The organism is Bacteroidota bacterium, from assembly GCA_013696965.1.
GTDB lineage: Bacteria > Bacteroidota > Bacteroidia > JACCXN01 > JACCXN01 > JACCXN01.
The window spans coordinates 1-57671 of the sequence record JACCXN010000035.1 but is presented as its reverse complement, the minus strand read 5'-3'; the positions used below and the strand labels follow the sequence as shown (position 1 = coordinate 57671).

The following is a 57671-nucleotide window of genomic DNA, read 5'->3' as shown; positions in this document are numbered from 1 at the left end:
TTTGTTTGACCACATATTATAAATAATAAGACAAGTACCAACAAAACTCAAGGTTTCGGCAACAACAAGTGGTAATGCAAACCAAAGCGCATCATAATTAAGGGAGTATTGCCATCTCCAATTCAAATAAGTCAAACCAAATCCTATTGTTAGAATTGCAAAAAATTGAAAGAAAAACGTCCTGTATTTATTGTTCTTAATTTCAGGGTAAGGTTTTCGATTTTCAAATCTGCTGAAATAGTATGTTTTCAAAATATGAATTGTTCAGATAAATTATTCACAACAAATTATTTGATCGAGCCCAGAATCCTTAAATTTCTTTTGAATCTCTTCATTAACATGAATAAATTTCACATCTGTTCCCATTTCCATCCACAACTTTACCAGGTCAATAAGATCTGCAATTCCAGAATTATTTATAAATTTCACATTTGCAAAGTCGTAATACATTGTGCCATTATAATATACACCTGAAAAAACTTCTGATTTGCCTTCGCCTGTAAGAAATAATAAATTTGATGTTCTTAATATTTCCATTCTAAAAATGTATTATTTGAATTATGTAGAATGAAAATTTCTTGCCTAACTTAAATTATATGCTTTTGCTTCAATGGTTTTATTAAAAAATGGAATCTTATAAAAAAGATGCTGATTTTATTCCACAAGAAGGTTACAATTAATTACAATAAATAGGAAAACAAGATTTGGAAAACAGGAGGAAAATCAAAAACGAATTTTTGAAAAATAAAAAATAGAAGTTTGGTTAATTTTAACTACTGTTAGCAGTAGCTCTTTTTTCTGTCTGGTTAATTTAACTCTTTTATGAAAGTCTGAACCGCATTTTTAATTTTGTCACGAACGACTCTTGTCGCTGCAAGTTTTTCTTCGTGTGTGCCTGTCAATGCGGAAGGGTCTGCAAAACTCCAATTAATTTTTTTGTGTAGTCCGGGAAAGATTGGGCAACGAGCTGCACTTGCTTCATCGCAAACGGTCACCACATATTGATACAGTCGCCCTTCTTTGAAAAAGTCGAACACGTCTTTTGTCTGGTTGTTTGAAATGTCAATTCCGTCCTCTTTCGAAAACTTCTACTGCTAGTGGATTGAGTTTACCCGCTTCAAGTCCTGCACTTTCTACTAAGAACTTGTCGCCACCGAATTTTTTCAGATACGCTTCTGCCATTTGGCTTCGTGCCGAATTGTGTATGCAGAGAAATAACACTTTTGTCTGTGTCATAGTTTAATTTTATACAAACAGCCAAACAATGTTGATGATGCAAAACTTTGGGTCAAAGCCGAAAATGAGTTGCAAAACTGTTATGGAAGTTGTGATGATGATTGGCTTTTTATATTTGATGATAAACGCTTTCATATATTAACAGCACCCTCCGCCAGGAGAGCAACAGGATTTTTCGGTTGGCAGTTCTGATAATTCTAATTTATGTTTTGCTTCGGGAACTCCGCAGTTGTCTTTTGCCAAACAGTCGGTTGCTTTTGCAGTTAGCATAAAGTTTTCTCCGTTTGTGTCTAAGCCATACCTGCCAATGGTTTCCGTTTGATATTCCACTTCAACTTCCAAGTCTTCGTTGCCGAAAAGGTTTTCAGATAATGAAATGATTTTTTGAAGTTTGTTAGGTTCAAGTCGGTGATTAAAGTCTTGTGCAACCCAAACTTGAAAGTTAATGGTCTTTTCAGTTCTCACTGTCCCACCGCAGTCAATGAAATGTTTGGTTGTTAAACCCGCTTCGGTGACGTGGAAGTGTCGGGGAACAAAAGTCCCGTTGGGCTGAACAAAGTTTACAGCCGAAATAGTGGCAAGATGTTTTTTGAATTGAGATAGTTTCATTTTGTTTAATTTTAAATTAGCAACAATTATCTTTCTTTTTTTCTAATTTGTCTGAAATGTTTGCGAAGTAGTCTTGAAGTTTACCGATTGCATTCTCGTCTATGCAGTAACAAATTGAATTGCCCTCGACACTTCCTTTAATCAGTCCAGCCGTCTTGAGTTCTTTCAAGTGCTGCGAAACTGTCGGCTGTGAAAGAGGAAGTTCGTTTACAATGTCGCCACAAATACAAGCATCCACTTTCATTAAATACTCTACGATAGCAATCCTTGCAGGATGTCCGAGAGCTTTGATAAGTGTCGCAATGGAATTTTGTTTGTCGGTAAAATGTTCGGTCTTTGTTGCACCCATTTTGTATAATTATATTGCAATATTACGATATAGATCTGAACTGACCAAATATTTGTCGAAATAATTGTCTGCCGTGAACGGGATTTTGAATTATTGTCAGGTCGTTTCGGGTTGCCCTAAGAATTAATGCTAACAAACATTTAATGCAATAATTAAGGGGAATAGGAGATAATAGAGTTAACCAACCTTTAAAATTATTCCAAAAGGATAAGAAAATCCTACTTTTTAATTGTGCCCTTTTTGATTGATTTTTTTATTTTTTCTTTGTTCATCATAGTTGTACTTACAATTTCACTTTGAGGAGTTTGGGGCTTTTTCCTGAAAACAGATTTAAATGGATGAATCATTTGTCCCAAAAAACCATTTGGGATTTCTTTAATATCATGTACACCCAGTTGTGGCTTTTTATTTTCAGGTAAATAAAAGGTACCGAAAAGCAAATCCCAAACATTTAAAACAGAGGCGAAATTAACCCCGAATTTCCCAGGTCCATTTTTTGAATGATGCCAAAAATGAGTATCTGGATTAATAAAGATATAATTCGAAAATCCCCAATTAATTTTAACATTGCAATGCGATAAAAAAGTAAAAAACAAGCCGATCCATAAATAATAAACAACATAATATTTAACCCCAAATCCAAGTAAACCAAAAGGAATATATAAAAGAGGCTTAAACACAATATATTCAAACCAATGAAAATGCCGGGTTGAAGCAAAACCAAGTTGTTCCTGTGCATGGTGAATCTTATGAAATTCCCATAAAAAATCAATTCTGTGAAGAAGGTAATGCCCCAGAAATTGGACAAAATCTACAAGAATAAAAAAGATCAAAAATTGAACAAGTTCCGGAAGAACTTCGATATTCAATATTGGAGTACTTATTCCAAAGAACAAAAGAGAACCTAAAAATATTTTCTCAACAACACTAACCATTGCATAAAATCCAATGGCCATTAACAAAAAATCAATAAAAAACAGATAAAAAATATCAAGTTTAAATCCTTTGCGCTCCAATAGGGGATACTTTTCTTTTTTTGGCAGAATTACTTCAAGAGAAAATGTTATGAAATAGATACAAAGAATAATGTAAAAGGGATTATCCCAACTGGGGTTTTTTAAAAGATAAAAAAAAGAATCAAGATAAAAACTGAAATTACTTGTGAAGGATTCTTTTATTTCCTGAAGGGTAATGCTCATCTTGATTAATTTCAGATAAAAGTAATATACTAAAACTAAAAAAACATTGCTTTTGTAAGATTATTGCTAAAAAGCCATTTTTCCAGTGAATTACTCAAAAAAAGGAATAAACTAAGTTTCAAAATCCTTTGATTTTTTAAAGTACTCAAAAACAAAATCAATTTGGATATAAGTTTCCCAAAATGGATCAGTTAAGCAAACATCCGATGAAAAAAAACCACGAAATAATCAGTTAAAATAAAAATTAAAACAAGGTATATTATTATAAATGAATGACTTAAAATTCAAATTATAAGCAATGGAAAGTATTCAAAAGAAAATGCTTTTTGGATAGCACAGATATTGGACAAGATAAAACCACAAACATTAAAACTTAAAAAAATGAAAACAAAATTTTTTATAGGACTATGCGCTTTTGGTTTAATGCTAAATATAGCATGTGAAACGGGAACAAAAAATGAGGACCCGGTAGAAAAAGCACAAGAAAGAACAGAGGAAAGAATAATGGATGATAAGACAGCTGAAATACTAACTGAAACAGCAAGTATGAACATGATGAATATGGAATTATCAAGGATAGCAGAAGAAAAAGCTGTTACTCCTGAAGTTCAGCAATTTGCAAAGGATATTGCAACAGAACACCGTGAAATTCAAAGTGAACTCGAGGCCCTTGCTCAAAAAGAACCAGTCGTATTACCTGGAACTATGTCAGATGATCACCAAGACAAAATAAACAGTGTAACTGATAATGAAGGCATTGATTTCGACAAGGAATATGTAGATGAAATAAAAAGTAACTATCAGGACAAAATAAATGATTTTGAAAGTCTTGCCCGTGAAACTGATATTCCTGAAATTAGAGAATTTGCTCTGAATACACTACCCAGACTAAGAACCCAACTTGAAAAAGTGGAGAGTATTGAAGAACAATTAAAGGATAGTGAAAAAGGAGTTTTGGAAGGAGATGCCTTTGACACAGAAGGAAACAGCGAAAATAATGCGCAAAGGGATATATAAAATTCCTTGATTTTTTAAATTTTGGCCGTCTTGAAAATATTTTTTCAAGATGGCCATATTATTTTCGCACTCACCTGAATATATTTCACATAATGTAGAAAATTTTTCTCATTGAATTTCATTAATTGCCAAGATTAATAAATCAATATATAAAAATTGCTTGTTAACCAATAGCTTAACAAGCCATCTTCCAGCACTTTTATATTTAATTATTATGGCAAGGTCTTTTGATAATTATTCCTGATTTAAACTATTTAATTAATTGTTTATAAAATAATAACAATGAAAAAAAAATTTACACTATTTATACTATTTTCTATTGCCCTCATAATTTTCACATCCTGCAAAAAAGAGGCAGGAACAGGTGGAAAAGCAATTGTAAAAGGTAAATTGTATGCAGGAAATTACCATTCCCCCGAATTTATTGTTTCTCAAGAGGATGTTGAACCTGAAGAAAGGGTCTTTTTGGTTTATGATAATGAGCAAGATGGCTTTGGTGATGATATAAGGACAAATCATGATGGTTCATTTGAATTCAAATACTTAAGAAAAGGAAATTATAAAATTTTTGCCTATGGGATGGATACTTCCAAAGTTTCATCTTCACCTAAAACCCCAGTTTTACGAAATTTCGAAATAAGCGATAAAAAGCAAAATGTTGAAATAAATGATTTAATAATTTATCAGCCAGCAAATAAAGGCGGAAGCGCTTCAATTAGAGGAAAAATTTGGGTGAAAAATTACAATGCAAGTTTCACTGAACTAAAAGGAGAGTATGGTGCTCAGGATGAGACTGTATATTTAAAATGCGGAAATGAAGTATCCTACAGCGAGAGAATAAGAACAAGTTACGATGGATCATTTGAATTCAAAAACCTAAGAAAAGGCAAATATGAAATTTATACCTATTCTAAAGATTCTGCCCAATTATCACCATCAGGAACTATTATGGTAAAGCATAAAGCAGAAATTAATAGTAGAGATCAAATTTTACAATTAAACAACTTAGTTATTTTTAATTAGTATGTCTTTTGATGCTTTTAAAAAGGAAGAAATGGTAATGCAAATATACAATTGATGATAAAAAACATCTACAATTGAAAAGAAAAGTATAGCTGGTAAAATTTAATAAATTTAAGCTTGATAATAATTAAAGCAAGTAAAAAAGTTAGTATAAATCCATGTAAATAGAGCTTTAGAAAAAGGAAAGGTATATAATGAAAAGGCACTTAACTATATGCAAACCCGCTCGATTATGACAAATGATTCAGTCCTCTTTGAACAAATTATGCAAGAATTAAAGGATTTCAGGTCTTTAAATTTAAATGAAATGGACAATGTCAAGTTAATGAATAGAACTGATATAAAATTTGTTTTTCATTTGGATAAATTGAAAATAGTTCTTCAAAATTTAAAAGAAAATTATAAAGTTTTGGAAATTATGAATAACAGAATCTCAAATTACGAGACACTGTATTTTGATACGGAAAAATATGATTTATACCTGAATCATCACAATGGAAAATCAAACCGGTATAAAATAAGATGTAGAAAATATGTTGAGTCAAATCTGAATTTTTTTGAAATCAAGTTTAAAAACAATAAATCCAGAACAATAAAAAACAGAATTAAGCTAGAAAGTATTGAACAGTCTTTAAGCAAAGCTGCTAAAAAATTTCTACGATCTATTGCAAATATCAAGGCTGAAAGTCTTAAGCCCGTCTGCTGGATAAACTATTCTCGCATTACATTAGTCAATAACGATTTAACTGAAAGAGTAACCCTTGATATTGATTTAACAATGAAAAATGAGCAGGGTGAAAAAACATTTGAATTCCTGGTAATTGCTGAATTGAAACAAGACGGTAATTCTATTAAATCATTTTTTCATCAAGTAATGAATAAAAACAAAATAAGAAAAATATCAATAAGCAAATATTGTTTTGGAATTACACAATTATTCCCCAAAATAAAACAAAACCTATTCAAACCCAAATTATTAACCTTAAAAAAAATAATGTATGTTACTTCTTGAAGTTATTACTCAAACCAATGATGTATTTCCAAATTTTGAACTATTTGACAAAATAGGAGCAAAATTTTTTTTACGGTTAGCAATTAATTTCCTTTCTGTACTAATACTCATCAGGCTAATTTACTATCCCATTTATAAGAAAAAAGATTATTTTTTCACCTACTTTCTTTTTAATGTGGTGATATTTATCATTACCTATCTGTTAAATAAGGTTGAACTTTCTATGGGAGCTGCCTTCGGACTATTCGCTGTTTTTTCTTTGTTAAGATATCGTACTGTCAATATTTCAGCAAAGGATATGACCTATTTGTTTATTGTTATTGCAATAGGACTAATTAGTGCTGTTGCCAAAGGAACATATTTCGAAACTATTTTAATCAATTCAATTATATTGACTTGCGCTTATTTTCTTGATGGGAATCTATTTATGAAAAATGAGAATACGCAAAAGGTGCAGTATGAAAACATAGAAATGATAAAACCAGAAAATCATGCCCTATTAATTGAAGACTTAAAAGCAAGAACTGGACTTAATATCCACAGAATTTCAATTAGTAAAATCAATTTCATGAAAGATAGTGCAAGTGTAAAAATATATTATTTGGATACTAAACAGCAAAAAGTTTTGGTGGAAAAAACAAGTATAAAAGCAGCGTCACAATCTTCTTTACAAAATTAAGATGTGTTACTTAAAACATAAACATTGATGAAAAAAGAAACAGTAATAATTCTCATTTTGCTCTTGTTTTTTTGGTTGGGGCCAGATCAAGTAAAAAGTCAAAACACACAAGACTTTCTTATTTGGTCTGGATTGAAATTAAAGAAAGAAATAGCCCCTGGAACAAGTATAAATATTAGGCAGGAAATAAGGCTTAGAAACAACGCCACAGAAGTTCAGAAAGGATTTATTGATGTTGGTATTGCCTATAAATTCAATAAGCATTTGAGAATAGGAATGAGTTACCGAAACAGCCAAAATGTTCAAAGAGACTTTGCATTTAGCTCAAGACACAGGTTAGTAACTGATTTGATTTTAAAAAATGAATGGAAGCCAATAGAATTAAGTTATAGGTTGAGATACCAGATGAATTATAAGGATATGTTTTCATCAGAAAATGGAAGGATTCCACAACAATTTTTAAGACATAAAATTCAGGCTAATGTTGAATTAAATAAGCAATGGACTCCATACGCTGCAGTTGAATTTTTTAATACTATGGATGAATTTCCCGATACAAAATGGGTTCAGCAAAGATTTAAATTAGGGATGGATTATTCATTTAATAAATACACCAGTATTTCGGTCTATTATATGTTGCGCACCATTCAAAACATTAATGTACCTGCCACTCATTATATATTAGGAACCAGTGTAAATATTATAATTTAATGGGGAAAATAAAAAATATTTTAGTCATTGAGGATGAGCCTTTTATTCGACAATCAATAGTAAGCTTTCTTGAACTTGAAAACTATAAAGTAAGTGCTGTACAAACCGTAAAAAAAGCCATCCATAAATTTAATGATGATGATTTTGATTTAGTAATAACAGACATTATGCTTCCTTTCTCAGGAGGATTTGAAATAATTGACCACGTTAAAAATCATTTGTATAAAAAACCTGTTCCTGTAATTATTCTAAGTGGAATGGAAAAAGAAATATTACAAGCAACTATTACCCAGGCTGATGCCTGCCTGTTAAAACCTTTTTCTCCGCAATTGCTTATTAAAACAGTAAAAAACCTTCTGGAATAGAGTGGGAATTTTCTCAGTTTGTAGAAAACCTTCTACAAAAAATCACAATATTTTAAGTTCAGAAATTCGAATAACATTAAAATTCCCATTCAATATTTTCATTCTTAACAAGATTTCGAGGCTGAATGGTCTGTTTTATCAACTTCAATAAAACTGGCAGGATATTTTATTAACTATTAAAACAAAAAAAACATAGTGGGAACAGCAAGAAGAATTTTTCTGATTCTAATAATAATAATCCTAATTGCATGGGTTGTTGTTGTATTTTTAATTATACCAACATGGCCAATTTATTTCATACTTGGAATAGCCTTATTAGTTGCGCTTTATTTGTTTTTTAGGGAGGACAATAAAAGAAAAAACAATCCAAACATGCCTAAGCCCAACTTACGAAACCCAAACATTAATTCCACTAAAAGTATTTTAAAAAACAATACAAACAAACCGAATAACTCAAAAAATAATAACTCACACTAACACTTATAAAAAACAATGACCATTATAAATAACAATGAAAATAATTTTGACTTATCTGATGCAAGTGGTGATATAACTTCGGGACAAAACAACACTTTTTGGATAAATTCTTCCGTTCCAGTTAGTTATTCCGAACTACAACAAGACATAAGTGTAGATGTGGTAATAGTTGGCGGAGGAATTGCTGGTGTAACAACTGCATATATGTTAGTTAAAGAAGGGAAAACAGTTGCTATTATTGAAGATGGTTATATTGGAAGTGGGGAAACAGGACGAACTACTGCACACATTGTAAATGCCCTAGATGACAGATATTTTGAAATTGAAAAGGTTTTTGGACATGAGGGAGCTCGGCTTGCAGCTCAAAGTCATACAGCTGCTATTGAAATGATAGAAAAAATTGTATTGGAAGAAGCAATTCCATGTGATTTTGAAAGACTTAACGGATATTTATTTTTACATTCCTCAGATAAGGAGGAATCCATAATTGAAGAATATGAAGCAACGCAAAGAGCTGGTATAAATACTGAAATCATAAACCATATTCCTGGAATACCAACAGAACAAGGCCCTTGTCTTAAATTTAAAGATCAGGCGCAATTCCATCCAATGAAGTATCTTAAAGGATTGTGTGATGTAATAATTTCATTTGGAGGAATGATATTTACAGGAACTCATGCCAAAACAATTGATAAAAATGGTATTGTTACTTCACATGGTTATCGTGTAAAGGCAAAACAAATTGTGGTAGCAACAAATTCCCCGGTAAATAATAAAGTGGCAATTCACACCAAGCAGGCTCCTTATCGTACTTATGTAATAGGTGCAAAAATTCCTAAAAATTCATTACCAAAAGCATTATGGTGGGATACAGGTGAGCAGAATTCAAAATGGCATACAAATCCATATCATTACGTTAGGTTACAGTCCTATGATCATAAATATGATCTACTAATCATAGGTGGTGAAGATCATAAAACCGGGCAGGATGAGGAACAAGTAATTGACCGATTCCAAAGACTTAAGAAATGGGCTTTAAAAAGATTTCCAATTGAGGAAATTATATATAAATGGTCAGGGCAAGTAATAGAACCTGTTGACTACTTGGCATTTATTGGAAGAAATCCAATGGATAGCAAAAATATTTACATTGTAACTGGAGACTCAGGTAATGGAATGACTCATGGAACAATAGCCGGCATTTTAATTACTGACCTTATTCATGGCAGAAAAAACGACTGGGCAAAAATATACGATCCTTCTCGCATTCATTTAGAATCAACAAAAGAGTTTATTGAAGAAAATGCAAATGTCATAAAACAATACGGTGATTTTTTAAAAGGAGATAAAGTTGAAAACGAAGACTTTCTTATGAAAGGTGAAGGTGCAATTATTCGAAATGGAATGAGTCGATTAGCGGTTTACAAGGACGAATTCGGTGAAATTCATGCCTACAATGCTATTTGTCCGCACCTGAAATGTGTTGTGCATTGGAATAATGATGAAAAAACTTTTGATTGTCCCTGTCATGGTTCCAGGTTCAGCTGTTATGGAAAAGTTGTCAATGGACCTGCTAACTCCGACCTTTCATTGGAAAAAATCCCGGAAAGTTTTATGGTCTATGAAAAAATTCATGCGCAAATTAGAAAAGAAAAATGACAGGCGTTCTTTTTAAAAATTAGATTCAATTAACAATTGTAACATTAGATTCAATTAACAAATGCAACTTTTAGATTGCGAGGTAAAATAAATAATTAGATTCAACTAACAAATGCAACTTTTAGATTGCGAGGTAAAATAAATATAAAAACAGGAGGAAAATTATAAAATTTCCCTCTCTGTTTCTTGGAAAGTAGTTATTTTACCCCGATAAATCGCCAAAAATAAAGTTGTAATGTCACATCTTTCACAAGAGCAAAGGTGTAAAAATGAGGTATTGTTACAAGAAAGAGAATCAAAATCTTCTATTGCAAAAATAATCAGAGTTGATATATCAGTGGTTTATAGCGAAATCAAGCGTAATTGCGATGCACGGAGCGGTATATATAAATCAAAATAAGCTCAAATCAAATATGAAACACGAATTCAAGGTAAACCGAAATGCATAAAGTTTAATGAAGCATTACGCTAAAAGTATCATCATTGATTGATCAAGATTCTTGGTGATATTCTATGAGAAAAGGTTTTGGGAGAAAGGTTTTTTTGAAAAAAATATTTTAGCAGAAAAGGTCCGAGAGGAAAGATTGTAGCAGAAATGCTATAGATAAATCCTTAAGAAATAATGCAAGAAATAATTTTGTTATATACTTATCCGATTCTCCTATTTTTGGGTGGCTTTATCTAGTAAATCCCATTTGCAAATCAAAATAAATATTCTGTATAAAATAATCTTGCAGCATCAAAAATCAATTCTAATTGGTACTTTTGCAAATTAATCTTATACAGAAGCATTATGAAGTTTGATCCAGCAAGCAGTGTTCAGGACCATCAATATTTTGGAGAATTTGGAGGGGTAAATCCCTCAATTGAAGATTCATCTACCTATACTTTTTTAAAGGCAGATAAAATGGAGGAAATTTTCGAAACTTCTCTTGAAGGATGTTACCTTTATTCCAGACATTGGAACCCAACAAATAAATATCTTTCAGATACACTTGCTGCTCTAGAAAACACAGAATCAGCTCAGGTTGCTTCCTCTGGAATGGGAGCTATTAGTTGTACAGTAATGCAAATATGTAGTAGCGGGGATGAAATAGTTAGCGCAAGAACTGTATATGGGGGAACTTATGCATTATTTAAAAACTTTTTGCCCAAATTTAATGTCCATACCACTTTTGTAAATATTATAAATCTTGAAGAGGTAAAAAAAGCCATTACTCCAAAAACTAAAATACTTTATTGTGAAACTCTGAGCAATCCTTTGCTTGAAGTTGCAGATATTGCTGCCTTATCTAAAATTGCGAAGGCACATAATCTAAAATTAGTAGTGGATAATACCTTCACTCCAATGATAGTTACTCCTGTTAATTTGGGAGCTGATATTGTAATACATAGTTTAACCAAATACATTAACGGTTCAAGCGATACTGTTGCGGGAGTAATATGCGCAAACAATGAATTTATTACCAGTTTGAGCGATGTTAATAATGGAGCTTCAATGTTATTGGGCCCTGTAATGGATAGCATGCGTGCAGCAAGCATCTTGAAAAATTTAAGAACACTTCACATACGAGTTAAACAACACAGTAAAAATGCCCAATTTTTATCCGAGCGGTTGAAAACACTAGGTATAAAAGTTGTTTATCCAGGAATGACAGAACACCCACAACATGAACTTTTAACCAATATGATGAATACCGAATTTGGTTATAGCGGAATGCTTTTAATGGATGTAGGTTCTAAAAAAAGGGCATATCAGCTAATGGAAATGATGCAGGAGGAAAAAATTGGTTATTTAGCCGTTAGTCTTGGATTTTACAAAACTTTATTCAGCGCTCCGGGAAGTAGTACATCATCTGAAATACCAGAGGATGAAAGAACAGAAACAGGAGTCTCTGAAGGTTTGGTGAGAATGTCAATTGGTTTGGACAATGATATTGAGAGAACATACAGTAAAATAAAAGAATGCTTTAATAAATTAGATTAAAGAATTCCTATCTAAATCATCAAAGGCATAACTTTTTTATTATTTTTACCGCCTAAGTAACCACTGTTCGGATTTATTTCAATGCTTTACTTGAAATAAACCTCTTTAAGGGAATTCTTAATAAAAAACAATACCAAGGTGAGATACCATTTATATCTTTTACTTTTTTTAATCGTAAATGTATGTTTTCTGCAATCAGCTATTGCTGATTCCTTATCAATAGTCTCGCAGCAAACTGCAAATCAAATACAACCTGATTTTTCCAAAGCAGAGGTAATATTTCCAACTATAATTGTAAGTGGTGTTGAATCAGAAATCAAGATTAAATTTGATTCTCAAATTAATGGCAAGGCTAATATTTTTGTAAATGGAGCCGAAATACAAGTAAATATAATTGAAGGTTTAGGAATTTTACCCTATACTTTTTCGGAAGAAAGTGAATTTAATATTCATTCCGAAGGTTTTATTTTTCAAAAAAAGGTTTCTCCCATCCCATTATGGATGTCAATACTTCCACCCCTGGTGGCCATACTGATGGCGCTTTTTTTTAGAGAAGTAATAAGTTCATTATTTCTGGGTATTTTTATTGGAACTGGAATTATTCACTTTTATTTACATGGAATAACCGGAATATTTAGTGGATTTCTGGCCGTTCTTGACACCTACATTTTAAAGTCATTGGAAAATTGGGATCACCTTTCCATTATCATCTTTTCTATGATAATAGGTTCCATGGTAACCGTTATTTCAAAGAATGGGGGTATGCAAGGCGTTGTGGATAAAATTTCTGTTTATGCCAAAACCGCTCTTTCAGGACAAATTACAACTTATTTTTTAGGAATCGTGATATTTTTTGATGATTATGCCAATACACTTGTGGTTGGAAATACGATGAGGCCTGTAACAGACAGATTAAATATTTCACGGGAAAAATTAAGCTATATTGTTGATTCTACAGCAGCCCCTATTGCAGCTATTGCATTTGTAACTACTTGGATTGGGGCTCAATTGGGTTACATTAAAGATAGTATTGGAGTAATTGACGGATTAGATGAAAGCGCTTATTCTGTTTTTATCAATTCCTTGCAGTTTGCATTTTATCCTATTTTTACTTTGTTTTTTATTTTAGTGCTTATTTTAAAAGCCAGAGATTTTGGCCCCATGCTAAAAGCCGAACGAAGAGCAAGAGGAATTGCAGGAAATAGTATCCACAATACTCTTTCAGGGGATAATGAAGAACTTGCATCGCTTGAACCTGTAAAAGGAATAACAGCAAAATGGTACAATGCTGTTATTCCCGTTTTGGTTGTTATATTTGGAACAATAGCTGGTCTGTTATATACAGGGTGGGATACGGAAATTTGGAATGATCCTGCCATTAGTTTAGCCAGAAAAATTTCCCATATTATTGGAAATGCTAATTCCTACCATGCATTATTGTGGTCCTCGCTTTCAGGGCTGGCAACGGCTGTTATACTTACCCTTTCACAAAGAATTATGGATATTCATGCCACAATGGAATCTATGATGAAGGGTTTTAAAACAATGCTTGGGGCAGTAATGATACTTGTTCTTGCTTGGTCTCTGGCACTAGTAACAGAGGATATGCACACCGCAAATTTTATTACCGGCATTATGCTTTCTGTTGATGTTAACCCAATTTTTATTCCTGCAATCACTTTTATTCTTGCGGCTTTGGTAGCTTTTTCCACTGGCTCTTCCTGGGGTACAATGGCAATCCTATATCCACTCATGCTGCCTGCAACCTGGTATATTTGTATGGAAACAGGTCTTTCAGAGGAAACAACGCTAATGATATTTTATAATGTAGTGTCTACAGTTTTAGCTGGTTCTGTTCTGGGGGATCACAGCTCTCCTATATCAGACACAACTATTTTAAGTTCCCTTGCTTCCTCATGCAACCATATTGAACATGTAAGAACACAATTGCCCTATGCTTTAACTGTTGGAGCTGTTGCCATGGTTTTTGGAACCATTCCCGGAGCAATGGGAGTTTCCTCCTATATTACATTCCCTTTTGGCTTTTTGATCCTCTTCCTGATTGTTCACTTTTTTGGAAAAAGCTCAGAAAAAGCCTAATGTTGTTTTTTTTAGAGTGTTTTGCCTTTTTGAAATTCATACAATGAATTATCAATTCTAAGCAGGTATTGAGTAAGGCGTATTTATCCTTTCTGACTGAATATTGTATTTCATTAACGGATTAAAATTGAGAAATCAAATACCTGAAACTGCATTCTTTCTTAAAACAAAGCCAGAAACAACAGCATAAAAACATCCAAGAAGTAAATAACCAAAAAGAGTAAAAGAGGCTACTTTATCTGCAGCAAAAAATAACAGTCGAGCATTTAGGTAATATTCCTTCATTTGCTCTTTAGTATAATTATTTTCCGTCATAAGGGAAAGGGTATTCCTTATTTTTTCGGTAAAATATGCTGAATCTATAAAATTATAATAAACATAAATAAAAACACCCATAACGAGCGCATTCATTGCAGCTATTTTACAGCCTGTATTTATGTTTTCCCTAAAACTCTGAGTATGGCTGCTGTTTAAGGTCCTGGCATTGCGCATTCCAAAATAAACCCCAATTAGAATAAACAAGAAAATCAAATAGCTTGAATAATCGCCCATTTTGGAGAACTGATTTTCGGTGAAAAATATTACCAATTTTAAAGAAATTGAAGCTGCAGAAACGGCTAAAGCATATTTAAAAACAAGTTGCCTCACTATATTATCCGTTCATTGAGATTAGGAACTCCTCATTAGTCTTGGTATTTCTCATTCTATCCTGTAGGAACTGCATAGCCTCAACTGAATTCATATCAGAAAGCAGATTTCTTAAAACCCAAATTCTCTGAAGAGATTCCTTATCTAAAAGCAAATCTTCTCTTCTTGTACTTGAAATATTAATATCAATTGCAGGATACAATCGCTTATTGGAAAGTTTACGATCAAGCTGCAATTCCATATTACCCGTTCCTTTAAACTCTTCAAAAATAACTTCATCCATTTTTGAACCAGTATCGGTAAGGGCAGTTGCAAGAATTGTAAGGGAACCTCCATTTTCAATTTTTCTTGCAGCGCCAAAAAATCTTTTTGGTTTGTGAAGTGCATTGGCATCCACACCTCCCGAAAGAACCTTTCCTGAGGCTGGAGACACAGTGTTATAAGCTCTGGCAAGCCTTGTAATTGAATCCAAAAGGATAACAACATCATGTCCACATTCAACCAATCTCTTTGCTTTTTCCAATACAATGTTTGCAACCTTAACATGCCTTTCTGCGGGTTCATCAAAAGTAGAAGAAATTACTTCTGCCTTTACGCTTCTTGCCATATCAGTAACCTCTTCAGGTCTCTCATCAATCAATAATATAATAAGATAAACTTCAGGATGATTTTCAGCAATAGCATTAGCCACCTCTTTCAGAAGAGTCGTTTTTCCTGTCTTAGGTTGAGCAACAATTAATCCACGCTGTCCTTTACCAATAGGGGTAAACATATCCATTATGCGCATGGACTGGGAACTTCTTTTGGAAGTCAGTTGCAATCTTTGCTCTGGAAACAAGGGTGTAAGGTAATCAAAGGGTACACGATCTCTCACAATGGCAGGATCCTGTCCATTTATTTTATCTACTTTAATAAGTGGAAAATATTTTTCACCTTCTTTTGGTGGGCGTACACTTCCTTTTACAGTATCTCCGGTTTTTAAACCAAATAATTTAATTTGAGATTGGGAAACATAAATATCATCTGGAGAATTCAGGTAATTGTAATCTGATGACCTTAAAAATCCATAACCATCCGGCATTATCTCTAGAACTCCTTCACTAATAATGATCCCATCAAAATTAAACAAAGGTTCATTTCTGCGATTTTGGTTTGGATTTTGGTTTGGATTTTGGTTTTGATTTTGGTTTGGGTTTGGATTTGGGTTTTGGTTTGGGTTTGGATTAGGGTTTTGGTTTGGATTAAGGTTTAAATTTTGGTTCGGGTTTTGGTTCGGGTTTTTAAACTGTCCCGGTTTTTTTTGCTCAGGAAATTTTCTTTCTCTCTGCACATCAGATGAACCAATCTCTTGAGGAATATTTTTATTGCTTTCAATTTCCAATGGAGCTTCTATTTCCACCAAAGGTTTCTCAGATTCTGGTTTTGCTTTATTTCCAAAATCCCTGTAATCTGAATTGTCGGCAACTTCTGAAGGAGGTTTAACCCGTTCAATTTCATTTGTTTCTGTACTTACCTGGGAATGGTGATCTGGAGTGCTTTTAGAAACAAAACTTTTTCTTGGAATTCTTGGCTTTTCTATTGGTCTTTTTTCAGATTTTGATTCTGTAAAGTCTTCTTTTTTAACGGATTTTATGGCTTGATAATCTAATATCTGATATACCAATTCCTGTTTTTTTAGGGTATCGAATTTGGGAATGTTTAAGTTTTTTGCTATATCTCTAAGCTCACTCACAAGTTTACTATTCAACTCAATTATATCGTACATGCAACTATTTAAAAAGGTTTGTTTTATAAAATGGGTTTGATTTAAAAATCAATTAAAGAAATTTGTATTAAATGCTCTAAAATTTCCGGATAGTTTATTTTTTGAAGAATCTCAGGCTATAAAACGGATTTGAGGATGCAATTATACAAATAAATAAAATACCTATAACAAATTTAAAAAAAAATTGTTCGAAAAAAAATATCTTTTTGTAGGGTGTTATAGAAATAATAAAAAATGAGGCTAACGGGCCTGTTTTCATTTTTGTATAAATATAAAACGAGGGATTTATAATATTATTTTTCCTGCATATAGAATAAATGCGAGTTAAATTTAAACATTTTTTAATGCTTAGGAAAAACCTGCAAAATGCTTTATTGCATATGTTTAAAAACATCTGGCTCCAGGGTTTGTTCTGGAAACACAATAATAAAGTTAGAGGATTCAAAATATTTTGCAAGATTTTTTGGAACATTATCAAGGAAATGCTTATAGGAAACTGTAGATTTACGGGCACTAATGATCACCAGCAAATCATCAGCTTTAATTTCCTTTGATAAAGACGAAAAATCATCCCATTCATTAAACTCTTTGTAAGAAGAGCTAATTGCAGGCTTTGTGGCTTTTGTAGCAGCAATTAATTTTTCCTTTGTAAAATCTGAAGAATAAAACACAACACTTGCTCCGGTTTGTTTTGAAAGTTTTTTAATTGTTCTCACCCAATGAATAAAACCTTTTTCATATTCTGCATTTGGTGGTACAAGTACAACTATTTTATCAATAGTATTAAGTGGATTAATGATTTTACTAACCAGTATCATTTGTTCCGAATTTTCAAGCAATACATCTAAAATGTTACCAAAAATATTGCTTTTAGCACTTATTTTAGCGTTCCAGCCAATTATAACTTCAGTAATCATTAAATCTCTAATGGCCCTAATTACACCGCTTGCAATATTTAAATCAACCCGGGTTACAACCCTAACTGCATTTTCTGTAGATGAGGCATGGCTAATTGCTTTTTCAAGCATCCTCTCACTCAAAACCAGTTTCTCTTTTGCATCTACATCATCCTTTACCACAGCCAGTGCAAAAATTGGCTCATTTGAAATATCATTTTTTATCATAATGGCAAGATCCATTAGATTTTCAATTGTTGCAGGATTAGAAATAGGAACTAATACTCTATTTGGAATATCCCACAGATCGGGGGCTTTGTTACCCTCAATAATTGCCAGTTCCCGGCCTGCTTTCTCTGTTACAAAAGAACTGATCAGACATGTAAACAGGATCATTAAAATGGTCCCATTCAATACATTTTCATTTAAAAGGCCAAGGTTAAACCCAATAGTTACAGCAGCAAGTGTGGAGGCAGCCTGTGCTGAACTTAATCCAAACATTAGATTTTTTTCAATTTTGGAATAATTAAATATTTTTTGAGTAATAAATGCTGCGATCCATTTACTTAGAAGTGCAACAACAATCATAAGGGCTGCAACTTTCAATGCCTCTGTTCCATTAAAAAACACCCTCAAATTTATTAACATTCCAACTCCAATAAGGAAAAATGGAATGAATAAATTGTTTCCAATAAAATCTATCCTGTTCATTAGAGGAGAGGTGTTTGGAATTAATTTATTCATTGCAAGCCCGGCAATAAAGGCCCCAATTATAGGCTCTATTTTAGCTGCATTGGCAAAATAAGAAGCAGCAAAAACAACAGCAAGAACGAAAATATAATGAGTTCCTCCCTGCCCTTCAAAGTTTTTGAAAAACCACCTTCCAATTTTTGGTATTCCCCAAAAAACAATAAATCCATAAATCGAAAGTGAAACTAAAAATTCTACCCAAAACAAAGTTTCTAACTCTCCCCTGGACATACTAGTAATCACAGATAAAATCATAAGGGCTATGATATTTGTTACCAGTGTACCACCAATTATTACGGTTACAACCTGGGTACGGGTAATCCCTAACCTGCTAACTACCGGATAGGCAATTAAGGTATGGGAGGCGAACATACTGGCCAATAATACAGAAGATATAATATTAAAATTCAGAATGTAGAAGGCAACCAAAATTCCAAGAGCCTGGGGAATTAAAAAAGTAATGAAACCAAATACAAGACTTTTACTTTTATTCTTTCGGAATTGTGTAAGGTCCAGCTCAAGGCCGGCCAAAAACATGATATACAAAAGGCCTACCATTCCAAACAACTCAAAACTCTTATCCCTTTCAAGAAGATTCAAAGCATGGGGACCAATAACAACCCCCGCTAATAAAAGCCCCACCACAGCAGGAACCCTGAATCTTTGAAGCAAAATTGGAGATAACAGGATAATAAACAGTACAAGAGAAAATATTAATACCGGATCAACAATGGGGAAATTTACCTCCCACCACTTTAGTATAAGTTCCATAGTAAAACAAAGTAACTAAATTTAATGCAATACATCCTATTAATGCTTGTTTACATTATTAAATACATTTTTTTTTGTTGTTTAAGCTTGAAAAATTATCAGTAATTTTGTAGTCTTTTAAAAGGCTATAACCTAATACCTTTATTCCTATTGTATTTGTTATACTAATAGTGTTTGTATTTAAAATGCAAAATAATAAAAATTACAATCGAGTTACTAAATGTAAGTTTTCTTAAATAAAAAGGTGTTTTTTTTCATCAGATTATTTTAATATATTAAATAAATATAAAACAGAGATAATATATACAATGGAAGGTTTTGATTATAACAATTGGATTTTATTCCCACTTCTGATTTTTTTTGCAAGGGTTTGTGATGTTAGCCTGGGTACCTTACGTTCTGTATTAGCCGCAAAAGGACATAAAAAAATTGTTCCTTTCATAGGATTTTTTGAAGTGTTGATTTGGCTGGCTGCAATCAGCCAAATTTTTCAAAATTTAAACAACAACTGGCTTTTTTATTTCGCATGGGCTGGAGGATATGCAACGGGAAGTTATATTGGATTGGTTTTGGAAGAAAAAATAGCCTTGGGTGTACAGGTAGTTAGAATAATAACCAATCAAAGCTGTGAAAAGCTTATCTCTGCCTTGGATAGGGAAAAATATGGCCTTACCATTGTGGATGCCCAAGGTGCCAGAGGGCCCGTTAAAATACTTTTCACAACGGTAAAAAGAATAAATGTTGGTAAAGTAATTGACCTTATTAATGAATATAACCCCAACGCCTTCTTTTCTGTGGAGGATGTAAAATCAGCAAGCCAGATTTATATTCCTGCTCTTGATAAAAAAGTTTCTTTTTTCAGAAGAATTCTTCCGGTAAGAAAATAAAAAAAACCTATTTCTACTCTTTCTGAATATTTTTTCTCATTCGTAAATTCAGCACTTCAATAAACATTGAAAATGCCAGTGAAAAATAAACATAACCTTTGGGAACATGAAGGTGAAATGAATCAAAAACAAGCAACATTCCAATCATTAATAAAAAGGATAAGGCAAGTATTTTAACCGTTGGATGATTGTTGACAAAATTACTGACCTTTCCAGAAAAAACAAGCATTATAATCAATGCAATTACTACGGCAATTACCATAATAATAAATTCTTTTGTAAGACCTATTGCAGTAAGAATAGAGTCAAATGAAAAAACAATATCAAGCAAAACAATCTGAATAACAGCTGTTGAAAAACTCATTTGTTTTTTAATCAATGATTTTACATCCTCATCCCCACTTACCTTACTATGAATCTCAGTAGTGCTTTTTGCCATAAGGAAAAGACCTCCTGCAAAAAGTATTAAATCTCTCCAACTGGCAGTAAAATCAAAAAGAGTAAATAAGGGTTTGGTTAATCCTATAATCCATGTTATGGCAAAAAGCAAAGCAATACGCATTATTAAAGCAAGGCTCAAACCAATTAACCTTGCTTTAAACTGTTTTTCTGCCGGTAGTTTTCCAGCAACTATGGAAATAAAAATAATATTATCAATTCCTAAAACTATTTCTAAAACAGTTAAAGTCAAAAGGCTAATTAGCCCTTCCAGCGAAAAAAGAAATTCCATTTATAAATTTTCATCAAAAGTAATATGAATTTTGTTTTAAGAGTTAAAATGATGAATAAATTATTTTACAGTTATAAGCACGAATAAAAAAATATAGTACTTTGTATTGCATAGTACTATATTTTATTTACCTTTGGTGCAACAAAATGAATAACCAATAAGAAATGAACCCGGAAAATGTAAAGCAACAAATGCGAAAAGGAATACTGGAATTCTGTATTCTTTCCATTTTGTCAAGAGGGGATGCTTATCCCTCAGAAATAATCGCTAGATTAAAAGAAGCTAAATTAATTGTGGTTGAAGGAACCTTATATCCCCTTTTAACAAGATTAAAAAACGAAGGTTTACTTTCATACAGATGGGAGGAATCACTTTCAGGGCCACCAAGAAAATATTATGAATTAACTTCAATTGGAGAAGCTTTCCTTGCCAGTTTGAAAGAATCATGGAAAGAACTTGTACAGGCAGTTGAATCAATTTTAAATCAAAAACAAAATGAATAAAACGGTAATTAGTAATATTAGTGGAATGATTTTTCACTTAAATGAGGATGCTTACGATAAACTGAATGTTTATTTGCAAACAATAGGCAGTTATTTTAATGCTTCCGAAGGCAAGGCAGAAATAATGGCTGATATTGAAGCCAGGATAGCAGAAATGTTTAAAGCGAAAATTACAGCAACCAATCAGGTAATAACTGATTCGGATGTAGATGAAGTAATTGCCATAATGGGACAGCCAGAGGAATTTGTGGATGGTCAAAGCCCTCCTGTACAAGGCCAACAAACAAGAAACAGGATATTCAGGGATCCGGACAACAGGATATTTGGAGGAGTTTGTTCTGGATTATCTGCCTATTTTGGAATTAGTGACCCCATTTGGTTACGTCTTTTATTTGTATTGATGCTTTTTATTTTTGGAACAGGCCCATTATTATATATTATTCTTTGGATAATTATTCCACAAGCCAAAACATCGGCTGAAAAGCTCGAAATGAAAGGCGAACCAGTTAATATCAATAATATAAGCAAATCTGTTCATGAAGAATTTGAAGGAATAAAAAAAAAATTCAACGAATTTTCTACCGAAGCTAAAAACATAAACAAATCTGAAAATTACGCTAAGATAAAATATACAGCAAATCGGTTTACTGATTTTATATTGAATATATTACGCTTAGCAATTGTTTCAATCGGAAAGTTGTTCGGATTTCTATTAATCCTATTCTCTATCGTATTTTTAGTGAGTATTATAGTATTATTTGTTGGAAGCAATGTATTTATTGATGCAGGTTTGGATAGTGTTTCCGGATTCTCATTCAATGAAGTTTTTGTTTATTTTTTCAGCTCCCCTGAGCAAATGAGATTAGTGAAAATTGCATTGTTCCTGGTTTTGTTTGTTCCATTTTTTTCATTGTTAATAGCAGGTATTAAAATTCTATTTAATATAAAGAGAAAAATAAGTGGAATGGGATCGGTATTTTTTATTTTCTGGCTTGCAGGAATTGCAATATTAATTTTCAGCGCCTTTAAATTGTCTTCTGATTTTTCAAATAAGGCTTCACTTGTAAATGAAATTTCACCCACACAAATAACAAGCGATATCCTATATATTGGAATGAACGAATTAAACAGCCCAAATTTCACATTCAAGGCCGATTCTAAAGCATGTATTTTTCATATTGAGGATGAACATGTATTGGTAGGTTATCCAAAATTAAATATTATTGCATCTGAATCAGATAGTTTTAAAATTAATATTACCAATACAAGTTTCGGATCTAATAAAAAAGAAGCCGTAGAGCGTAGCAAAAGAATAGGGTATAATTATATACAAGCTGATTCCCTTATTGTTTTTGATGGTTTTTATAAAATAGAACAGGAAGATAAATACAGGTTGCAACAAGTATACATAACTGTAAGAGTTCCAGAAGGAAAATCCGTTGAGTTAAACCCCCTGCTTAAAAAAATGCTTTACAATGTTGAAAATACAGATAATATTGAGGATAAAAACATGGCTGGAAAAAGATGGAAAATGACACCCCATGGATTAAAATGTGAGAATTGCTAAAGTTTTTTAAGTTGTTATGATGTTCTTAAGAACATCATAACAACCTCATAACTTATTTAAAATAATGTATTTTTTATTCCATGAATTTTCAATTCAACTACCTCAAAGTTATTCTTTGAACTCTCCCTTGCATGCCATATTTTTTTCTTAAAGAAAATTTGTGAAACTAACTTCATGGATAGTGGAAAAGATGATACAACTTTTAAATTCAAGTTTTAGATTTAATCTCCTACCTCTATCCTAAATCCACTTATAATTTAAGAAGTGGCACATAATTCATTAGTTTTTAAATATTCAATTAAATATTTAAAAAACTATAATTATGAAGAAAACTAATTACTATGGTAAATTTCAGCTGTTACTGTATTTGGCTATTTTTACTTTGTTCACTACGGAAAAATCATTTTCCCAATGTGATTCTACCGTTCCTTATTTTGAAGTAGATTTTACAGGAAACCCAGAAGGAACTTGGATTTCTCCTTCTCACAGTAGAAAAGGATTGTGTTGTTCTGCTTCCGGTTCAAAACTTTGCACTTCTTTCATGATAACTCTTGACACTCTTGCGGTAGCCGTGAAAGTAGAAATAATAGAGGGCGCAATGCCATCTGGAGCACTTTATTATCAAATTAATTGCGGCCCTGATGTGATGATAGGAGAAGAAATTTGTATAAGTGGGGTTGGCCCTCATTTTATTACATTTTGCAAACCTGGCACAAATGTTAATAAATATAAGATTAGTTCAATAGCAATCCCAACTTTTCCGCCTGATGACTACTCAAGAGTTATTTGCAATAGGGAAATTAAAACATTTGGTTTAGATTATTCTACAATTACTTTAAACTCCATTTACCCAGGAGAAGCAGGGGAATACAATCATTATCTAAGCTGTACCAGTGCTTGTTCTACTATTTATTTTTCACCCGATTCTTTGGCCCCAGAATATATAGATTATTCAATTTGTGGTTATCCCATTGCCGATAAATGCGGTTTTACTCAAACACTTTGTGATACTTTCAGGATTTATATTTTACCTGGGTTATCGGCAACCATTTCTCCTAGCAATGCAGCGCTTTGTCCAGGAAACTCTGGAACTATGATTTCTAGCTTTGCAAATGGTGGCGATGGTAATTATTCATATAGCTGGAGAGACTCAAATGGAACAATTGTTTCCACATCTTCTGATTATTTTGCAACCGCTGCAGGAAATTACACGCTTGAAATAAAAGATGGATTAAGTGAGGACGGTTGCAATTCATTGTTAATTACTGTTCCTGTAACAACAACAACTCCTATTGAAGCAGAGATAATAAATATTGAAAAGGTATTATGTACAGGCGAGAACAATGGTTCTGCTGCAGTACAGGTTACCGGAGGTATTGGGGTTTATTCCTATTCATGGAATACTTCCCCTGTTCAAACTTCAAATACAGCAACAGGTTTATCAGCAGGAAATTACGAAGTTATTATTAATGATAGTAATGAATGTTCTACCCCACTTAAACTTTCAGTAACTATAACAGAACCCGAAGATTCATTAAATGTTTCTCTTGTTTTACAGGAAAACAATAAATGTAAAGGAGATTCTATTGGAGAAATTGCTGTTCTTACTACAGGGGGAAGCGGAAATTACACTTACGTGTGGAATACTTCGCCTGTCCAAAATACTGCTCATATAACCAATTTAACATCTGGTAATTATACCCTTGAAGTTTTTGATACAAATGGTTGCCTTACACCCATAGATATTACTGTAAATATAACTGAACCTTCTAATTCGTTAACTGCTAACATCGGTACTCAGCTAAATGTTTTATGCAAAGGTGATTTAAATGGTGAGGCAACGGTTGTGGCTACAGGTGGAAGTGGAAATTATAATTATGAATGGAGTACTTCACCCGTTCAATTTACTTCAACGGTTAATGGCCTTTCAGAAGGCTCATACAATGTTTTGGTCTCTGATACCAATGGTTGTGAAAGTAAGATCACTTTATCGGTAAACATAACCGAACCTGAAAACTTATATGTGGTTGCTTCCATAGAACCTGCAAAATGCAATGAAAACAGTGGCAAAATTTCGGTGAATGTCAATGGCGGAACCGCTCCCTACTCCTATTCCTGGAATAATGGTAGCAGTGAAAGTGAAATTATTGATTTAACCAGCGGGTTGTATAATGTTACAGTTATTGATAACAATAATTGTGAACAACAACTCATGATATCTTTAGATGAAATATCTGCAATGCAATTAAGCGCAGAATCAGAAAATGTTAGTTGCAATGGCTTAAACAATGGATCTGCCTTAATCAATGTAAGCAATGGAGCTGCTCCCTACGAGTTTGAATGGAGCAATGGCGCAACTACTTCTCAATTAACAGATTTATCAGCAGGCACTTATGAAGTAACAATAAGGGATAAAGACAATTGCAAAACAACGCGACAAATAACTATAAATCAACCGGAGGTTTTATCGGTTAACTTAACAGCATCAGTTTTTACAAATACTTTTAATATTAGTGCATACAATGGAAGTGATGGAGCTATAAATATTGATCCATCAGGAGGGGCTCAACCATATTCTTATAAATGGTCAACAGGCGCTATTACCTCTGATATAAGTAATTTAAAGGCTGGTATCTATGAAGTTTCTATAACCGATGCAAATGGTTGTACAACAACAGCAAGCGCAGTACTAAACGAACCATTAATGCTTGAAATGCCAACCGGCTTTTCCCCTAACAACAGTGGTAAAAACGATAGTTTTATTATTAAAGGAATTGAAGAATTCCCGAACAATAACTTTACTGTTTTTAACAGATGGGGAAATGAAGTTTATACTATGGAAAACTACATGAATGAGTGGAACGGGACCAATAACAAAGGAGAAGTTCTTCCCACAGGAACCTATTTTGTTCTATTAATTATAAATAATGGAGATACAATGCTGAAAGGTTTTGTTGATTTAAGAAAATAATTAATATAAAATAAAAACAGTCAATAATTTAAAAAAATATAAAAACTATGAAAAAAATAATTTTACTTCTCACACTGGTTATTTATACAGGGGTTTTGCTCGCACAGCAGCAATCAATGGTAAGCCAGTATATGTTTAACGGTTTATTCTTAAACCCTGGTTATACAGGAAGCCATGGAAAAGTAAGCACCAACTTACATTACCGAAGCCAATGGGCAGGGTTTGATGGTGCTCCAAAAACAAGCATACTTTCAGTTGACGGAATGCTTAAGGATAATAAGAATTCTTTGGGGCTTATTTTAAGTCATGATAAAATTGGAGTTACAAGCCAAAGTGACCTGCTTTTAAATTATGCTTACCATATAAAAACAGGTACAAACAGTCACCTTTCATTGGGATTAAGAGGCGGGTTTGGAATTTATGGAAGTGATGCTGGTTCGTTGAAAGTTTGGGATTCTGAAGATGAAATGTTTACCAATCCAACTAACAACAAATTCGTTCCTCAAGCTGGTTTTGGCGCTTACTATTATTCCTCTAATTACTTTGCCGGAATTTCAATTCCCACTTTAATTGCTTATGATAAAGAGGAATCTTTTAATTTGGATGTGCAAAAATCATCTATCTACCACAGGCATTATTATTTACACTCTGGAATTGTACATACAATTAACGATGATGTAAAAATAAAACCAACAGTTTTAATTAAATACTTACCAGAGGCACCAGTTCAAGCTGATTTGAATGTTAATTTCTTGTTTTACAATATGATTTGGACTGGTGTTTCATACAGAACTGGGGAAGCAATTGTTGGAATTGCTGAATACCAAACTGATTTTGGTTTAAGGATTGGTTACTCCTTCGATTACACCTTAAAAAGAATAAGAAATTTTTCTTATGGCTCTCATGAAATTTTATTGGGATACGATATAGTTAAGAAAAAAAGCAGCAGCAGCAACAAAAACCCAAGGTTATTATAAATTAAAACAAATAGAATAATTTATACACGAATCGATTAAGTTAATAAGGCTGTTTCATTAAATTGAGACAGCCTTATTTATTATTTCTACTACTGTTTATGGGGTTTAATATAGCCCAAGTTGCAGCTTACCACACGGAGGTTCTGTTGTAAGGATAATTAACAATGCTGCTAAAAAAGCAAAAATCAGAAAAAATTAACACCTCCTATTTTACGAAGTCAAGGGGAGTTTCTAAAGCCGGTGATTTTGTTTAATAATTATTTATGAATTGTTTTCTGTTATATCTGGAATTTTTGTCCATTTGCTCAAAAAATCAGGAAAGAAAAGTCAGTTGAGCAGCCTTGGAAGCTAACCGGATTCAGCGGACTTTATAAACATTTTCTAATTAAGTTCTTTCCATTTTTGCCTGAGCCATCCTATGTCGGCGGCAGGGCTTTTACTTAATGCCTCCTCTAAATTTATTTTTGAAGAAAACCCTTCTTTTACCCTATTCAGATTTATTGATATTTTTCCGAAATTAATGTAAAGTTGTTTTTGATACACAGAAAGGTTGGCCTTTCTGTGTACAAGAATTTTCAGGCTGTTATAGGCATTTTCAATGGCATCGGTATCTGCATTTTCGAAATAAATTTTCATCAGGAGTACCTTTGAATCCAGCTGGTATACGATATCAGTGAATTCTACCTCCTGTAACAATTTCAAGGAACGCTTATATTCTTTTCGCTGAAATTCCAGCCTTGCTTTATTATAGTTATAGGCATTCTCCCTTATATTTTTTTGAAGTTTTTCGCTTTGTTTTTCAATAAAGTTTTCTGTCCAATTCAATTGGTTGAGCCTAAGAGCAACAGAAACGATATTCTTAAAATCAAATTGAGATATTAATCCTTCCGAAAAAATTGTTTTATTTTCAAGCTGGAAACAATACCATTCAAATAATTCTGAAAGGTATTTTTCATCTCCTGAATTGATTTTTCTTATGCAGAAATTCTGTGCATAGGCAAAGAGGTCGTTCTGTTCTGCAGGATCGAAGGCATTGAAAATTTTCTTCAACACCTGGCTGAAATTTTTGTAATCCTCTTCTTTACCATTAGTAAGGATTTTGAAAATCAGGAAATATAAATTTATGGCAGCCTCTTTTAAGATTTCCGGACTTAACTGTTGAATAAAACGTGTTATAAATGAATGTTTTGTATGCTCAGAAAAAATAGAGCTCCTGTTCAGTAATTCACAAACATACCTTAGGCGGTTATAAAAATAATTCTTATCAATTGCCAAAATCACTTTTTCAGTGAGGTCTACAGAAGTCCTGCTTTTTTGCATGGAATGATAGTTATAGGAAATTTCCTTTAGTTCAAGGTCCGACTTGTAAAATTTGAAATCTCTTTTTAATGACTGCTCATTTTTTTCGTGTTGTGAGTTTAATTCCTGCTGAAAATATTTATCAAGTTTACGTGTGGAAAGTGCTCTTAGTTTAAAGCTGTGTATTTCTGATTGATTCAATTCTTTCCAGCTAAAGAAAAGTTCCAGTTGTTTATTAAGATGGCTCATAGCATATCTTAAAAGAGAATCTTCATATTCCAGTGCGGGAAATGTTTTTTTAAAAATAGTTTCTTTTTTTAGCTTTACTGCAGAAAAATCTGGATGAATTTTTTTCAGATAGCTGAATAATTTTTCTGCATTGGGAAAATTCCCTGCAAGCCCTGATGAAAGAAAAGCAGAAAATTCTTCAATTTCTTTTTCCTTTAGAGCACTTAAATAATGAATGGTTTTATAGGACATATGACAAAAAATAAAAAAAACAAACCATAAAAAACACAAATACAGAAACTTAACAAAGAAAAAGTATTTTATTTGTTCCGACAAAGGTAGCTTTTTGTATTTGTTCAGGGAAATTTAATGGTGAATATTTGCATTGTGAATAACTGTCAGGAAATATTAACTAAATTAGTCAAAATATGAAAAGTATTATAAGCCACCTGCTCCATTTACTGATTTTTGTTTCGGTAAATTTGTTTGCCCAGTCCCCAGTGGCTGACTTTACTGCAAACAATACAACCACCTGTGAAGGAGGCTGTGTAAATTTTACAGATTTAAGCACTAATGCACCAGGCTCCTTGGAATGGGATTTTGGGGATGGCACAGTTTCCACTTTACAAAACCCTCAAAAGTGCTATGCAATTGCGGGAACATATACAATTTCTTTAATCGCGACCAATGCAAGCGGGAGTGATACAAAAACAATGCTTAATTATATAACAGTTTTTCCTGCTCCTGTTGTTTCAATAAGCCCTTCTGCTCCGATAATTTGCTTTGGAGATTCTGTTACATTAATACCCTCTGTAAATATGCAGGTGACCTATGTATGGTCTCCCCCTGATGGCTTGAGTGGTACGATAATAGCAAATCCAACAGCTTTTCCTTCCTCCACAACCACTTATACATTATTGGTTACCTCACTGGAAGGTTGCACAAACAATGAAAATGTTACGGTAACAGTAGCACCAGCCATAAATATTTCTGTAAATGCCACCCATGTGAGTTGTCCTGGACTTTGTGATGGAGAAATTTCTGTTTTTGCCTCAGGTGGAACACCACCTTATGCCTATGAATGGAATCCTGGTGGAATAATGCCTGCGGTTGTTACAGGTATCTGTCCGGGAACTTATACGGTATTAATTACGGATGTACAAGGTTGTCAAAAATTGGATAGTGTAACTATAAATGGGCCACCGCAGATTTTAATTAATGCCAGTTCATCAGATGTCAGTTGCATTGGCTATTGCAATGGGAGTGTTTCAGCAAATGTTTCAGGAGGTTCAGGAAGTTATACTTATTTGTGGATGCCAGGAGGAATTACAGTTCCAAACTATTCAAACTTATGTCCTGGAATAAAAACTTTGTTTGTAACGGATGATAATGGTTGTACAGATTCTGCATCTGTAATTATTAGCGAACCATTAGCTATTGTTTCCAATATCAGTGGAACAGATGTGAGCTGTTATGGCTTTTGTGATGGGCAAGCTTCGGTTTCTCCCACAGGAGGGAATCTACCTTATTCTTATCAATGGAGTCCTGCTGGAATGACGACTTCGATTGTTGCAGGTATCTGTATGGGAACTTATACGGTATTAATTACAGATGTACAAGGTTGTCAAAAATTGGACAGTATAACTATAAATGGGCCTTCTCCCATTGTTTCCAATATCAGCGGAACAGATGTGAGTTGTTCTGGCTTTTGTGATGGACAAGCGGCAGTAAACCCAACGGGTGGAAATCCTCTTTATACCTATCAATGGAACAATGGGGTGAATGCCCCTCAAATTTCGGGTGCTTGTTCGGGAACTTATGTGGTATTAATTACGGATGAACAAGGTTGTCAAAAAATGGATACTGTAATTATAAATGAGCAACCGCAGATTTTAATTTCTTTTACAACTATTCAACCCTCCTGTGGCCAATGCGATGGATTGGCAACTGTTTATCCAACAGGAGGGACAGCTCCTTATTTCTACTCCTGGAATACTATTCCTGTTCAAACAGGGCAAACAGCGGTATTTTGTTACATTGTTTCCCCTTTTATTGTAACAGTAACTGATTCAGATGGATGCGAAGCTATTGATTCTTTAATTGCATCCTCTAACTGCGATTCCATCTGGCCCGGTGATGCAAATAACGATATGATTGCCAACAACGATGACCTCTTGCCCATTGGTATTGCCTATGGTGAAACTGGGCCGGTAAGAACAGGAGCAAGCATTTTGTGGGAAGGGCAAGTTGCAGAAAACTGGATGGATACCTTAAGCACTGGTGTGAACTTTAAACACATAGATACAAACGGAGATGGAATCATCAACAGCGATGATACTCTTGCCATTTACCAGAATTACGGTTTAATACACCAGAAATGGCCTGCATCTTCTTCTGGAAGCGCCTCGGATCCTGAAATTTATTTTGAGTTTCCTTCTGATACTATTGGCCAAAACCAGGAAATTGAAATAATGGTGTATTTTGGGACTTCCACAAATGAAGTTACAGATGTTTATGGAATTGCCTTTTCAATTGATTATGATCCTTTACTGGTGGATTCCGGCTCTGTCAGGATGGACCCTGAAGCCTGCTGGATGGGGGATTACGGTATCAGTCTGATAAGTTTTCAAAAAGATATGTATTCATTTGGCCGGTTGGATGCAGCCATCACCCGGATTAATCAAACAAATACTTCAGGTTATGGCCCCCTTGCAAAAATCACTATTGTTACTACTGATAATTTGGCAGGAAAAACCGGAATTTATCAAGATTTTTCGCTGAGCATTTCTAACCTTACCATTATTTCAATTAACGGAGATACTTTAAATGCCAATGTTACTCCGGGAAGTGTGGTAGTTACTGACCAGATTATTTCTGTTAATGAATCGGAAAAGAAATCCTCCTTAAAGGTTTATCCTAATCCTGCAACTTCAGTTTTAAATGTAGTTGCAAGGGGTTTTTCGGATTCTTCAGCCATCAGCATTACAGATGTTTTGGGCAGGCAGGTCCTAAACAAAAGGATAAGCTCTGGAAACAATGTCATTTCAGAAAAGATAGATGTTTCAATGCTTAATGCAGGGGTTTATTTTATTTCGCTGGAAAAACAGGCTGAAAAAGTAAAACTGATAATCACGAAAAATTAACGAGGGCTGCCAATTAAGTTTACTGCTTCACATTATCAAAAGTTTTCACCACATCCCTAAAGGAAGAAGTGTATTAAAACAAATCTTTTAAAACATTAAAATAAATACTGCTATGGAAAATAACAAAGAAAACAGCCGAAGGAATTTTTTACGAAATTCCACACTAGCCACTTTATCGGCCACTTTATTTCCGGGAATTGTACTGTCCAAACCAGATTTCAGGCCTTATAAACCGCTAAATTGCAATCCTTCCACATTAGATTATTACGGACAGGGCCCCTTTTACCTGAACAATGCGCCAGTTTTAACAGATGGCCAACTGGCTTCTGCCACTGAAGCTGGAACCAGGCTCGTAATCAGTGGTGTGGTAAGAACTCTTGATTGTTCCCAAACAATAGCCAATGCCAAAATAGACATCTGGCAGGCAAATGACTCAGGGCAATATTATAACTCCAGTTTTGATCTTAGGGGAGTTGTTTATTCAAATGCTCAGGGTTTTTATTTGTTTGAAACCATACTTCCCGGAAAATACCTGAACGGTGCAAAATACCGTCCCCGTCATATCCATTTTAAAATAACGCCTTCTGGCCACCCGACCTTAACAACCCAATTGTATTTTCAGGGCGATTCTGATATTTCCGAAGATGCGGCAGCTTCTCTCAGCAGCGGAACCTATGATGCCACCCACAGGATTATTCCTATTACATTGAACGGAAATGGTAAATATGAAGGAACCTGGGACATAGTGGTCGATGGCAGCGGCTCAACAGGAATGGGAAACCCTCACCTTGAAAAAGGAATGATCTATCGCGTTTCTCCTAACCCTTTTTATGATTCAATTGAGATTGAATACGGAGTTTTTCTGCCGGCAAGGGTGGAGGTAAAGATCTTTAATATGTCGGGAAATTTGATAAAAGATTTTAATGAGGGCAAACTCCAACCTCAGAAAAGCAAACTCAGGTGGGAGGGTGGAAAAGACCTTCCTGCTGGAATTTATTGGGTTTCCTTGAAAATAAACGATATGCAGGTGCATTACCAGAAAATAGTGAAATCCTGAAAAAATCTAGAAAACCTTCAAGGAAAAGCAGGATTATACCCATACCCCGCCCAGCGTAGGAATTAAATTTTGTGCTATACTAGACAAGAAAAAAGTTTTACAGACAATAAAAGATTTACCTGACACATTCTCCGCTGAAGAAGTCATTGAGCGTATTATTCTACTTCAAAAAGTAGAAATTGGTATAGAACAAAGTCGAAAAGGTGAAACATTAACAACTTCTGAAGCAAAAACTCGATTGAAGAAATGGTTGAAGTAATTGGACAATTCAATCTATCGAAGACATCGAAAACATTGCTCATAGCTAAGGATTCGGAAAATTACGCTCAAATCCAGATCCCTGATTTTTTCGAAGCAGCAAGAACTTTGGAAGAATTTCCTAAAGCAGGTCGAATTGTTCCAGAATTAAACGATAAAAATATAAGAGAAATAATTGTAGGATTATACAGAATATTATATAGAGTTTTAACTAAAGAGAGAATTGAAAATTTAACTGTTTATCATTCATACAGGCTCTTGAAAAAACGGACGATTAAACGAAAAAAAAATAGAAAACGCCCTATAACATTTAGCCGAGTATATAACCCCTAAATTTTAATTACACTTACAGAAAAACATTAAAATAATGCTCTTCAAAAAACCATCTAATAAAAAAAACAAAAAAAAAATTAAATATCCATTATTGTTCTTTTGAACAATCTGTAAATAATCACTTATGCAGGCCTAAGGCATGAACCTATATTGAGGGGGAAATTTTTTTTTAAAAAAAGTTGATAAATTAGTATCTTCGCAAATTAAGCAAATAACAGATACTTTTATTTTATATGGCCACAACTAAAGCAACAGAAAGCGTAGCAGATGTAAAAGAATTCTCAAGAGAGGAATTACAACAAATAATATTGAATGATTATAGGATAGCCATAGAAAGTCGTGAAGCTAGTTTAATGGGAAGAAAGGAAGTGCTTACAGGAAAGGCAAAATTTGGAATATTCGGAGATGGCAAGGAAATTCCTCAAATTGCTATGGCAAAACAATTCAAAAATGGTGATTTTCGCTCTGGTTATTACCGCGATCAAACCTTTATGATGGCCATTGGAGAATTAACTCTTCAACAGTTTTTTGCTCAACTTTATGCACATACGGATATTGAAGCAGAACCGGCCTCAGGCGGAAGACAAATGAATGGACATTATGCCACCAGAAGTCTTAATGCAGATGGTAGTTGGAAAGAAATTTCAAAAATGAAAAATTCATCTGCCGATATTTCTCCTACCGCTGGCCAAATGCCACGGTTATTAGGGCTGGCTCAGGCATCAAAGGTATACAGGAATAACAAGGATCTTAAGGATTTCAGCAAATTTACTACAGGAGGAAATGAAGTTGCTTTCGGTACCATTGGTGATGCCAGCACTTCGGAGGGCTTGTTTTGGGAAACATTTAATGCAGCTGGTGTTTTGCAAGTGCCTATGGCTATCTCTGTCTGGGATGATGGCCATGGAATTTCTGTGCCTAAAAAATACCAAACTACAAAAGAAAGCATTTCAGGTATACTATCGGGGTTTCAGCGTGAACAAGGAACCAACGGATATGAAATTTTCAAAGTAAAGGCATGGAATTATGCTGATTTAATTAATACTTATGAGGAAGCCATAGATGTTTGCAGGAATGAACATGTTCCTGTATTAATCCATGTGGAGGAAGTAACACAACCACAGGGCCATTCTACTTCCGGTTCACACGAAAGATACAAATCAAAAGAAAGACTCCAATGGGAGGCTGAATACGATTGCATTAAAAAAATGCGCGAATGGATGATTGAACAGTCCATTGCAACACCCCAAATTCTGGACTCCCTAGAATCAGAAGCAAGAAAAGTTGTAAGAGAGGCTAAAAATGCAGCATGGCAGGCTTACCTGGAACCAATAAAAAATGAAGTTACGGAGGTAAATGGCTTACTTGAACAAATTATTACCTCCAGTTCAAAAGGGGATACAATTTCACAAATTAAAAAAGAGCTGGCATCAAGTATTGATCCTTCCAGAAAAGATATATTTTCAGCAGTAAGAAAGGTGCTCCGATTAACACGGGAGGAATCCGCAAATTCCAATAGAGCTAATTTAAATCATTGGCTTAAAAAGGCAAACCAGGACTGCTATGAACGCTACAACTCCTGTTTGTATAGCGAATCGGGAACTTCTGCCTTAAAAGTAAAAGCGCTGAAAGTTGAATACAATGAATCGGAACAAGTAGATGGAAGAGAAATTCTTCGTGATAACTTTGACTCTATATTGACAAAATATCCTGAAGTGCTTATTTTTGGTGAAGATGCAGGTAAAATTGGAGGTGTTAATCAAGGATTAGAGGGACTACAGGCAAAGTATGGTGAAATAAGGGTTTCTGATACAGGAATACGAGAAGCGACTATTATTGGGCAGGGTATAGGAATGGCCATGCGTGGTTTGCGCCCAATAGCAGAAATTCAATACCTTGACTACCTTTTGTATGCATTGCAAATATTAAGTGATGATTTAGCCACACTTCAATACAGAACAAAGGGAGGACAAAAAGCTCCTTTAATTATTCGTACCAGAGGACATCGCCTGGAAGGCATTTGGCATTCCGGCTCTCCTATGGGAATGATTGTTGGCGCACTAAGAGGAATTTATGTTTGTGTACCAAGAAACATGACTCAGGCAGCAGGATTTTACAACACACTTTTACAAGGAGATGATCCTGCAATTGTTATTGAACCACTTAATGGATACAGGTTAAAAGAAAATAAGCCTGCTAATTTTGGTGAGTTTAAAATTCCCCTTGGAGTTCCCGAGGTATTAAATGAAGGATCGGATGTTACCCTGGTTACTTATGGTTCATGTTGCAGAATTGCACTGGATGCGGCTAAAAACCTTTTAGAATCAGGAATATCAGTAGAGGTAATTGATGTACAAACCTTGTTGCCTTTTGATATATCTCAATCCCTGGTGGAATCGGTTAAAAAAACAAACAGGCTTGTAATATTGGATGAGGATGTAGAAGGTGGGGCCTCTGGTTTTATTCTTCAACAAATTTTAGAGAAACAAGAGGCTTATAAATTTTTGGATTCAGCACCAAGAACCTTAACAGCAAAAAATCACAGGCCTGCTTATGGTACAGATGGTGATTATTTTTCAAAACCTGGTATTGACGATGTTTTTGATATTGTTTATGCTTTGATGAGTGAAGTTAACCCTTTAAAGTTTCCCGCCATTTACTAATTTTATGTTTAAAGGGGGCTAGATGAACCCCGAAAATTATTTTTTTATCCTTCCAGACAAGCTGCAAGACAAATGCAGCTTGTTTGTTTTTAAACACTTTTTTATCCTCTGGTATTTTCGTAAATTAAGGTTTATAAAACTTGATTACACAAAAATGGAGGAACTACCACTAAAAATACGCCATTTCAAAGATGTTGATGCCGTTGTTTCACACACCTGGCATGACGTTTCTGAAAAATCATTGGAAAAAAGAGCTTTTTCCTTGTTGTTTTTAGATGAATATCTGGATAAAAAACCCAAGCACCCAAGCTTGGTTAGCAGTGCAGAGGGAAAAATCAAAAAAATACTTTTCACAATACCCTACTATATTATTGAAGGAGATGATAATCCACACTGGGCAGTTTATAGTGAGTTATTTCAAAAACTTCCGGAACATACAGAAATTATTATCCTTGCCCAAAACGGTTGTCATGCGTTTTTAAATGCCTGGATGCTAGAAAAAAAAATGGGCAAGCAAGTTAGATTAATTGAATTTCCGGATTACATAAATTTCACTATTTGGGCTGAGGATGCCTACGCCATTGTTAAGGACGCTGTAAGCAATAAAAGTTATTTTATAGAACCTCATTCTTTTCCACGTTGGGAGGATGGTTTTATTGCTGACTTTGTTGCAAAGGACCTTAAATGGGGAAGAACCCAGATTCCATTGTATTTTGAGGGAGGAAACATTCTTGTGGGAGATGATTTTTTTTTAATAGGAGCTGATCATCCTATAATATCCCTGAAATACATAAGTAGTATGGTTATTTCTAAAAAAGGAGAATCCAAATCGAAACTTATAACACGTTTATACAAGAAGTATTTAGATAGAACCCGAAAGATAATTTATGTTGGCTGTACACTTCCGGTTCCATCCAGCAAGGAAAGTGACTTTGAGTATAAAGGTGAGCGGTGGAAACAATATTATTACCGGAAAAATGAAGGAGGAACTGTTCAGCCAATTTTCCATATAGATATGTTTTTAACACTCGCGGGAAGATCAGAAAATGGAAAGTACAGAATATTAGTTGGGGATCCAAAACTGGCTTCAGAATTAATAAATTTACCCGTTCTTTCTTATGCCATGACAGAGCTATTTGATAACATTGCAAATAACCTTATAAAAGCCGGGTTTGAAGTAATTCGTAATCCCCTGCCCTTGATTTATTTTGATGATGAAAAAGAAAAGTTAAGAACCTGGTACTTTGCAACCAGCAACAATGCACTTGTTGAAATAATTAATTATGAAATTAAAACGGTTTGGCTTCCCACCTATGGTTATGGTAATTGGAAAGAATTAAAAAAAACAGATGATTACAATAAAAAAATATGGAAAGATTTAGGTTTTAAAGTAATTTCGCTTGGGGATTTTCATCCTTTTATTGAAAATTCAGGTTCCTTGCATTGCATAAAAAAATACCTTGAACGGGCCTGAATCAGATGAACTCCAATGAAAAACACGATTTTAACAATAGAAAATGAATTACAAAGGTAAGCAGGAATTAAAGGATAAGGGATTTCAAAGACAGACAACATCTACTGTATTAATGATACGCCCGCTAAACTTTGGTTACAATGAACAAACTGCGTTAACAAATGCTTTCCAGGTTGCTCCCGAGCCACAAGGGGCAAAAACAATTCAGGAAAAAGCATTGCAGGAGTTCGATGATTTTGTGGAGGGATTAAAAAAATCAGGTATGGAAGTCATCACTTTTAATGATACCCCTTCGCCTTACACACCGGATTCAATATTTCCAAATAACTGGATTACTTTTCATGAAGATGGAAGAATTGTTCTTTATCCAATGGAAGCCCATAACAGGCGGCTGGAAAGAAAAACACAAATCATTAGCGCACTTGAATCTGAATATGGTTTTGAAATTTCAGAAATCATCGATCTCAGTTATTTTGAAAAGCAAGATAAATACTTAGAGGGAACGGGGAGTATGATTCTTGATAGGCAAAATAAAATAGTTTATGCCTGCCTTTCAACACGGACCAGTCCGGAGGTACTCGAATTATTTTGTGCGCATTTGGGCTATACTTCAATTTGTTTCCAGGCTTTTGATCAAAATGATGTTCCCATTTACCATACAAATGTTTTAATGGCAGTGGGTGAAAAAATTGCTATTGCCTGCCTTGAATCTATTTCAAATGAAAAGGAAAAGGAAAATTTACTTAATTCTTTACTTGCCACAGGAAAAACAATTGTTGAAATTAGCCTTAAACAAATGCTGAATTTTGCAGGAAATATGTTGGAATTAAAAACCACAACAGGAAAACCTTTGCTGGTAATGTCCAAACAAGGTTATGAATCATTGACTGTTGATCAAATAAATAAAATTGAAGCCCAAGCAACCATATTTTATGCCGACATCAGCCATATAGAAAAGTATGGAGGAGGCAGCGCCCGCTGTATGATGGCCGAGATTTTCAACCCCAGGAAGGGAAGTTGAAAATTTAACTAGTTATAGCCAATGCTAAAAAAGACAGGCAGACAATTTCTCGGCAGACAATTAGTCACATTTTGACAACGACAAGAATTAAAAATAAAATAAGATGAAAACAAAACTACTCTTGACAATTTTGCTCGCCTTTGTTGGCTTGAGAATCAATGCACAGACAACTTTTCAAAAAACCTACGGTGGTTCTGGCAATGTTATTGCAACAGGAAAGTTATTGATAGAATAAAACATAAAGCACTGACTATAACAGCACCTTTGACTGTTGAAGCTTGAAATAAAAAGTAAAAATAGTTTTATAAAAAAGAGCCTGCAATTTAACCTGCAGGCTCTTTTGTTTGAAAAACAAATTTAATTATTCAGGGAATTTAAAAATTATTGCTCCCTAATTAATTTAAGGTTTAATTAAACCTTTCAGTTTCTTTTTTGCTTCCTCCTTGGCTTTGTCTTCAGCTTCCTGTTTTTTACGATCAGCCTCTGCTTTAATTTTATCAGCCTCTGCTTTAACTTTTGCTTCCGCCTCTGTTTTAGCCTTGTCTGCTTCTGCCTGGGCAGCTGCTTTGGCTTTGTCGGTTTCTGCATTTACCTTGTCTTGGGCGTTCTTTTTAAGTTTATCAGCCTCTTCACGTGCTTTGGCTTCAAGTTCTGCTTTTTTCTTATCCAATTCTTCTTTTGCTTTATCTTTTAAACCTGAAGCAAGATTATCTGCCATATCTTTTAATCCAACTTTAATTGTAGGAGCAGTTACAGTTCCACCAACAAGCACATCAACTTTTATCCTGTCGCCTAAATCAACATTTGCTCCTTTAGCTTTTGCCTGGGAAACAAGTCCGGCTAAAGCAGTATTTGCAGCCCCACCAAATTCAGAGCGAGGCACATCAAGATTCCATGTATAATTAATGGTTTGGTCAAAACCGGTGCTCCCTCCTACCCTTGCATTTGTATTCCCTATTTTAATATCAAAGGGTTCCACTACAACCTTTCCCTCTTTAAATTCAAAGGAAAGATTAACATCATTGAGGGCTAATTTCTTATACTGCTCCATTTTCAGGGCATCAGCCATTTTACTTATGGGCTCAAAATTGGTAACAACCACATTTCCTGTAGATAGTTTACCACCGCCATTAAGTGTATTCAGTACAGGTTCCATTTTATCGTCTAGTATACCTTTTACAGTCATGCTGGTTGAAAATTTACCGTGGCTGTTTTTAGCAACCGGGGCAAGTTTTTCAACAGTATTAAAAGTCAGAACAGTTTTTTGAATGTCAAAATTTTGAATATCAAGGGAGAATGCAATACCTGGTTTAGTAAGGTCTTTTGTTTCATAACTTCCATTCACTACCATTGCTCCACCCAGCATATTCATGCGCAGGTTATTCATATCCACCATCTTATCTGCTATCTTAATAGAACCAGTTACATTTTCCATTTCCATATTATCGTATAGCATTTTAGAAATTGCAGCAGTAAACAAAAAATTAATATTACCAGGCACTTCAATAACACTCATTGGTACTTGCTCTGTTGGGGTTTTTGTTGGTTGGGAAGCTGTGGGTGTTTCACTCTCTGCCATAAATTCATTAAGATCCATTAATCTGGAATTCATCGCAAATACACCATCCAGGGTTTCATCTTTGAACATGTATTCAATGAAATGCGTAATCTTACCACTTGCATTAATATCGCTCTTGCCAATTTTTGATTCAAAAGTGGAAAGTTCAACAAATTTTGGAGAGAAATTAAGATAAGCTTTATTGATAAAAACATCATAAGGTGTATCGTTGCTTTTATATTCCATGTCAACTGCCATTAATGTTCCGGCAAGGTTAAACTGGTCATATTGCTCTTTTTCTATTGAAGACATTCGTCCTTTCATGGTAATATCGGCCACAATTGTACCATTCATGCTTTCGCCCTGCTCTAAAGGCACAATATCTTTTATACTGCTAAGAAGTACCTTTCCTTTAATTACACCATCAATATTGGCATCTGAAACAGGAGTGGTTACAAGCATTTTCATTTCAAAAGGATTTTCAGCCATTTCCATATAAAATCGTTTTAAGTTAACGATAGTATGATCAGGAACCCCGGTTTTATTATCAACCACTAGATTAATATTAATGTTAGTAACTGCTTTAGGAAGATCAGGATATTGAAACATGGCATTTTCAACAAGCAATTTTGTTCCAAATCCAGGCATAGTAGTTTCATTGTATTTTCCTTTCACAAAACCATCCAGGGAAAGTGTTCCTGATGTTTTAACCGAAGCAAAATCATTGGAATAAACGGCAGGAACAAGAGAAAGAATATTTTTAAATTCAGTCTTTTTAGCAAAAAATGTAATATCCATGTCAATATCATCTGTTGGCATGGAAACCCATCCGTCAAAGCCCATAAACAACTCGTTTAGCTGAACTTCATTTTCTTTGAATGTGAATTTCATGTTCTTCATATCCATATCAAGATCGGCTTTAAAAGTAGTTTTAACCTTGTTTAACATTTTTACCCCATCTGATTTGTATGTAAGTTGATCAATGTTAGTGATGGTTTCCAAAATAAAATTATCCTGGGTAAAATCACCGCTTCCCTTATGGTTAAATCCAATTAATTCGGCATACATATTACCAGGGATGTCATCGTAAACAATTTTTCCATTGATTATTTCATAACTATTTAAAGAAGCTTTAAACTCTGTAGGATCTTCTGATTCAACTGGAGTTGTGGAATCCTCAAGGGCTATATCCCAGTTTGCTTTTCCATCAGCCAGAACTTTAGCTAAAATGGAGGGTTGATCCATTAAAAAAGAAACGATTTTAATTTGATCGCCTTTTATGATACTCATTATATCAATAGTAATTCCAAGGGTTTTAATTGAAGCGAGTGTATCGTTTTCAAATTCATCAAGCCCAATAAGACTAAAATCATACAGATCCAGCGTGAAATTGGGAAAACTGCTTATAAGGGTTAGCTCAACTTTACTGAAATCAACTTTAGCTTTGAGGTTTTTATTTGCCTCAGTTTTTATTTTTGCAATTATTTTATCCTTGAAAATAAAAGGCAGGGAAACTGTTATTCCAATTAACAATACAAAAAGACCCAAAAGGCCTAAAACGATTTTCTTTTTCATGGTTTTTATTTTAATCTGAGATAATGCCGGTGATTTATGCTAAACCTTTAATACCGATTTCTCCTGTTTTTATACAAATGTAAACTAAGTTTGTAATTTTTTATTGGAATTCCATTGAAATTAAAATTAGTTAATTTTAATCTGAATAACAAGTTTAATTTTTAACCAGTGCTTAGGGCAAACTCAGCATATTTTCATGAATGCGAATGATTTGGGGAAGTAGTAAAGAAACACCATCATTGGAAATAACAAAATCGGATTTCTGCACTTTAAATTCATCAGAACTCTGGAAAGACATTCTCTTTCTCACTTCGCTTTCAGTTACATTATCCCTTTTTATTGCTCTTTCTATTCTTATGTTTTCTGGGGCTACTACAGTAATTATTTTATCCACGTGCTTGTATGCGCCAGATTCAAATAATATTGCTGCTTCTTTAATTACATAAGGGGCTTGATTTTGTTTTTGCACCCAAAGCTCAAAGTCTTTTTTCACTTCAGGATGTACCTTTGCATTGAGTGCTGAAAGTGCCGAGGGATTGTTGAAAATTAATTCAGCAAGTTTTTTTCTGTCTAAACCCTGGGTTGTAAAAAGATCCTTTCCGAATTCTTTTTTTATAAAATCCGAAATTTCTTTATTTGAATTCACAAGACGTTTAGCTTCTAAATCGGCATTGTAAAAAGGGATTCCCAAATGATGGAAAACTGAACAAACCAGGGTTTTTCCGCTACCAATTCCGCCAGTAATACCAAGCTTTATCATTTTTTCAAAATAAGATATTCAACCTTTAAGGGCTGTTTTTTGAGTACCTGGACAAAATCCGGATGCCTGCTTATTTCTACTGCAAGTCTGTTTGTATTATCTCTTTTTAAATAATCCACCTGTGCGCTGAACATTTGGGAATTTACCTTATCAAAATCACCAAAACCCACAACATAACTGATCTTCACTTTTTCAGGGAAAATTTTTATAGCCATATCATTGGGAAGATTAACCATTTCTATTGGAATTTCCACAGATGCTTCGGTGTATTTTTCAACAGGAATTGTAACATTAACCGATTTGGCAGAAAATTCAAGTGAAGAATAACCTTCAGGAATTTTTAAGGGTAACTGTATTGTAAGGGTTTGGTTCAATTGATAAAGTATAAGCGAATCCGTGTCGAAAAACTCAACACCATCAACAAGTTTATCAAGCCCGGTTATTTTAATGCTGGCAGGTGAAAAAATTATGCGGTCTCTAAGCCGGTATTGTTTTTCAAAACTTATAATTTTATTTAAGTTTATAGGTACTTCTTTCGATTTTTTATCGCCAAAAGTAAAGTAAATAGTATCAGGCAGTATTCTGTTTACTCTTATTTCCTGGGAAAACTGCCGGGAAATGCGGTGGAGTTTGGAGCTGGTACTAAGTTTGGCTTCATAATTTCCTTCTGTTTCCTTTAAGCTTAAATTTTCAACATCAACAAAAACAGTATCACTGTAAAACTTGAGTTGATATCCAAGAAGGTGAAATCCCAGGGCATTTAATTCGATTGAAATGGTTTTGGGCAATCTGCTGGTTATTATTTTATTTTCAGGAAGGTTTTGATAAACCACTGGTAAGCTGATCAAAGCATTGTAATTTTTAGACAATGCCATTAGAAACCAAAAAACAGCAGCCACAATCAAACAAATAAGAAAAGCCGAAAATCGTCTATTGATTTTCAGCTTTTCACCGCCCTTTAGGCTTTTAATAAGTTTTAAAAGGCTTACATTCAAATTGATTCTGGTTTTGGATATTAACAGGGAACGAACTATCTATGTAATAATAACAATAAATTTTAGATGATAGTGTTATGGCAGCATAATTTAAAAAAATAAAGCTTGGATTGTTCCGTTGATAGCAACAATTCAAAACCTTAAAAATTATTAAATTCTATTTCTGTCCCATAATAGAGGCAGCATCCATAGAAACAGCACTTTTCTCTATTTTCATTTTAGTACCACCTTCAACTTCAATTGTAAAGGTTGTTTCATGTACATCAACAATTTTAGCATGAATACCACCAATGGTAATTACTTTATCGCCTTTTTTAATAGCTTCTCTGAATTTTTTCTGATCCTTTGCTTTTTTCAACTGAGGCCTGATCATAAAAAAATAAAATACGATTACAATTAGCACTAATGGCAATAAAGACATAAATCCTCCGCCTTCTTCCTGATTCATCAATAATATGCTTACTAAATTTGTCATTTGAGTTGTTTTATTTTAGAGATTTAATTTATTTATTTATTTATTTATTAATTCCAACATTTGGAGCAATAATTTCACCTGTTAAATTTAATACAGTTGTGGCTGGATAGGTATTTGCAAGCAATGTAACAGTTTTGTTTTGTTTCCCGGATTTTCCATCACTGTCAAAAACCACTTCAATTTTGCCTTCCCCATTTGGAGGAATTGGTTTTTTAGGATATTCAGGAACAGTACAACCACAGCTGCCTTTTGCAGAGGTAATTATCAGGTTGGTTTTCCCCGAGTTAATAAATTTATAAGAAAAAGAAATTTTCTCTCCCTGGGTAATAACGCCAAAATCATAGGCTGTACTTTCAAAATTAAAAGAAGGAACGTTTATGGTATCGGTTATTCCATTGGCATTTACCGGAATATTAATAAGATCGGTAGTGATTTTTTGATCTCCGGAAGTTTTATCCTGCTCACAGGAAACAATAAATAATGCCCCAAGGCATATTGCTACTATTTTAGCTCTTAAATGGTTCATGTTTAATTATTTTTGCACTATTAACTTTATTCTAATAAACCTCTTCCTGTTTTTATTATTTTATTCATTGCTTTAAAATCAGCAATTAATTTATCAAGAATACCATTAACAAAAACCTTGCTTTTTGGCGTGCTGAACCTTTTAGAGATATCGATGTATTCATTTAATGTCACCTTTACCGGTATGGAGGAAAAATTCAACAGTTCACAAATGGCCATTTTCATAATTAAAATATCCATAAGCGCAATCCGCTCTACTTCCCAATTCTGGGTTTTCTCAGCAATTATTTTTTCATATTCGCCACTGTGAATAATGGCTTTTCTGAATAATTGAAGTACGTATTCTTTATCCTCCTCCTCATCATTATACAATTTTAAAACAGGATGGAATTCATCACTGGATTCGCTGAAGGATTTAAAGGTTTTTACAACCATGCTATCAACCAGTTCAATATCATCGGACCAGTAAATACTTTTTTCCTCAAAATATTGCTCTACAAGTTCTGATTCAGCAATGTGTTTTTTAAAGGCCTTAATAATGAAATTTTTATCTTCATCAAAAGAATTTTCTCCAGAGTTAATGTATAAATCATATTCAGGGGATTTTTTTATCTCCTGGAATAAATTTTCCACATACTCCTTTTCATGAGTCCAACTTATTTTGTTTTTAGCAAGGGCCTGCTGAAGTTGTCGGTTTATTTTAAGCTTAGCAATAAGTTTATTGTCAACAAATTTTGTATTTGGATTTAGGTTCTCAGGTGTAGGAAGTCTTTTTTGTTTGGCATCCTGCAATTTCAAATCAGCAAAAGCAACCACTTCCATTAATAAAGAAAGCTGGTAGAGGTATAAATCATAAACTTTATCAATGCTGTGTATAAGTTCCTTTTCCCCGGTGGCAATATTTGTATTATCTGATTGAAAATAGGCATATAAAGCCTGCAAGCATTTGCTCCGTAACTGTCTTCTACTCAACATTAATTAAGAACTATAATGAAAAATTTATAAAAAAAATATGCTTTGTTATAAAATTAAAAAGAAAGCTTTACTTTTCCCATTGATTCTATTCTCTGCTCTGCCAATCTATTAGCAGCCTGATAAGTTGGAATATTTTCAAATTTTGACATTTTGAAAATTTCAAGAGTAGTGTGATAAATATTTTCTGCCCTTGCCATTGATCTTTCGCGGTTATACCCTTCAAGTTCTGAATACACATTTATCAGTCCACCTGCATTGATAAGAAAATCAGGAGCATATAAAATGCCTTTTTTCATCACCATTTCCCCATGAATTTTTTCATCGGCAAGCTGGTTATTTGCTGCACCTGCTATAATGGAACATTTCAAGCGGTTAAGGGTATCGTTGTTAATGGTTGCGCCTAAAGCACAAGGAGCATAAATATCCATTTCCATGTCATAAAATTCTTCCACATGAACAACTTCAGCATTAAATTGCTTCACAACTTTTTGCAGGCTATCCTTGTAAATATCACAAACATATACTTTTGCATTTTCTTTGGAAAGATATTCAACAAGGCTTTCACCAACATGTCCAATTCCTTGAACAGTAACTTTTTTACCTGCAAGACTGTCTGATCCCCACTTTTCCTGAGCAGCTGCTTTCATACCCATATACACACCATAAGCAGTAACAGGAGATGGATCACCACTTCCACCCATAGATTCAGGAAGGCCTGAAACGTGATCAGTTTCCATATTCACGTACTCCATATCTCTTGTGCTTATTCCAACATCCTCAGCCGTAATATACTTTCCTCCAAGGCTGTTAACGAATTTTCCAAACCTGCGCATTAAGGCCTCTGATTTATCTTTTCTTGAATCACCAATAATTACAGCTTTACCACCTCCAAGGTTTAATCCTGTGATAGATGCTTTATAAGTCATACCTCTTGATAACCTAAGAACATCATTAAGCGCAGCAGTTTCATTTTCGTAATTCCACATACGTGTACCACCTAAAGCAGGCCCTAGTACAGTATTGTGAATGGCAATAATAGCTTTTAAACCAGTTGCCTGGTCCTGACAGAAAATAACCTGTTCATGGTCATGAAGTGACATACGCTGAATAACTGGATTATCAATTATTGAAGGCTGGTTAATTTCTTGTATTAAGGACATAAATATTTTTTGTTTAGGTTATTTAATATAGTCTTAGGATTCGTTATTGTGGCTTATCCTGTAATTAGAGGGTTTTAAATAATGTGGCAAAGTTATATTATTTTTTAAATGCCACAAAATTTGTGGAAATTTGCATCAAAATATTTATTGTTGTGAAATCATTAAAATACCTGAATAAATACTTTCTCAAATACCGGTTCAGATTTTTATTCGGAACCCTGTTTGTAATAATTTCCAATTTATTCGCTGTTTATGCTCCCCAGGTAATAAGGCATACCTTTGATCTTGTAAAAGAAACGTATGATGTATTTATAATGTTTGAGGGCTTTGCACTGCAAAGTTCCCTAATAGATTTCTTTGCAAAAACAGCTTTTTTCCTGGGCATGCTCTATATTAGTCTGGCTATTTTTCGCGGAGTGTTTTTATTTTTAATGCGTCAAACACTCATTGTTATGTCAAGGCATATTGAATACGACTTGAAAAATGAAATTTTCAACCATTACCAGAATCTGAGTTTGTCCTTTTATAAAAAAAACAACACCGGAGATTTAATGAATCGCATAAGTGAGGATGTAAGCAGGGTGAGAATGTATTTTGGTCCTGCAATTATGTATTCCATTAATTTAATCACCCTTTTTGTTCTTGTAATTACGGCAATGCTAACTGTAAACCCTAAATTAACTTTTTATGTTCTGCTTCCATTGCCTTTTCTATCCTTTGCCATTTATTTTGTAAGTTCTGTAATCAATAAAAAGAGTGAAGCAGTTCAGCGCCAGTTAAGCCGCTTATCCACATTCACACAGGAAGCATTCTCGGGCATAAGGGTTTTAAAAGCATATAACAGGGAAGCATTTTCAGCCAATGAATTTGACAGGGAAAGTGAAATATACAAGGAAAAATCAATGGGGCTGGTAAAAACAAACGCTCTTTTTTTCCCATTTATGATGCTTTTAATTGGATTAAGTACCTTGCTCACTGTATTTATAGGGGGAATGGAAGCAATAGCAGGTAATATTTCCATAGGCAATATTGCTGAATTCATTGTTTATGTAAACCTCTTAACCTGGCCCGTTGCTGCGGTAGGATGGGTAACATCCATTATACAAAGGGCTGCAGCATCACAACAAAGAATCAATGAATTTCTCCATACAAGCTCCGATATTTCAGCTCCTGATGTTCCACCTATAAGTATAAAGGGAAAAATAGAATTTAATAATGTAAGTTTTCGCTTTTCCCAATCAACGCCTTTTGTGTTAAAAAATATTTCACTGTCTATTTTACCAGGTCAAACAATTGCCATTGTAGGAAAAACAGGATCGGGAAAATCAACAATGGCAAATCTGATTACCCGTTTGTATGATGTAACAGAAGGCGAACTATTGATAGATGAAAAACCCATAAAAAAAATAAATTTAAATTCTTTACGAAGCAGTATTGGTTATGTTCCCCAGGATGTATTTTTATTTTCTGATACAATTGCAAACAATATAGCATTTGGAGAAAGGGTGGATGATTCCGATATGGAATTAATAGAAAATGCTGCAAAAAGTGCAGTTATTTATGATAATATTATGGCATTTCCAAAAGGATTTAACACTTTGCTTGGGGAAAGAGGAATAACCTTATCAGGGGGTCAAAAACAAAGGGTATCAATTGCCAGGGCAATTATTAAAAAACCTTCCATTCTTATTTTCGATGATTGCTTTTCGGCAGTGGATACTGAAACTGAGGAAAAAATTCTAAATAACCTAAAGGACATTATCAGGGAAAAATCATGTATAATAGTTAGCCATAGGGTTTCCACTGTAAAGCATGCAGATAAAATCATAGTACTTGAGGATGGCCGAATTATTGAGGAAGGAAATCATCAGGCATTAATTCAGGAGAAGGGTACCTATTTTGAACTTTACCAGAAGCAGCTGCTTGAGGAACTCAAAAACTAGGGATTTTGGCATTAAATATAAAAAAATGTTTTTTTTTATATAATTTTTATATTTTTGTTTCAATTAAAAATTTGTATTTTAACTAAACTTAAATCATTAATTTGTTATAGCGATGGATGGATCAGAAAATAATGAAAGGACAGAAATTTTTTCAAAAGCAGTTAGAGCGGGTAAAAGAACTTATTTTTTTGATGTAAAGGCAACAAAAGGAAATGATTACTATCTAACAGTTACTGAGAGTAAAAAAAGATTTAGTGATGATGGAAAGTTTCACTATGAAAAACATAAATTGTTTCTATATAAAGAAGATTTTGAAAAATTTTCAGAAGGACTTAATGAGGCAATCGATAAAATAAAAACACTACAAGGTGAACCAGCAGAAGAAACTGATGATTCAGAAAGAACTTCCTATACCAGACCCGAGAGAAGCTCAGAGGATACAAAAACGGACACAGATTTCACCAATGTTGACTTCGAAGACCTTGATAAATAGATCTTTATTATAATAAAATGAAAGGCCAAAAAATGTGCCTCTTTTAAAAAAATCTTTTGAGAAATTGGAAATTAAAAGGAGTAGAAACTAGTTTTTCTACTCCTTTTTTTTATATCTTATCTAGGTATTTCAATGCATTAATAGGTGCTCCACAACAACAATAATATAGAACAATAAAGAGGTCAGAAGGTAATTAGGTTATAGGGATGCCGGAGCTATTTTCCTATTAAGGTTAAAAAAGATTAAGGTTACCAGTGTCTTTGATTTCAGAAAAAACTAAATTCTTTTTCAACTATTCCAAAAACTGATCGAGCAATTGCTTCATTCCTTTAATTGTAAACTCATCAACCAGCTCTCTTTTTTCATTTAGTAACTCTTCAATTCTTGAAATAGGGAGCTTATAAGGAAGAACCTGCATATTTATATAATGGAATATATTGGTTAACTGGTCTATTCCCCTTATATTTCCGGACCTGCCGGAGGAAATGCCCACCAAAGCAGCAGTTTTGCCGGCAAAAAATTCTGGCTTTACTGCATCAATGAATACCTTAAGCACTCCAGGAATTCCGGCATTATACTCAGGAACTACAACAAGAAGCTTATTTGCAGGAATTATATATTTTTCAACCAAACGGGAAAGTCCGGGATGGTTATAATCGTAAATATTTTTAAGCCCAAAGTCATCGGGAATTTCTTCCAGGGAAAACATTTGTGCCTCTACCCCCCTTTGCTTAATTAACTGAAAAAACTTATCAGCAAATATTTTTGTTGAATTGCCTGGCCTGTTAGTAGCTGAAATTATTGTAATCATTGATGTTTTCAACGTTTAATTAACAAATTTTTGTTTAAAACTATGGGCTGTAATTTAGTACATTATCTTATAATAAGTTGTACTTTTACAGTTGTTAGTAATGTAATTCTCTTCTTAATTCCAATTAAGTTGGACCATTCATTTTAAAAGGCAAAATTAACAAAGAGATTATATTAGAAGCAAATAAAATGGATATTACCTATTACGGACATTCTTGCTTTGGCGCAGAAATTAACGGCAAACACCTTGTATTTGATCCATTTATTACACCAAATGAATTTGCAAAAAACATTGATATAAATAAAGTTAAGGCTGATTATATCTTGATTTCGCATGGCCATGAGGACCATATAGCTGATGCTGTGAAACTTGCTCAAATTACAGGAGCCACAATAGTGAGTAATTACGAAATAACCGTATGGCTAAATAAACAAGGAGTTGAAAAAACACATCCCATGAATATAGGTGGAAAATGGATGTTTGATTTTGGAAAGGTAAAATGTGTAGCCGCTCAACATTCAAGCAGTATGCCTGATGGAAGTTATGGAGGAAGCGCTATGGGCTTTTTGCTTGAAACATCTGAAGGGGATTTTTATTACTCGGGCGATACGGCTTTAATGCTTGATATGAAACTAATTGGAGACTACAGGAAAATTAATTTTGCCATGCTACCAATCGGTGATAATTTTACAATGAGCATAGAAAATGCAATTATTGCTTCGGAGTTTATTAAATGCAACACCATTATAGGTATGCATTACGATACTTTTGGTTATATAAAAATTGATAAAGAAAGTGCAGTAACAAAGTTTGAGCAAGCAGGGAAGAAACTTCTGCTTATGGAAATTGGAGAAACAATAAAAATATAAATACAAGAATATAAATGGGTAAAATAATCGCAATTGCCAATCAAAAAGGTGGTGTTGGAAAAACAACTTCAGCAATTAATCTGGCTGCATGTCTTGCTGTTTTAGAATACAAGACTCTGTTAATAGATGCTGATCCTCAAGCCAATGCAACTTCGGGAGTGGGTTTTGATCCTAAAAACATTAAAACCAGCGTGTATGAATGCATTGTAAATGACACTGATCCCAGAGATATTATCCTGAGTACAGAAACACCAAACCTTTTTCTATTACCTGCTCACATTGACCTTGTGGGTGCGGAAATTGAAATGGTTAATTTGCCAAATCGCGAAAAAATGATGCGTGCTGCTTTAGGTAATTTGAAAAGTGAATATGATTTTATCATTATTGATTGCTCTCCATCTCTTGGTTTAATAACTCTAAATGCTTTAACCGCAGCCGATTCAGTAATTATTCCTGTGCAGTGTGAATACTTTGCCCTTGAGGGATTAGGAAAATTACTAAACACCATAAAAATTGTTCAGAGCAGACTGAATCCTGAATTGGAAATTGAAGGAATACTTCTTACCATGTATGATGTAAGGCTTCGTTTGTCCAACCAGGTAGTTGAAGAGGTGAAAACCCATTTTCAACAAATGGTTTTTGACACTATTATTCAAAGAAATACTAAATTGGGTGAAGCGCCAAGTTTTGGAGAAACCATTATTATGCATGATGCCTCAAGTAAAGGAGCAATTAATTACTTAAACCTTGCAAGAGAAATATTGCAAAAGAACGACCTTACCCGATTAAAGGAATCAGAAAAAATTATAGAAACAGATGAGCTCGAATAAAAGAAATGCACTTGGACGAGGCTTAAGTGCCTTACTGGAGGATTCCAAAACAGATATTACAAATTCCAAAACAGAAATGGGTTCTGTTGTAGGTTCAGTAACCAGCATACCTTTGGAACAAATTGAGGCAAACCCTTTTCAACCAAGGACACAATTTGAAAAGGAAGCCCTTGTTGAACTTTCAGAATCTATTGCTGAACATGGCATTATTCAACCTGTTACTGTTAGGAAACTCGGGTATGATAAATACCAGCTTATTTCAGGGGAAAGAAGATTCAGAGCATCAAAACTTGCCGGCTTAAAAACAATTCCTGCCTATATAAGAATTGCCAACGACCAGGCCATGCTTGAAATGGCAATAGTTGAAAACATTCAACGTGAAAACCTGGATTCCATTGAAGTAGCTATTAGTTACCAAAGGCTTATCGAAGAATGTAACCTTACCCAGGATGCTTTGAGCAAGAAAGTAAGCAAGCAGCGCTCTACCATTACCAATTTTTTAAGGCTGTTGAAACTTCCTGCCGAAATTCAGGTTGGAATAAGGGATGGAAAAATATCCATGGGTCATGCCAAAACATTGATCAATATAGCAGACGATAAAAAACAAATTGATATTTACAACCATATAATCCAGGAGGATCTTTCTGTTAGAGAATCTGAAGAATTGGTACGTGGAGAGAAAAAATCGACAGGACAAAAACTGGAAAAAAAATCAGACAATCCAGCAAAAGGAAATGTAAGCTTATCTTTTGAACAACAAAAAGCCATGCTTGATTTGAGCAATATGCTAAATTCAAAGACAGATCTAAAAATTAATACTAAAGGGAAAGGGAAAATCGTTCTTGAGTTCGAATCCTTAGGTGACCTTCAACGAATATTTGATATACTTGATATTTAATTTTATTAAAAAGCTGAATTTCTTGCTATTCCTGGTTACAGGAATAGCTTTGTTTTTTTTAAGCCCCCCTGATGTTTCAGCACAGGATGTTACTGCCGATACCTTAATTAATCAAAAGAAATCTGCTGATACCCTGGCAGTTCATTCCCCCAAAAGAGCTGCCCTAATGTCTGCGGTACTTCCGGGTTTTGGACAGATTTACAATAAAAAATACTGGAAGCTGCCCATAATTTATGGAGGATTAATTGGATTAGGATATGGCGTAAATTCAACCCAACAGCTTTATAAGGAATACAGAATGGAATACATTAACCGGGTTTTGGATAAGCCTCCGGTTAATGCATTAAATAACAATTATTCACTTCAAGACCTGGCCATAATACGTGATGATTACCGAAAAACAAGGGACATGTTAATTATTGGTACTGTAGGTTTATATTTACTTCAAATAATTGATGCCACTGTGGATGCACACCTGTTCACTTTTGATGTAAGCGATGATCTATCTTTCGACCTTCGCCCTGATGTATACACCTGCTTTAACACCCAAAGAAGTTATGCTGCATTAACTTTAAGAATTAAATTATAACTTTGGGCGATTAAATCAAAAAATTCTCCTGTAATTCAACAGTATTTATGAAAATCGCCTTACTTGGATATGGTAAAATGGGCAAGGAAATTGAGCGAATTGCCCTTGAACGAAAACACCATATCGTGCTTAAGATGGGTGTTGAAAATCTTGCTGATTTAACGCCTGAAAATCTTTCAAAAGCAGATGTGGCAATTGAATTCAGTACTCCTGAAAGTGCAGTTGAAAACATAAAAAAGTGTTTTGATGCCAATGTGCCAGTTGTAATTGGTACAACAGGATGGCTAAACAACCTAGAAGAGGTAAAAAAAAGGTGTCTGGAATTAAAACAGGCAATGCTCTGGGCCTCTAATTTCAGTGTAGGAGTTAATTTATTTTTTGAGCTAAACAAGCAACTTGCTCAGTTGATGAATAACCAATTTGAATATGATGTGGAACTTGAAGAAACACATCATATCCATAAGCTTGATGCTCCCAGTGGCACTGCAATTACCCTTGCCGAAGATATTATAAACAACCTGGAGCGCAAAAGCAGCTGGAAAAAAGAAACTGCCGAAAAATCCTCTGACCTTGTTATTCAATCGCACAGAATAGAAAATGTACCGGGAACGCACCTTGTAAAATACTCCTCCAAAGTAGATGATATTCAAATAACGCATACCGCCCACAGTAGGGAAGGATTTGCATTGGGAGCTGTTATTGCCTCAGAATGGATAGCAGGAAAAACCGGAATATTTTCAATGCGCGATGTGCTTAAAATTAATTAACCTTAAAAACTACTATAATGCTGATTTCAATTGAATCATTACTGATTATTTTCCTTGTTTATTTTATATTGGTTCATGTTGGCTTTTATAAATTTTTTGAAAAAGCGGGTGTACCCGGATGGAAAGTAATTATTCCTGTTTACAGTGTTTACCTTGCACTTAAAATAATTAAAAAACCCCTTTGGTGGTTAATTTTATACTATATTCCTTTTATTGGATTTATAATTGGCATAGGGCTAATTGTTGAATTTTTAAAGAGTTTTGGTTATTTGCGTTTTTACCAGCATATGCTTGGAATATTATTTGGACCCATTTATATTCCCTATGTGGCTTTTAAACCAGAAACACAATTCATAGGTCCTGAGGAAGCCAAAAAATTTAAAAAATCAGGAACAAGGGAGTGGGCTGATGCCATTGTTTTCGCTGTTATCGCAGCCACCATTATCCGTACATTTTTTATTGAAGCCTTCACAATCCCTACCTCTTCCATGGAAAAATCATTGCTGGTTGGGGATTATCTTTTTGTGAGTAAGTTAAGTTACGGTGCTAAACTTCCCAATTCACCCTTATCTTTTCCTTTTGCTCACCATACCTTACCACTTACAGAAAGTGTAAAATCTTATTTGGAATGGATTAAGCTTCCTTATTACCGCCTGCCTGCTTTTACAAAAATCAAGAACAATGATGTGGTTGTTTTTAATTATCCTGATGGGGATACAGTAGTTATCCAACACCAGAACCAAAGTTATTACCAGTTAGCAAGGGATTATGGAAGGGATGTAATTTGGAACAATCCTGATTTAGAAATTGTTTCCAGGCCTGTTGACAAGCGTGAAAATTATATAAAAAGATGCATTGGAATTCCAGGCGATACCCTGGAAATAATTGATCAAATAGTTTATATAAACAGCAAAAAGGCTGATCTACCCAATTTTTCGCAATTTTCGTATACTGTGGTTACCGATGGCACTTATTTAAGTGAAAAAACACTTGAAAAAATGGATATCACTGATCCTATTTATCCCAATCCTGCTTTTCCCTTTGCCTTTGATGTAATGTTAACTCATGAAAACGCCAAAAAAATTGAACAATTTGATTTCGTAAAGCAGGTTTTGCCCAATATAAAACCAAAAGGATATGAACATTACCGCAAATCAATGCCTATTATCCCCCATCACCCTTCTTTTGGTTGGACAGAAGATAATTTTGGGCCCTTGTTTATTCCCAAAAAAGGATCTGTTATATCCCTTACTCCTGAGAATATTATAATATATACCAGAGCCATTGAAACCTATGAAGGGAACCAGGTAAACATACAAGGCGATAAAATATTCATCAATGGAGAACAAGCAGATTCATACACCTTTAAGCTGGATTATTATTTTATGATGGGTGATAACAGACACAATTCAGCAGATTCAAGATTTTGGGGATTTGTTCCGGAGGATCATATTGTTGGAAAAGCTGTTTTAGTATGGTTATCTCTTGATGCAAACAAATCCTTTGTAAACAAAGTAAGGTGGAACAGGTTAATGAATACTATTAAATAAATTAATAGTGTTACGGGTGGGGCGGACACGAGAAAACAGACGAGTTAAAAGGCTCTGGAAACCATTATACCGCAGAGTTTTGGGAATATGACCCAAGGATTGGAAGAAGATGGAATGTTGACCCTGTTTACAAGCATCATTTAAGTAACTATTCTGTTATGTCAGGCAATCCTATAGTAAGAATTGACCCCAATGGTGCTGATGATGATTGGTATCAGAGTGAAGGTGGATCAGAACCTATATGGAACGAAGGGAGCGCTGCTACTATTGATATAGACGGGGAAACTTATAAAAATATTGGCGAAAAAGGCCACGATTTAGAAAATTATTATCATTCTGATGGAACGAAAACCCCTGTTTCTTTTGGATTGAATGAAGCAACAGTAGATGGTGGTACTATGTCAGACCACGCAAGAACAATGAGTAATCCAGTAGTGCAGAATATTCACCAAGGGCAGGTTAATTTTATGAAAGGGGCAGCTTCAGTTACCGGTGAAGCATTAGGAACTGTTGGTAGTGCAACTTCTTTAGTTGGATATGGAGTATCTTTCGTTCCAGGTGCACAACCAGTAGGAGCAGCCTTATTAACTTTAGGAATAGGATTGTCAACTACTGGAGGTTTATTTCAATCTGCATTTGATTTTTCTGAAGGAAATAATTTAAAAGGAGCAATTGGATTAGGTGCAATTGCTACTGGTTTTGGAGCAACCAGAGCAATTAATAAAACATCATTTTCCAATTTAGAAAAAACAATTTTAATTGGAAGCACCGAAATGAAAATAACAATTTTAAATACCACATTACAACAAAAAGCTAAATAATGATTTGGTTAAAATTCTTAGGTGGATTAATTTCTTTTGTAGTTGGTTTTTGGATTTTAATAAAAGTTATTAAAGATCCAATTCCTGAGGGTGAAGATATAGGAGCAAGTAATTATAGAGGTTTTATTTCTGGATTTGGTTTTATTATTCTCGGTATAATTCTAGTTTTAAATGGTATAAAAGAATTAGTTCAATGAAAATAACCAATTTTTTAATTGCTTTTTTGTTTTTCCCCTTTTTAGGGGTTTGTCAAACGGGGAGTAAAGAATTTGAAGAGAAATTAATAAAAGAAAAAAATTACCAGGAAGTAAAATTTTTTGAAGTTCCTGAAGGAGGATTTTCTTTGGTAGATAGATTTCCTATGTACCCAAATGGGAAAGAAGGTATAAATGAATATTTAAATAAAAATCTTACCTACCCTGCAGAAGCTCTTGAAAAAAGGATTAAAGGTACAGTCCTTTTAGGTTTCACAATAGAAGAAGATGGCACTATAGGAAATGTAAAAGTGATTCAAAACGTCCACCCTTTGCTCGATGAAGAAGCTGTACGAATAATTAATCTAATGGATAATTGGTTACCTGGTATTCAAAGAGGAAAACCAGTAAAAGTACAACTCGAACAAACAATACATTTTCAGCTTCCCCAGTAGGCTAAGCTGAAGCCAAGGCGTGTAAGGGCTTCGTGACAAAGTACAGGCCAGGCTTTAGGAAAGGGTTTATAACCGAGCCTTCACATTCTGAAAGAAATCCTTAAACTTTGATTTGGTAAGCATACAATCAATGATCCGGAACACATTGGAAGAGTAAGAGAGATTTATTTATTTAGAAGTTTATTTTACCGTCTAATAAATCCTTCATCCGTTTTTTTGTAAGCATAGAGTTTATAATTTTCACCAGTGCATTTTTTTCATCTTCGTCAAGTTGATTAATCAACATCAACTGTTCATTTAGTTCGTGGTTCTGTAGCTCCACTACACTGTTTTCCTTGTCGTTTAAAAGGTTGTCGGCACTTACGGCAAACACTTTCATTAATCGTTGCACAATATCAATAGAGGGCAGTAAATGGCCGTTTTCCATTTTTGACAAGTGGGTAACGTGTATATGTATTTTATCTGCCAACTCTTGTTGGTTCATATTGGAGGCCTTTCGTAAGGCTTTGATTTTGTCGTTAAACTTCATGTTCCAAAGTTCTATTGTTGTCTGCAAATTTACCATAATTTGAAAGTTTTGGACTGTTATTTTGCTTATGTTGAAATTCTATTGCAAATATATGAAAGTTAATTGTATTTTTGCTTTCAAAATAATGAATAATATTATTGCAGGATTTTCAACAAGACAAAAATGGAAATACAAGAAATCAAAGCAAAGCTAACATTAGCAACAGTATTGAGTTACTACAGCTTAAAACCCGATAAGAACTTACGGTTAAATTGTCCCTTCCACGAAGATAAAACACCAAGCCTGCAAGTTTACTACAAAACCCATACAGCGTATTGTTTTAGTTCCAATTGCAAAACACACGGTAAAAGCCTTGATGTAATTGATTTTATACTGCACAAAGAAAACTCCACAAAACGCGAAGCCTTAATGAAAGCACAAGAAATATTAGGAACAGAAAACACAACAACAGAAAAAAAAATAATCAATCCGGTAAATCCACCAATGAAACCAAGCATAAGCAGAGAACAGGTTTTACAAAACATGTTTCAGTATT

50 protein-coding genes and 2 pseudogenes (1 of these 52 running past the window's edge) are annotated in these 57671 nt (G+C 34.0%); 32 read left to right on the top strand and 20 right to left on the bottom strand.

Features of this window, described 5'->3' with window-relative positions; genetic code table 11:
- The 6 genes and pseudogenes from H0V01_05820 to H0V01_05795 all read right to left on the bottom strand — a co-directional run.
- Positions 1-252, bottom strand: the beginning of a protein-coding gene (locus tag H0V01_05820) for a glycosyltransferase (protein ID MBA2582889.1). It extends 1635 nt beyond the left edge of the window; 252 of the gene's 1887 nt are visible here — the first part of the coding sequence; the start codon lies at positions 250-252; the stop codon falls past the left edge of the window.
- 21 nt (positions 253-273) lie between these two features.
- The gene (locus tag H0V01_05815; GenBank protein ID MBA2582888.1) at positions 274-537 is read right to left on the bottom strand and encodes an STAS domain-containing protein; all 264 of its coding nucleotides are present in this window, start codon (positions 535-537) and stop codon (positions 274-276) included.
- Positions 538-806: 269 nt separating this feature from the next.
- A pseudogene (locus H0V01_05810) lies at positions 807-1236 on the bottom strand (arsenate reductase ArsC).
- Positions 1237-1374: 138 nt separating this feature from the next.
- On the bottom strand, positions 1375-1845 hold the full coding sequence (locus H0V01_05805) for a hypothetical protein (GenBank protein ID MBA2582887.1): 471 nt from the start codon (positions 1843-1845) through the stop codon (positions 1375-1377).
- A 16-nt stretch (positions 1846-1861) separates the two neighbouring features.
- Positions 1862-2194 carry a winged helix-turn-helix transcriptional regulator gene (locus tag H0V01_05800; protein MBA2582886.1) on the bottom strand — a complete coding sequence of 111 codons (333 nt, stop codon included), beginning with the start codon at positions 2192-2194 and terminating at the stop codon, positions 1862-1864.
- Positions 2195-2412: 218 nt separating this feature from the next.
- On the bottom strand, positions 2413-3393 hold the full coding sequence (locus H0V01_05795; GenBank protein MBA2582885.1) for a sterol desaturase family protein: 981 nt from the start codon (positions 3391-3393) through the stop codon (positions 2413-2415).
- Positions 3394-3774: 381 nt separating this feature from the next.
- On the opposite strand from H0V01_05795, the gene H0V01_05790 reads away from it, so the two are divergent.
- The 9 genes from H0V01_05790 to H0V01_05750 all read left to right on the top strand — a co-directional run bounded on the left by H0V01_05790 (position 3775) and on the right by H0V01_05750 (position 14423).
- Positions 3775-4410 carry a DUF4142 domain-containing protein gene (locus H0V01_05790; protein ID MBA2582884.1) on the top strand — a complete coding sequence of 212 codons (636 nt, stop codon included), beginning with the start codon at positions 3775-3777 and terminating at the stop codon, positions 4408-4410.
- Between the two features lie 282 nt (positions 4411-4692).
- The gene (locus H0V01_05785) at positions 4693-5433 is read left to right on the top strand and encodes a hypothetical protein (GenBank protein MBA2582883.1); all 741 of its coding nucleotides are present in this window, start codon (positions 4693-4695) and stop codon (positions 5431-5433) included.
- A gap of 232 nt (positions 5434-5665) precedes the next feature.
- A complete protein-coding gene (locus tag H0V01_05780; GenBank protein MBA2582882.1) occupies positions 5666-6445 on the top strand; it encodes a polyphosphate polymerase domain-containing protein in 780 nt (259 codons plus the stop codon).
- Positions 6432-7124: a DUF4956 domain-containing protein gene (locus tag H0V01_05775; protein MBA2582881.1), complete on the top strand. Its 693-nt coding sequence runs from the start codon at positions 6432-6434 to the stop codon at positions 7122-7124. The genes H0V01_05780 and H0V01_05775 overlap by 14 nt, the downstream gene beginning before the upstream one ends.
- A gap of 27 nt (positions 7125-7151) precedes the next feature.
- Positions 7152-7835: a DUF2490 domain-containing protein gene (locus H0V01_05770; protein ID MBA2582880.1), complete on the top strand. Its 684-nt coding sequence runs from the start codon at positions 7152-7154 to the stop codon at positions 7833-7835.
- Entirely contained in the window at positions 7835-8200 is a 366-nt protein-coding gene (locus H0V01_05765) for a response regulator (protein ID MBA2582879.1), read from the top strand. Before H0V01_05770 ends, H0V01_05765 begins: the two co-directional genes overlap by 1 nt.
- Before the next feature lie 492 nt (positions 8201-8692).
- Positions 8693-10336, top strand: a complete 1644-nt coding sequence (locus tag H0V01_05760) for an FAD-dependent oxidoreductase (GenBank protein MBA2582878.1) — start codon at positions 8693-8695, stop codon at positions 10334-10336.
- Between the two features lie 793 nt (positions 10337-11129).
- Entirely contained in the window at positions 11130-12323 is a 1194-nt protein-coding gene (locus H0V01_05755) for an aminotransferase class I/II-fold pyridoxal phosphate-dependent enzyme (GenBank protein ID MBA2582877.1), read from the top strand.
- Positions 12324-12824: 501 nt separating this feature from the next.
- Entirely contained in the window at positions 12825-14423 is a 1599-nt protein-coding gene (locus H0V01_05750; protein MBA2582876.1) for a Na+/H+ antiporter NhaC family protein, read from the top strand.
- 135 nt (positions 14424-14558) lie between these two features.
- On the opposite strand, the gene H0V01_05745 is transcribed toward H0V01_05750, so the two are convergent.
- The 3 genes from H0V01_05745 to H0V01_05735 all read right to left on the bottom strand — a co-directional run bounded on the left by H0V01_05745 (position 14559) and on the right by H0V01_05735 (position 19253).
- Complete coding sequence (locus tag H0V01_05745; GenBank protein ID MBA2582875.1) at positions 14559-15071, bottom strand: DUF4199 domain-containing protein; 513 nt, start codon at positions 15069-15071, stop codon at positions 14559-14561.
- A gap of 4 nt (positions 15072-15075) precedes the next feature.
- A complete protein-coding gene (gene rho / locus H0V01_05740) occupies positions 15076-16836 on the bottom strand; it encodes a transcription termination factor Rho (protein ID MBA2582874.1) in 1761 nt (586 codons plus the stop codon).
- 371 nt (positions 16837-17207) lie between these two features.
- Positions 17208-19253 (bottom strand): cation:proton antiporter, encoded by a 2046-nt coding sequence (locus tag H0V01_05735; protein MBA2582873.1) that lies wholly within the window; start codon positions 19251-19253, stop codon positions 17208-17210.
- A 308-nt stretch (positions 19254-19561) separates the two neighbouring features.
- Here H0V01_05735 and H0V01_05730 point away from each other — a divergent pair, with 308 nt between their 5' ends.
- The gene (locus tag H0V01_05730) at positions 19562-20140 is read left to right on the top strand and encodes a DUF2179 domain-containing protein (GenBank protein ID MBA2582872.1); all 579 of its coding nucleotides are present in this window, start codon (positions 19562-19564) and stop codon (positions 20138-20140) included.
- Positions 20141-20153: 13 nt separating this feature from the next.
- Here H0V01_05730 and H0V01_05725 read toward each other — a convergent pair whose 3' ends face one another.
- Positions 20154-20870, bottom strand: a complete 717-nt coding sequence (locus tag H0V01_05725) for a TerC family protein (GenBank protein ID MBA2582871.1) — start codon at positions 20868-20870, stop codon at positions 20154-20156.
- A gap of 164 nt (positions 20871-21034) precedes the next feature.
- On the opposite strand from H0V01_05725, the gene H0V01_05720 reads away from it, so the two are divergent.
- The 4 genes from H0V01_05720 (at position 21035) to H0V01_05705 (ending at position 26888) form a co-directional block, all read left to right on the top strand.
- Positions 21035-21373, top strand: coding sequence for a PadR family transcriptional regulator (locus tag H0V01_05720; protein ID MBA2582870.1), 339 nt, complete (start codon positions 21035-21037; stop codon positions 21371-21373).
- The gene (locus tag H0V01_05715) at positions 21366-22940 is read left to right on the top strand and encodes a PspC domain-containing protein (GenBank protein MBA2582869.1); all 1575 of its coding nucleotides are present in this window, start codon (positions 21366-21368) and stop codon (positions 22938-22940) included. The genes H0V01_05720 and H0V01_05715 overlap by 8 nt, the downstream gene beginning before the upstream one ends.
- 322 nt (positions 22941-23262) lie before the next feature.
- A complete protein-coding gene (locus H0V01_05710; GenBank protein ID MBA2582868.1) occupies positions 23263-25911 on the top strand; it encodes a gliding motility-associated C-terminal domain-containing protein in 2649 nt (882 codons plus the stop codon).
- A 47-nt stretch (positions 25912-25958) separates the two neighbouring features.
- Positions 25959-26888, top strand: coding sequence for a type IX secretion system membrane protein PorP/SprF (locus H0V01_05705; GenBank protein MBA2582867.1), 930 nt, complete (start codon positions 25959-25961; stop codon positions 26886-26888).
- A 381-nt stretch (positions 26889-27269) separates the two neighbouring features.
- Here H0V01_05705 and H0V01_05700 read toward each other — a convergent pair whose 3' ends face one another.
- Positions 27270-28667 carry a hypothetical protein gene (locus H0V01_05700; GenBank protein ID MBA2582866.1) on the bottom strand — a complete coding sequence of 466 codons (1398 nt, stop codon included), beginning with the start codon at positions 28665-28667 and terminating at the stop codon, positions 27270-27272.
- Between the two features lie 176 nt (positions 28668-28843).
- On the opposite strand from H0V01_05700, the gene H0V01_05695 reads away from it, so the two are divergent.
- From H0V01_05695 to H0V01_05670, 6 genes and pseudogenes are all read left to right on the top strand, one after another.
- A complete protein-coding gene (locus H0V01_05695) occupies positions 28844-31558 on the top strand; it encodes a T9SS type A sorting domain-containing protein (protein MBA2582865.1) in 2715 nt (904 codons plus the stop codon).
- 112 nt (positions 31559-31670) lie between these two features.
- Positions 31671-32615, top strand: a complete 945-nt coding sequence (locus tag H0V01_05690) for a T9SS type A sorting domain-containing protein (GenBank protein ID MBA2582864.1) — start codon at positions 31671-31673, stop codon at positions 32613-32615.
- A gap of 266 nt (positions 32616-32881) precedes the next feature.
- Positions 32882-33206: pseudogene (locus tag H0V01_05685) on the top strand (type II toxin-antitoxin system RelE/ParE family toxin).
- Between the two features lie 233 nt (positions 33207-33439).
- Entirely contained in the window at positions 33440-35869 is a 2430-nt protein-coding gene (locus H0V01_05680; GenBank protein ID MBA2582863.1) for a transketolase, read from the top strand.
- 22 nt (positions 35870-35891) lie between these two features.
- Positions 35892-37343: a hypothetical protein gene (locus tag H0V01_05675; protein MBA2582862.1), complete on the top strand. Its 1452-nt coding sequence runs from the start codon at positions 35892-35894 to the stop codon at positions 37341-37343.
- Between the two features lie 43 nt (positions 37344-37386).
- On the top strand, positions 37387-38364 hold the full coding sequence (locus tag H0V01_05670; protein ID MBA2582861.1) for an amidinotransferase: 978 nt from the start codon (positions 37387-37389) through the stop codon (positions 38362-38364).
- Positions 38365-38764: 400 nt separating this feature from the next.
- Here H0V01_05670 and H0V01_05665 read toward each other — a convergent pair whose 3' ends face one another.
- The 7 genes from H0V01_05665 to H0V01_05635 form a co-directional block, all read right to left on the bottom strand.
- Positions 38765-41497, bottom strand: coding sequence for an AsmA family protein (locus H0V01_05665; protein ID MBA2582860.1), 2733 nt, complete (start codon positions 41495-41497; stop codon positions 38765-38767).
- 172 nt (positions 41498-41669) lie between these two features.
- Positions 41670-42257 carry a dephospho-CoA kinase gene (locus H0V01_05660; protein ID MBA2582859.1) on the bottom strand — a complete coding sequence of 196 codons (588 nt, stop codon included), beginning with the start codon at positions 42255-42257 and terminating at the stop codon, positions 41670-41672.
- Complete coding sequence (locus H0V01_05655; GenBank protein MBA2582858.1) at positions 42254-43252, bottom strand: YbbR-like domain-containing protein; 999 nt, start codon at positions 43250-43252, stop codon at positions 42254-42256. The genes H0V01_05660 and H0V01_05655 overlap by 4 nt, the downstream gene beginning before the upstream one ends.
- A gap of 157 nt (positions 43253-43409) precedes the next feature.
- Complete coding sequence (yajC, locus tag H0V01_05650; GenBank protein ID MBA2582857.1) at positions 43410-43727, bottom strand: preprotein translocase subunit YajC; 318 nt, start codon at positions 43725-43727, stop codon at positions 43410-43412.
- A 40-nt stretch (positions 43728-43767) separates the two neighbouring features.
- Entirely contained in the window at positions 43768-44253 is a 486-nt protein-coding gene (locus tag H0V01_05645) for a DUF1573 domain-containing protein (protein ID MBA2582856.1), read from the bottom strand.
- Between the two features lie 26 nt (positions 44254-44279).
- Positions 44280-45227, bottom strand: coding sequence for a transcription antitermination factor NusB (nusB, locus tag H0V01_05640; GenBank protein MBA2582855.1), 948 nt, complete (start codon positions 45225-45227; stop codon positions 44280-44282).
- 53 nt (positions 45228-45280) lie between these two features.
- Positions 45281-46387, bottom strand: a complete 1107-nt coding sequence (locus H0V01_05635; GenBank protein MBA2582854.1) for a Glu/Leu/Phe/Val dehydrogenase — start codon at positions 46385-46387, stop codon at positions 45281-45283.
- A gap of 152 nt (positions 46388-46539) precedes the next feature.
- On the opposite strand from H0V01_05635, the gene H0V01_05630 reads away from it, so the two are divergent.
- Positions 46540-48330: an ABC transporter ATP-binding protein gene (locus H0V01_05630; GenBank protein ID MBA2582853.1), complete on the top strand. Its 1791-nt coding sequence runs from the start codon at positions 46540-46542 to the stop codon at positions 48328-48330.
- Positions 48331-48442: 112 nt separating this feature from the next.
- Positions 48443-48823: a PUR family DNA/RNA-binding protein gene (locus H0V01_05625; GenBank protein MBA2582852.1), complete on the top strand. Its 381-nt coding sequence runs from the start codon at positions 48443-48445 to the stop codon at positions 48821-48823.
- Positions 48824-49115: 292 nt separating this feature from the next.
- Here H0V01_05625 and H0V01_05620 read toward each other — a convergent pair whose 3' ends face one another.
- A complete protein-coding gene (locus H0V01_05620) occupies positions 49116-49634 on the bottom strand; it encodes an NAD(P)H-dependent oxidoreductase (GenBank protein ID MBA2582851.1) in 519 nt (172 codons plus the stop codon).
- Positions 49635-49822: 188 nt separating this feature from the next.
- Between H0V01_05620 and H0V01_05615 the strand changes: the two genes are divergently transcribed.
- From H0V01_05615 to H0V01_05575, 9 genes are all read left to right on the top strand, one after another.
- Entirely contained in the window at positions 49823-50503 is a 681-nt protein-coding gene (locus tag H0V01_05615; GenBank protein ID MBA2582850.1) for a metal-dependent hydrolase, read from the top strand.
- Positions 50504-50517: 14 nt separating this feature from the next.
- Positions 50518-51333: a ParA family protein gene (locus H0V01_05610; GenBank protein ID MBA2582849.1), complete on the top strand. Its 816-nt coding sequence runs from the start codon at positions 50518-50520 to the stop codon at positions 51331-51333.
- Positions 51320-52231: a ParB/RepB/Spo0J family partition protein gene (locus H0V01_05605; protein MBA2582848.1), complete on the top strand. Its 912-nt coding sequence runs from the start codon at positions 51320-51322 to the stop codon at positions 52229-52231. The genes H0V01_05610 and H0V01_05605 overlap by 14 nt, the downstream gene beginning before the upstream one ends.
- Before the next feature lie 22 nt (positions 52232-52253).
- Complete coding sequence (locus H0V01_05600; protein ID MBA2582847.1) at positions 52254-52820, top strand: hypothetical protein; 567 nt, start codon at positions 52254-52256, stop codon at positions 52818-52820.
- A gap of 47 nt (positions 52821-52867) precedes the next feature.
- Positions 52868-53587 (top strand): 4-hydroxy-tetrahydrodipicolinate reductase, encoded by a 720-nt coding sequence (gene dapB, locus H0V01_05595; GenBank protein ID MBA2582846.1) that lies wholly within the window; start codon positions 52868-52870, stop codon positions 53585-53587.
- A 17-nt stretch (positions 53588-53604) separates the two neighbouring features.
- Complete coding sequence (lepB, locus tag H0V01_05590; GenBank protein MBA2582845.1) at positions 53605-55137, top strand: signal peptidase I; 1533 nt, start codon at positions 53605-53607, stop codon at positions 55135-55137.
- A 158-nt stretch (positions 55138-55295) separates the two neighbouring features.
- Positions 55296-55958 (top strand): hypothetical protein, encoded by a 663-nt coding sequence (locus tag H0V01_05585; GenBank protein ID MBA2582844.1) that lies wholly within the window; start codon positions 55296-55298, stop codon positions 55956-55958.
- The gene (locus H0V01_05580) at positions 55958-56155 is read left to right on the top strand and encodes a hypothetical protein (protein ID MBA2582843.1); all 198 of its coding nucleotides are present in this window, start codon (positions 55958-55960) and stop codon (positions 56153-56155) included. Before H0V01_05585 ends, H0V01_05580 begins: the two co-directional genes overlap by 1 nt.
- Positions 56152-56607 carry an energy transducer TonB gene (locus H0V01_05575; protein MBA2582842.1) on the top strand — a complete coding sequence of 152 codons (456 nt, stop codon included), beginning with the start codon at positions 56152-56154 and terminating at the stop codon, positions 56605-56607. The genes H0V01_05580 and H0V01_05575 overlap by 4 nt, the downstream gene beginning before the upstream one ends.
- A gap of 172 nt (positions 56608-56779) precedes the next feature.
- Here the strand turns inward: H0V01_05575 and H0V01_05570 are convergent, their stop codons facing one another.
- Positions 56780-57136 (bottom strand): helix-turn-helix transcriptional regulator, encoded by a 357-nt coding sequence (locus tag H0V01_05570; GenBank protein MBA2582841.1) that lies wholly within the window; start codon positions 57134-57136, stop codon positions 56780-56782.
- A 162-nt stretch (positions 57137-57298) separates the two neighbouring features.
- Here H0V01_05570 and H0V01_05565 point away from each other — a divergent pair.
- Positions 57299-57671 (top strand): hypothetical protein (locus H0V01_05565; protein ID MBA2582840.1); only part of this gene is annotated, 373 nt, incomplete at its 3' end.

Coding starts and splice junctions, on each gene's coding strand:
- H0V01_05815 (MBA2582888.1), bottom strand. CDS start 537: ATGGAAATATTAAGAACATCAAATTTATTATTTCTTACAGGCGAAGGC.
- H0V01_05805 (MBA2582887.1), bottom strand. CDS start 1,845: ATGAAACTATCTCAATTCAAAAAACATCTTGCCACTATTTCGGCTGTA.
- H0V01_05800 (MBA2582886.1), bottom strand. CDS start 2,194: ATGGGTGCAACAAAGACCGAACATTTTACCGACAAACAAAATTCCATT.
- H0V01_05795 (MBA2582885.1), bottom strand. CDS start 3,393: ATGAGCATTACCCTTCAGGAAATAAAAGAATCCTTCACAAGTAATTTC.
- H0V01_05790 (MBA2582884.1), top strand. CDS start 3,775: ATGAAAACAAAATTTTTTATAGGACTATGCGCTTTTGGTTTAATGCTA.
- H0V01_05785 (MBA2582883.1), top strand. CDS start 4,693: ATGAAAAAAAAATTTACACTATTTATACTATTTTCTATTGCCCTCATA.
- H0V01_05780 (MBA2582882.1), top strand. CDS start 5,666: ATGACAAATGATTCAGTCCTCTTTGAACAAATTATGCAAGAATTAAAG.
- H0V01_05775 (MBA2582881.1), top strand. CDS start 6,432: ATGTTACTTCTTGAAGTTATTACTCAAACCAATGATGTATTTCCAAAT.
- H0V01_05770 (MBA2582880.1), top strand. CDS start 7,152: ATGAAAAAAGAAACAGTAATAATTCTCATTTTGCTCTTGTTTTTTTGG.
- H0V01_05765 (MBA2582879.1), top strand. CDS start 7,835: ATGGGGAAAATAAAAAATATTTTAGTCATTGAGGATGAGCCTTTTATT.
- H0V01_05760 (MBA2582878.1), top strand. CDS start 8,693: ATGACCATTATAAATAACAATGAAAATAATTTTGACTTATCTGATGCA.
- H0V01_05755 (MBA2582877.1), top strand. CDS start 11,130: ATGAAGTTTGATCCAGCAAGCAGTGTTCAGGACCATCAATATTTTGGA.
- H0V01_05750 (MBA2582876.1), top strand. CDS start 12,825: ATGTCAATACTTCCACCCCTGGTGGCCATACTGATGGCGCTTTTTTTT.
- rho (MBA2582874.1), bottom strand. CDS start 16,836: ATGTACGATATAATTGAGTTGAATAGTAAACTTGTGAGTGAGCTTAGA.
- H0V01_05735 (MBA2582873.1), bottom strand. CDS start 19,253: ATGGAACTTATACTAAAGTGGTGGGAGGTAAATTTCCCCATTGTTGAT.
- H0V01_05730 (MBA2582872.1), top strand. CDS start 19,562: ATGGAAGGTTTTGATTATAACAATTGGATTTTATTCCCACTTCTGATT.
- H0V01_05725 (MBA2582871.1), bottom strand. CDS start 20,870: ATGGAATTTCTTTTTTCGCTGGAAGGGCTAATTAGCCTTTTGACTTTA.
- H0V01_05720 (MBA2582870.1), top strand. CDS start 21,035: ATGAACCCGGAAAATGTAAAGCAACAAATGCGAAAAGGAATACTGGAA.
- H0V01_05715 (MBA2582869.1), top strand. CDS start 21,366: ATGAATAAAACGGTAATTAGTAATATTAGTGGAATGATTTTTCACTTA.
- H0V01_05710 (MBA2582868.1), top strand. CDS start 23,263: ATGAAGAAAACTAATTACTATGGTAAATTTCAGCTGTTACTGTATTTG.
- H0V01_05705 (MBA2582867.1), top strand. CDS start 25,959: ATGAAAAAAATAATTTTACTTCTCACACTGGTTATTTATACAGGGGTT.
- H0V01_05700 (MBA2582866.1), bottom strand. CDS start 28,667: ATGTCCTATAAAACCATTCATTATTTAAGTGCTCTAAAGGAAAAAGAA.
- H0V01_05695 (MBA2582865.1), top strand. CDS start 28,844: ATGAAAAGTATTATAAGCCACCTGCTCCATTTACTGATTTTTGTTTCG.
- H0V01_05690 (MBA2582864.1), top strand. CDS start 31,671: ATGGAAAATAACAAAGAAAACAGCCGAAGGAATTTTTTACGAAATTCC.
- H0V01_05680 (MBA2582863.1), top strand. CDS start 33,440: ATGGCCACAACTAAAGCAACAGAAAGCGTAGCAGATGTAAAAGAATTC.
- H0V01_05675 (MBA2582862.1), top strand. CDS start 35,892: ATGAACCCCGAAAATTATTTTTTTATCCTTCCAGACAAGCTGCAAGAC.
- H0V01_05670 (MBA2582861.1), top strand. CDS start 37,387: ATGAATTACAAAGGTAAGCAGGAATTAAAGGATAAGGGATTTCAAAGA.
- H0V01_05665 (MBA2582860.1), bottom strand. CDS start 41,497: ATGAAAAAGAAAATCGTTTTAGGCCTTTTGGGTCTTTTTGTATTGTTA.
- H0V01_05660 (MBA2582859.1), bottom strand. CDS start 42,257: ATGATAAAGCTTGGTATTACTGGCGGAATTGGTAGCGGAAAAACCCTG.
- yajC (MBA2582857.1), bottom strand. CDS start 43,727: ATGACAAATTTAGTAAGCATATTATTGATGAATCAGGAAGAAGGCGGA.
- H0V01_05645 (MBA2582856.1), bottom strand. CDS start 44,253: ATGAACCATTTAAGAGCTAAAATAGTAGCAATATGCCTTGGGGCATTA.
- nusB (MBA2582855.1), bottom strand. CDS start 45,227: ATGTTGAGTAGAAGACAGTTACGGAGCAAATGCTTGCAGGCTTTATAT.
- H0V01_05635 (MBA2582854.1), bottom strand. CDS start 46,387: ATGTCCTTAATACAAGAAATTAACCAGCCTTCAATAATTGATAATCCA.
- H0V01_05625 (MBA2582852.1), top strand. CDS start 48,443: ATGGATGGATCAGAAAATAATGAAAGGACAGAAATTTTTTCAAAAGCA.
- H0V01_05620 (MBA2582851.1), bottom strand. CDS start 49,634: ATGATTACAATAATTTCAGCTACTAACAGGCCAGGCAATTCAACAAAA.
- H0V01_05615 (MBA2582850.1), top strand. CDS start 49,823: ATGGATATTACCTATTACGGACATTCTTGCTTTGGCGCAGAAATTAAC.
- H0V01_05610 (MBA2582849.1), top strand. CDS start 50,518: ATGGGTAAAATAATCGCAATTGCCAATCAAAAAGGTGGTGTTGGAAAA.
- H0V01_05605 (MBA2582848.1), top strand. CDS start 51,320: ATGAGCTCGAATAAAAGAAATGCACTTGGACGAGGCTTAAGTGCCTTA.
- dapB (MBA2582846.1), top strand. CDS start 52,868: ATGAAAATCGCCTTACTTGGATATGGTAAAATGGGCAAGGAAATTGAG.
- lepB (MBA2582845.1), top strand. CDS start 53,605: ATGCTGATTTCAATTGAATCATTACTGATTATTTTCCTTGTTTATTTT.
- H0V01_05585 (MBA2582844.1), top strand. CDS start 55,296: ATGTCAGGCAATCCTATAGTAAGAATTGACCCCAATGGTGCTGATGAT.
- H0V01_05580 (MBA2582843.1), top strand. CDS start 55,958: ATGATTTGGTTAAAATTCTTAGGTGGATTAATTTCTTTTGTAGTTGGT.
- H0V01_05575 (MBA2582842.1), top strand. CDS start 56,152: ATGAAAATAACCAATTTTTTAATTGCTTTTTTGTTTTTCCCCTTTTTA.
- H0V01_05570 (MBA2582841.1), bottom strand. CDS start 57,136: ATGAAGTTTAACGACAAAATCAAAGCCTTACGAAAGGCCTCCAATATG.